This window comes from Streptomyces sp. NPDC002403 (genome assembly GCF_053593015.1).
On record NZ_JBSFBQ010000024.1, the window covers coordinates 57,672 to 113,565 of the forward strand.

At 72.4% G+C, this 55,894-nt stretch carries 48 protein-coding genes and 1 pseudogene (2 of these 49 only partly in view); 27 read left to right on the forward strand and 22 right to left on the reverse strand.

Going from position 1 to position 55,894, the window contains the following annotated elements:
* The 3 genes in view from ACWCPY_RS24610 to ACWCPY_RS24620 are tightly spaced (at most 52 nt apart) and all read right to left on the reverse strand, a layout consistent with a single transcriptional unit that may run on beyond the window.
* Positions 1-286, reverse strand: the 5' end (the start) of a protein-coding gene (locus ACWCPY_RS24610) for a vWA domain-containing protein (protein ID WP_451268275.1). The gene continues 959 nt to the left of window position 1, outside the view; the window shows 286 of its 1,245 coding nt (coding positions 1-286); its start codon is at positions 284-286; the stop codon falls past the left edge of the window.
* Positions 283-1,557, reverse strand: coding sequence for an AAA family ATPase (locus ACWCPY_RS24615; protein ID WP_451268277.1), 1,275 nt, complete (start codon positions 1,555-1,557; stop codon positions 283-285). Before ACWCPY_RS24615 ends, ACWCPY_RS24610 begins: the two co-directional genes overlap by 4 nt.
* A 52-nt stretch (positions 1,558-1,609) precedes the next feature.
* Positions 1,610-3,016, reverse strand: a complete 1,407-nt coding sequence (locus ACWCPY_RS24620; protein WP_451268279.1) for a hypothetical protein — start codon at positions 3,014-3,016, stop codon at positions 1,610-1,612.
* A 214-nt stretch (positions 3,017-3,230) separates the two neighbouring features.
* On the opposite strand from ACWCPY_RS24620, the gene ACWCPY_RS24625 reads away from it, so the two are divergent.
* The gene (locus ACWCPY_RS24625) at positions 3,231-4,337 is read left to right on the forward strand and encodes a hypothetical protein (protein WP_451268281.1); all 1,107 of its coding nucleotides are present in this window, start codon (positions 3,231-3,233) and stop codon (positions 4,335-4,337) included.
* Between the two features lie 18 nt (positions 4,338-4,355).
* On the opposite strand, the gene ACWCPY_RS24630 is transcribed toward ACWCPY_RS24625, so the two are convergent.
* Complete coding sequence (locus tag ACWCPY_RS24630; protein WP_451268283.1) at positions 4,356-5,393, reverse strand: DUF3533 domain-containing protein; 1,038 nt, start codon at positions 5,391-5,393, stop codon at positions 4,356-4,358.
* A 191-nt stretch (positions 5,394-5,584) separates the two neighbouring features.
* On the opposite strand from ACWCPY_RS24630, the gene ACWCPY_RS24635 reads away from it, so the two are divergent.
* The 4 genes from ACWCPY_RS24635 (at position 5,585) to ACWCPY_RS24650 (ending at position 12,806) form a co-directional block, all read left to right on the forward strand.
* Positions 5,585-9,058, forward strand: a complete 3,474-nt coding sequence (locus ACWCPY_RS24635) for a DNA polymerase III subunit alpha (RefSeq protein WP_451268285.1) — start codon at positions 5,585-5,587, stop codon at positions 9,056-9,058.
* Positions 9,055-10,062, forward strand: a complete 1,008-nt coding sequence (locus ACWCPY_RS24640) for a DNA polymerase Y family protein (protein WP_451268287.1) — start codon at positions 9,055-9,057, stop codon at positions 10,060-10,062. Before ACWCPY_RS24635 ends, ACWCPY_RS24640 begins: the two co-directional genes overlap by 4 nt.
* Before the next feature lie 181 nt (positions 10,063-10,243).
* The gene (locus ACWCPY_RS24645; protein ID WP_451268289.1) at positions 10,244-11,137 is read left to right on the forward strand and encodes an esterase/lipase family protein; all 894 of its coding nucleotides are present in this window, start codon (positions 10,244-10,246) and stop codon (positions 11,135-11,137) included.
* Between the two features lie 121 nt (positions 11,138-11,258).
* Complete coding sequence (locus ACWCPY_RS24650) at positions 11,259-12,806, forward strand: methyltransferase domain-containing protein (RefSeq protein ID WP_451268290.1); 1,548 nt, start codon at positions 11,259-11,261, stop codon at positions 12,804-12,806.
* Between the two features lie 28 nt (positions 12,807-12,834).
* Here the strand turns inward: ACWCPY_RS24650 and ACWCPY_RS24655 are convergent, their stop codons facing one another.
* From ACWCPY_RS24655 to ACWCPY_RS24665, 3 genes are all read right to left on the reverse strand, one after another.
* Positions 12,835-14,262, reverse strand: a complete 1,428-nt coding sequence (locus ACWCPY_RS24655) for an amidase (protein WP_451268292.1) — start codon at positions 14,260-14,262, stop codon at positions 12,835-12,837.
* 76 nt (positions 14,263-14,338) lie between these two features.
* On the reverse strand, positions 14,339-15,976 hold the full coding sequence (locus tag ACWCPY_RS24660; RefSeq protein WP_451268294.1) for an amidohydrolase: 1,638 nt from the start codon (positions 15,974-15,976) through the stop codon (positions 14,339-14,341).
* An 89-nt stretch (positions 15,977-16,065) separates the two neighbouring features.
* Positions 16,066-17,517 (reverse strand): APC family permease, encoded by a 1,452-nt coding sequence (locus ACWCPY_RS24665; protein WP_451268379.1) that lies wholly within the window; start codon positions 17,515-17,517, stop codon positions 16,066-16,068.
* A gap of 171 nt (positions 17,518-17,688) precedes the next feature.
* Between ACWCPY_RS24665 and ACWCPY_RS24670 the strand changes: the two genes are divergently transcribed.
* Entirely contained in the window at positions 17,689-18,405 is a 717-nt protein-coding gene (locus ACWCPY_RS24670; protein WP_451268296.1) for a TetR/AcrR family transcriptional regulator, read from the forward strand.
* 123 nt (positions 18,406-18,528) lie between these two features.
* On the opposite strand, the gene ACWCPY_RS24675 is transcribed toward ACWCPY_RS24670, so the two are convergent.
* The gene (locus tag ACWCPY_RS24675; protein ID WP_451268300.1) at positions 18,529-19,023 is read right to left on the reverse strand and encodes a DUF402 domain-containing protein; all 495 of its coding nucleotides are present in this window, start codon (positions 19,021-19,023) and stop codon (positions 18,529-18,531) included.
* Positions 19,004-19,924: an N-acetyltransferase family protein gene (locus ACWCPY_RS24680; RefSeq protein ID WP_451268302.1), complete on the reverse strand. Its 921-nt coding sequence runs from the start codon at positions 19,922-19,924 to the stop codon at positions 19,004-19,006. The genes ACWCPY_RS24675 and ACWCPY_RS24680 overlap by 20 nt, the downstream gene beginning before the upstream one ends.
* Positions 19,925-20,004: 80 nt before the next feature.
* Between ACWCPY_RS24680 and ACWCPY_RS24685 the strand changes: the two genes are divergently transcribed.
* Positions 20,005-20,382, forward strand: coding sequence for a GntR family transcriptional regulator (locus ACWCPY_RS24685; protein ID WP_451268304.1), 378 nt, complete (start codon positions 20,005-20,007; stop codon positions 20,380-20,382).
* Between the two features lie 72 nt (positions 20,383-20,454).
* Here the strand turns inward: ACWCPY_RS24685 and ACWCPY_RS24690 are convergent, their stop codons facing one another.
* A complete protein-coding gene (locus tag ACWCPY_RS24690) occupies positions 20,455-21,549 on the reverse strand; it encodes a DUF5925 domain-containing protein (protein ID WP_451268306.1) in 1,095 nt (364 codons plus the stop codon).
* A gap of 227 nt (positions 21,550-21,776) precedes the next feature.
* On the opposite strand from ACWCPY_RS24690, the gene ACWCPY_RS24695 reads away from it, so the two are divergent.
* Together ACWCPY_RS24695 and ACWCPY_RS24700 are read left to right on the forward strand one after the other, a co-directional pair.
* Positions 21,777-22,586 (forward strand): SGNH/GDSL hydrolase family protein, encoded by an 810-nt coding sequence (locus ACWCPY_RS24695; protein WP_451268308.1) that lies wholly within the window; start codon positions 21,777-21,779, stop codon positions 22,584-22,586.
* A gap of 301 nt (positions 22,587-22,887) precedes the next feature.
* Complete coding sequence (locus ACWCPY_RS24700) at positions 22,888-23,151, forward strand: hypothetical protein (protein WP_451268310.1); 264 nt, start codon at positions 22,888-22,890, stop codon at positions 23,149-23,151.
* Between the two features lie 263 nt (positions 23,152-23,414).
* Here the strand turns inward: ACWCPY_RS24700 and ACWCPY_RS24705 are convergent, their stop codons facing one another.
* Positions 23,415-24,242, reverse strand: coding sequence for an ABC transporter permease (locus ACWCPY_RS24705; RefSeq protein ID WP_451268312.1), 828 nt, complete (start codon positions 24,240-24,242; stop codon positions 23,415-23,417).
* Positions 24,239-25,216: an ATP-binding cassette domain-containing protein gene (locus tag ACWCPY_RS24710; protein ID WP_451268314.1), complete on the reverse strand. Its 978-nt coding sequence runs from the start codon at positions 25,214-25,216 to the stop codon at positions 24,239-24,241. Before ACWCPY_RS24710 ends, ACWCPY_RS24705 begins: the two co-directional genes overlap by 4 nt.
* Before the next feature lie 63 nt (positions 25,217-25,279).
* Here ACWCPY_RS24710 and ACWCPY_RS24715 point away from each other — a divergent pair, with 63 nt between their 5' ends.
* Entirely contained in the window at positions 25,280-25,987 is a 708-nt protein-coding gene (locus tag ACWCPY_RS24715; protein ID WP_451268316.1) for a TetR/AcrR family transcriptional regulator, read from the forward strand.
* Between the two features lie 15 nt (positions 25,988-26,002).
* Here ACWCPY_RS24715 and ACWCPY_RS24720 read toward each other — a convergent pair whose 3' ends face one another.
* The 3 genes from ACWCPY_RS24720 to hmgA form a co-directional block, all read right to left on the reverse strand.
* Positions 26,003-27,232 carry a type ISP restriction/modification enzyme gene (locus tag ACWCPY_RS24720; protein ID WP_451268318.1) on the reverse strand — a complete coding sequence of 410 codons (1,230 nt, stop codon included), beginning with the start codon at positions 27,230-27,232 and terminating at the stop codon, positions 26,003-26,005.
* A 78-nt stretch (positions 27,233-27,310) separates the two neighbouring features.
* Positions 27,311-28,087: a GntR family transcriptional regulator gene (locus ACWCPY_RS24725; protein ID WP_451268320.1), complete on the reverse strand. Its 777-nt coding sequence runs from the start codon at positions 28,085-28,087 to the stop codon at positions 27,311-27,313.
* Positions 28,088-28,135: 48 nt separating this feature from the next.
* Positions 28,136-29,464 carry a homogentisate 1,2-dioxygenase gene (gene hmgA / locus ACWCPY_RS24730; RefSeq protein ID WP_451268322.1) on the reverse strand — a complete coding sequence of 443 codons (1,329 nt, stop codon included), beginning with the start codon at positions 29,462-29,464 and terminating at the stop codon, positions 28,136-28,138.
* Positions 29,465-29,586: 122 nt separating this feature from the next.
* On the opposite strand from hmgA, the gene ACWCPY_RS24735 reads away from it, so the two are divergent.
* The 9 genes and pseudogenes from ACWCPY_RS24735 (at position 29,587) to ACWCPY_RS24775 (ending at position 41,056) form a co-directional block, all read left to right on the forward strand.
* A complete protein-coding gene (locus ACWCPY_RS24735; RefSeq protein ID WP_451268324.1) occupies positions 29,587-31,680 on the forward strand; it encodes a right-handed parallel beta-helix repeat-containing protein in 2,094 nt (697 codons plus the stop codon).
* The gene (locus ACWCPY_RS24740; protein ID WP_451268326.1) at positions 31,677-32,531 is read left to right on the forward strand and encodes a hypothetical protein; all 855 of its coding nucleotides are present in this window, start codon (positions 31,677-31,679) and stop codon (positions 32,529-32,531) included. The genes ACWCPY_RS24735 and ACWCPY_RS24740 overlap by 4 nt, the downstream gene beginning before the upstream one ends.
* A complete protein-coding gene (locus ACWCPY_RS24745) occupies positions 32,528-33,811 on the forward strand; it encodes a hypothetical protein (protein ID WP_451268328.1) in 1,284 nt (427 codons plus the stop codon). Before ACWCPY_RS24740 ends, ACWCPY_RS24745 begins: the two co-directional genes overlap by 4 nt.
* Before the next feature lie 68 nt (positions 33,812-33,879).
* Entirely contained in the window at positions 33,880-34,500 is a 621-nt protein-coding gene (locus ACWCPY_RS24750) for a TetR family transcriptional regulator (RefSeq protein WP_451268330.1), read from the forward strand.
* A gap of 253 nt (positions 34,501-34,753) precedes the next feature.
* The gene (locus tag ACWCPY_RS24755; protein ID WP_451268332.1) at positions 34,754-36,196 is read left to right on the forward strand and encodes a CitMHS family transporter; all 1,443 of its coding nucleotides are present in this window, start codon (positions 34,754-34,756) and stop codon (positions 36,194-36,196) included.
* Positions 36,197-36,487, forward strand: a pseudogene (locus tag ACWCPY_RS24760) (MFS transporter); the annotation flags it as partial.
* A gap of 60 nt (positions 36,488-36,547) precedes the next feature.
* Entirely contained in the window at positions 36,548-38,449 is a 1,902-nt protein-coding gene (locus ACWCPY_RS24765; protein ID WP_451268334.1) for an ABC transporter ATP-binding protein, read from the forward strand.
* Between the two features lie 85 nt (positions 38,450-38,534).
* Complete coding sequence (locus ACWCPY_RS24770) at positions 38,535-39,923, forward strand: aldehyde dehydrogenase family protein (protein ID WP_451268336.1); 1,389 nt, start codon at positions 38,535-38,537, stop codon at positions 39,921-39,923.
* Positions 39,924-39,973: 50 nt separating this feature from the next.
* Entirely contained in the window at positions 39,974-41,056 is a 1,083-nt protein-coding gene (locus ACWCPY_RS24775) for a Zn-dependent alcohol dehydrogenase (RefSeq protein WP_451268338.1), read from the forward strand.
* On the opposite strand, the gene ACWCPY_RS24780 is transcribed toward ACWCPY_RS24775, so the two are convergent.
* From ACWCPY_RS24780 to ACWCPY_RS24790, 3 genes are read right to left on the reverse strand one after another with little or no spacing between them, the layout of a single operon-like run.
* Positions 40,980-41,945 carry a DMT family transporter gene (locus ACWCPY_RS24780; RefSeq protein ID WP_451268340.1) on the reverse strand — a complete coding sequence of 322 codons (966 nt, stop codon included), beginning with the start codon at positions 41,943-41,945 and terminating at the stop codon, positions 40,980-40,982. The genes ACWCPY_RS24775 and ACWCPY_RS24780 overlap by 77 nt on opposite strands.
* A gap of 33 nt (positions 41,946-41,978) precedes the next feature.
* Positions 41,979-42,701, reverse strand: coding sequence for an ArsR/SmtB family transcription factor (locus ACWCPY_RS24785; RefSeq protein ID WP_451268342.1), 723 nt, complete (start codon positions 42,699-42,701; stop codon positions 41,979-41,981).
* A gap of 15 nt (positions 42,702-42,716) precedes the next feature.
* Positions 42,717-43,391, reverse strand: coding sequence for a TetR/AcrR family transcriptional regulator (locus ACWCPY_RS24790; RefSeq protein ID WP_451268343.1), 675 nt, complete (start codon positions 43,389-43,391; stop codon positions 42,717-42,719).
* A gap of 65 nt (positions 43,392-43,456) precedes the next feature.
* On the opposite strand from ACWCPY_RS24790, the gene ACWCPY_RS24795 reads away from it, so the two are divergent.
* The 3 genes from ACWCPY_RS24795 to ACWCPY_RS24805 all read left to right on the forward strand — a co-directional run bounded on the left by ACWCPY_RS24795 (position 43,457) and on the right by ACWCPY_RS24805 (position 45,692).
* Positions 43,457-44,608: an acyl-CoA dehydrogenase family protein gene (locus ACWCPY_RS24795; protein WP_451268345.1), complete on the forward strand. Its 1,152-nt coding sequence runs from the start codon at positions 43,457-43,459 to the stop codon at positions 44,606-44,608.
* An 88-nt stretch (positions 44,609-44,696) separates the two neighbouring features.
* Positions 44,697-44,987, forward strand: coding sequence for a YiaA/YiaB family inner membrane protein (locus ACWCPY_RS24800; RefSeq protein ID WP_329817943.1), 291 nt, complete (start codon positions 44,697-44,699; stop codon positions 44,985-44,987).
* Between the two features lie 81 nt (positions 44,988-45,068).
* The gene (locus ACWCPY_RS24805; RefSeq protein ID WP_451268347.1) at positions 45,069-45,692 is read left to right on the forward strand and encodes a TetR family transcriptional regulator; all 624 of its coding nucleotides are present in this window, start codon (positions 45,069-45,071) and stop codon (positions 45,690-45,692) included.
* A gap of 18 nt (positions 45,693-45,710) precedes the next feature.
* Here the strand turns inward: ACWCPY_RS24805 and ACWCPY_RS24810 are convergent, their stop codons facing one another.
* Positions 45,711-46,172, reverse strand: a complete 462-nt coding sequence (locus ACWCPY_RS24810; protein WP_451268349.1) for a MaoC family dehydratase — start codon at positions 46,170-46,172, stop codon at positions 45,711-45,713.
* A gap of 132 nt (positions 46,173-46,304) precedes the next feature.
* Between ACWCPY_RS24810 and soxR the strand changes: the two genes are divergently transcribed.
* Positions 46,305-46,778, forward strand: coding sequence for a redox-sensitive transcriptional activator SoxR (gene soxR, locus ACWCPY_RS24815; protein WP_451268351.1), 474 nt, complete (start codon positions 46,305-46,307; stop codon positions 46,776-46,778).
* Between the two features lie 42 nt (positions 46,779-46,820).
* On the opposite strand, the gene ACWCPY_RS24820 is transcribed toward soxR, so the two are convergent.
* Positions 46,821-47,432 (reverse strand): hypothetical protein, encoded by a 612-nt coding sequence (locus ACWCPY_RS24820; RefSeq protein ID WP_451268353.1) that lies wholly within the window; start codon positions 47,430-47,432, stop codon positions 46,821-46,823.
* Between the two features lie 229 nt (positions 47,433-47,661).
* Here ACWCPY_RS24820 and ACWCPY_RS24825 point away from each other — a divergent pair, with 229 nt between their 5' ends.
* Complete coding sequence (locus tag ACWCPY_RS24825; protein WP_451268355.1) at positions 47,662-50,484, forward strand: penicillin acylase family protein; 2,823 nt, start codon at positions 47,662-47,664, stop codon at positions 50,482-50,484.
* A 57-nt stretch (positions 50,485-50,541) separates the two neighbouring features.
* Here the strand turns inward: ACWCPY_RS24825 and ACWCPY_RS24830 are convergent, their stop codons facing one another.
* Positions 50,542-51,807 carry an exo-beta-N-acetylmuramidase NamZ family protein gene (locus ACWCPY_RS24830; protein ID WP_451268357.1) on the reverse strand — a complete coding sequence of 422 codons (1,266 nt, stop codon included), beginning with the start codon at positions 51,805-51,807 and terminating at the stop codon, positions 50,542-50,544.
* A gap of 185 nt (positions 51,808-51,992) precedes the next feature.
* On the opposite strand from ACWCPY_RS24830, the gene ACWCPY_RS24835 reads away from it, so the two are divergent.
* From ACWCPY_RS24835 to ACWCPY_RS24845, 3 genes are read left to right on the forward strand one after another with little or no spacing between them, the layout of a single operon-like run.
* Entirely contained in the window at positions 51,993-52,757 is a 765-nt protein-coding gene (locus tag ACWCPY_RS24835) for an SDR family oxidoreductase (protein WP_451268359.1), read from the forward strand.
* Positions 52,754-54,412 carry a class I adenylate-forming enzyme family protein gene (locus tag ACWCPY_RS24840; RefSeq protein WP_451268361.1) on the forward strand — a complete coding sequence of 553 codons (1,659 nt, stop codon included), beginning with the start codon at positions 52,754-52,756 and terminating at the stop codon, positions 54,410-54,412. Before ACWCPY_RS24835 ends, ACWCPY_RS24840 begins: the two co-directional genes overlap by 4 nt.
* A 31-nt stretch (positions 54,413-54,443) precedes the next feature.
* A complete protein-coding gene (locus ACWCPY_RS24845) occupies positions 54,444-55,037 on the forward strand; it encodes a TetR/AcrR family transcriptional regulator (protein ID WP_093541408.1) in 594 nt (197 codons plus the stop codon).
* Here the strand turns inward: ACWCPY_RS24845 and ACWCPY_RS24850 are convergent.
* Positions 54,976-55,894: the 3' portion of a LysR family transcriptional regulator gene (locus tag ACWCPY_RS24850; RefSeq protein ID WP_451268363.1), read on the reverse strand. Its footprint extends 11 nt past the window's final position; the window shows 919 of its 930 coding nt (coding positions 12-930); its start codon lies off the right edge, out of view — the gene reads right to left on this strand; the stop codon is at positions 54,976-54,978. The two genes, ACWCPY_RS24845 and ACWCPY_RS24850, sit on opposite strands and share 62 nt — an antisense overlap.

Consider the following 55,894-nt stretch of genomic DNA (forward strand, 5'->3'; position numbering starts at 1 on the left):
CGCGCTCCCGCGCGACCCGGTCGCTGCGCCCGTGGTGGTCGCGCAGCAGGTGCGACACCTCGTGCACCCAGACCCCGGCCAGTTCCTCCACCGGGGTCCGGTCCACGAAACCGGGCGAGACGTAGCACCGCCAGTGCCGGTCGACGGCCATCGTCGGTACCCGCCGCGACTCCACGACACCCAGGGCGAACAGGGCCGTCGCCAGGTAGGGGCGGGCCCGGACGGCTTGCAGCCGGGCGGCGAAGAGCTTGTCGAGGTCGAGCGCCCCCGGCTCGTCGGGTGTCATCGGCCGGCCCTCGCGGCGACCGCTTCCCGGTCCGCCGTCCGGGCCGCCGCCCGGTCCGCCCGCCGGGACAGGGACACCGCTCCGGCGAGCTGCTCGATCGATGCCGGAACGTCCCAGTCCTCCCGGCGCAGCGAGGCGAGCGTGGTCGCCGGGACGACCACCACGTCCGGAGCCCCGGTCTCCAGCGCCCGGACCAGGAGCGCCCACGCCGCGTCCCAGCGGGACTTCTCCGGGCGGTTGCGGACCGCCGCCACCACACCGTCGAGCACGGCCTGCCGCAGATCTCCGCGCTCGGGCAGGTCGGCCCCCGCCGGGTCGGCGAGCAGGGTCTCGGGGTCCGGCAGGTCCATCCGGTCCAGGCTCGCCAGCAGCTCCAGCCCCGGACCGTCCCCCACGGTGCCCCTGACCAGCTGGGAGAGTACGTCCCTGGAGGAGCCGGCCGCGGTCGCGAACGCGATCAGGGACAGCGTCATGTCCCAGCTCCGGGGCGACGGCCAGGGGCCGCCGCGGCGCGTCTCGTTGCTGGGCAGCCGGTGCACCAGCGCCGGGCGGGCGGTGAGGAGCCCGCACACCGCGCGGCGGGCGAAGTCCACGGCCTCCGGCAGCCGTTCGGGGGCGAGCCGCGGCAGCGTCGCCCTGGGCCAGGTCCCGCCGAGGCCGCGCACCACGACCTCGTGGTCGTGGGTCCACTGGAGATGCACGAACCGGTTGGCCAGCGGCGGACTCAGCTCCCAGCCGTCGGCCGCCGAGGAACGCGGATTGGCGGCGGCCACGATCCGTACCCCGGGCGGCAGTTGCAGGGCGCCGATCCGCCGCTCCAGTACGAGCCGGAGCAGGGCGGCCTGGACGGCCGGCGGCGCGGTGGACAGCTCGTCCAGGAACAGCAGCCCCCGGCCGGCCCGTACCAGCCGCACCGCCCAGTCCGGCGGTGCCATCGGGACGCCTTGTCCGGCGGGGTCGTCGCCGACGACGGGCAGTCCCGAGAAGTCGGACGGCTCATGGACGCTGGCGATGACCGTGGTCAGCGGAAGGTCCAGGGAGGCGGCGAGCTGGGTGAGGGCGGCGGTCTTGCCGATGCCGGGCTCGCCCCACAGGAGTACGGGCAGATCGGCGGCCACGGCCAGGGTCAGGGCCTCCAGCTGGGTGTCGGGGCGGGGTTCGGTGGTGGTGTCGCGCAGCAGGGCCGTCAGCTCACCGGCGATGTCGAGCTGGGAGACGGGGTCCTGGCCGGCGGGAGCTTCGGGCATGACGGAAGGGGTGCGTACAGGCATGGGTGATCACCTTTGGGTCGTGGTGAGCGTACGGAGAGGTCAGGGGACCGGGTCAGCTGCGGACCGCGTGGCGCGGGTGCGAGCGGCGGTGGGCGGGGCGGCTGCGGTACGGGTGGAGGCGGTCGGGTCCTTCGACCAGGCCGGCCCGGAACAGCCCGTAGGTGATCCGCTGCCGCGCGGCCGCCTCCAGCTCGTCCCGCAGTTCTCCGCTGCGCAGCAGTGCGCCGGGGCCCAGCAGGCCCTCGACGACGGCCAGCGCACCGGCGATGTCGCCGTGGTCCAGGCGTTCGCGTACACCGGTGAGGCAGTCCGGACGGCGGTGGGCCTCGTCTATGGCCTGGAGGCAGGGCAGCGGAGTGCCGGTCAACGCGACCAGCAGCTCCTCGCGGCGGATCTCGGCCGGGTCGTGGTCGAGCGGGGCCAGTACCCCGTCGACCAGGCCGATCCGGTGCCGGGCGCCCCGGCATTCCACCAGGCGTGGCTGTCCCGCCCGGTCCGGAGGCCGTACCGGGCCGGCCGGCGGACGGTCCGGTGCCAGCGCCGCGGCGACCAGCGGATGCAGCCGGCCGGCCTCGATCGCACCGGTACGGAGCAGATCGAGGTCCGGCAGCACCCAGGTCGCCGCGTCGGGCAGGACGGGCGGCGGGCAGGAACCGCCGTCCGTGGCCGAGGAAGCGGACGCGACCCGCAGCGCGGGCGGCCCGGAGCCGTCCCCGTCCGGGGCCAGATCCAGGAGCAGCCGGTGTCCGGCCCCGAACCGCACGGCGACGGTCCCGGCGGCCCGTCCCCCGGCCCGGAGCAGGATCCCCGCCTCGTCCGCCCACCGGTCGACGGCGCAGCGGCGTCCCGGCGGCACCGTATCCAGCACATCGGGAGGCACCGCGGTCCGGCGGCCGGCGGGCGGCCCGTCGGCCCCGGACCGGATCCGCAGCTCACCGGCCCTGCGCGCGTCCCACAGATGGCGGTGCAGGTCCAGGCGGAACCGGGGGTTCGGGCGGTGGTGCGGATAGCGGCGGGCATCGGCCCCGGAGTCGGATCCGTCCCACAGCGCGAGCCCGATCCGCTGACCGGCGTCCGCCCAGGCGGGTGGAGTCCGCACCACCAGATGCACCGGGCGCACGCCGTCGGGCCCCTCGGTGTCGTACCGGGCCAGAGAGACCGTCAGGCCCGGACGCAGCAGTCCGCGAGGGGCGATCCTCGGCAGGTGCCAGCGCAGCAGGTCAGGAGCCAGATGGCGCAGATCGTCCCGGATCCGGGACGCGAGGTCCCGGCCGTGGGCGCGGGCCACGGACCGTGGGCTGAGATCGACGTCGACGCCTGCGGCGGCGCAGGCCCCCGACCAGTCGCCGGTGTGACGACGGGCGGTCGCGGTCTCGATCATGGAGGGCGGCACGGCGAACTCTCGCACGCGCAGCCAGAAGGAAAGGCGGGAATCCTCGTTCGCGGTCTGAGTGAGCATCAGCACTCACCTTGCGCGGACGGGTCCCCCGATCTGATATCGAAGTGAGTTGTCATCGCGGGCAGCGTAGTTCCTCCTTCCCTGATCCGCCAGGTGCTTGTGCCGGGCCCATGGGCGCGAATCGGCAGGTGCTGTGAACTGTGCGAACGAAGCGCATGCTTCAATATCTGCGCCGGTGGGGTGAATCATGTGAATTGTTCGGGGGAGGGGCCTCATGGCGAGACCGGATCGTCGGCTGGTGCAGACCGCGGTCATAGGCAGTGCCGCATCGGGTCTGGGCATCGTCCTGCCGCAGGAGGCCGACGAGCTCCGGCGTCTGCGGCGGCGGCATCCGACGTACACCTACTGGTGCGGCACCCAGCTCGGCGGTTGTGGCAACAGGTTGTCCGACCGGCTCTGCGCGGACAAGGTCTGCCACTTCGCCCACGCGCCGAATGCCTCCTGCCGGCGCGGGGCCAGCGGTGTGGACAGTGCGGACCACCTCTTCATCAAGCAGGACCTGGCCCGCTGGGCCCGCGGGAGCGGTGTCGACGCGCGGGCCGTGCTGCGTGATCTGGGGTCGGGCCCGGGTGACGCCGTCGACTTCCGGGTCCGTGGCAGCCGACAGCGGGTGCGCTTCCAGTTCCGGAGGCTGACGCACCCCGAATGGCGTTCCGCGGGCGAGGAGCTGGAGCGCGACGCGGCAAGCCTGGACTGGGTCTTCGGGCCGGGTTCCGCCCATCCGGAAACCGTGGCGGAGATGCACGGGAGGTTCGGCCACGTACTCCGCTTCCGTTTCGGGACCGAGGGTGTGGCGCGGCGTATCCGGATCAGGGCGGAGACGGCGCGGAGCAGTACCGACTGGGTGCCGCTCGACGCCTGTGCGATGACGCCCGAGGGGCTGAGGGTTCCGGGGGTGGAGAGACGGAGGGGCGCGAGCCGCCCCGTCGTGGCGCCGCCGACTCCGCCGGGTGGTGCGGCCCCTGGCCGGGCGCCCGTTGCTCCGGGTGCTGAAGCGTCCGTCGCTCCCGGGCGGGGCTCCTCGGCGGACGCTCCCGGCCGGCGGGCCGCCGCCGGTGCGGCCCGCCGGCCGGGTCCGGGTGCCGGCCCGCTCGTGCGGAAGGTCCAACGCCTGGTGGAGGAGGTGAACGTGCTCGCGGCACCGGCGGAGGCCGACATACGGACGAAGGCCGAGAGACTGGACCGAGAGGCGGCGGCGTGGGCCGTGCGGTACGGGCGGTTGACGAGTTCGGACTTCTGGTCCGGCAAGGCCACGAAGGTCGCGGCCCAGGGGGAGGCGCTGGCCGGCCGGCTGGAGAAGCTGGCGCAGCACCTGAGGTGACGCGTCCGCCGGGCCCGGTCAGGCGGGATTCGAACCGAACGGCGGCCGCTCGCCGCTGAGTTCCTCCGGACTGCGGCGTGCGGCGATCAGGAGCGTGACGGCCGTGCCCACCACCGCCCATGCGGACAGCACCAGCAGGGGGCCGGTGACCGCGTTGCCCCTGAAGTAGGCGATCGAACGCGCCACCCAGGTGCCCGCCCCGGGCGGCAGCGCGGGGCCGATCGCCCGCCAGAAGTCCGGGAGCATCGGCAGCGGGTAGGCGCCGCCGGCGCTCGGGTTGCCCGCGATCACCACGATCAGGACGGCCAGGCCGATGCCGACGATGCCGGTGAGGGCCTGGAGGGCGAGGGTGATCATGCCGACCGCGAAGACGGTCAGCGCGCCCAGGCCCGACAGGCCCCAGAAGCTTCCGGGCAGGGCGCCGAGGATCGGGCCGATGATGATCGCGCCGCCGATGCCGCCCACGATCGAGTACAGCGCCATGACGCCGGTCCGGATCACCGCGCGCTGACGGTTGGCGGGCTTGGCGCCCGCGCTGATCGCCAGGATCGAGGCGCAGAGGTAGCCGCCGACGCACCAGCCCACGACCAGGTAGAACGACGAGATCCCGTTGAAGTCCTGGTCGGAGGCGGGAGCCAGGTCCACGGTCCGTACGGTGCGCTGCTGGGTACGGTCGACCTCCGTGATGATCTTCGTCAGGGTGGTGGCCAGCGAGGTGCCGCCGCCGGAGGCGACCAGCAGGGTGTCGGTCGTGCCCCGGGGGCTGACGATCAGGGCACCGTCGATCCTGCGGTCGAGGACCTGCTCGCGTGCGGTGGCCGCGTCGGCGACCGTGCGGGGGTCCAGCGGGCCGCCGGGGAGGTCCTTCAGTTCGGTGAGGAGCCGCGCGGAGATCTGCTGGGGTGCGACGAGGCCGAAGGGCACGTCCGTCGGCTTCGGTTTGTGCAGTGCCCCGACGTAGGACGCGATGAACAGCAGTTGCAGTCCGAGCACACCGATGACGAGCAGTGCGGCCCGTGGAGTGACGGCGTTCTTCACCTCGTCAGCGAAAGTCATGCCCCCACGCTCCGGGGCATCGGCCGTTCGTGCAGTCGGGGCAGGCCCGAATGGCTGACCGGGCCCCTCGCCGATCACCGGTCCGGGGCGGGGCAGCCGTTCCGCGCTCCGGGTATCGTACGAATGTTCGAAACTTGGTCTATGGTGGAGAGCGAGGGGGTGGTGAGTGCGGATCGGTTCAGGAGGTGCGGGTGCCCGGGTTCACGCATCTGCATACCGTTTCCGGGTTCTCCCTGCGGTACGGGGCATCGCACCCGGAGCGGCTGGCGGAGCGCGCCGCCCAGCGGGGCATGGACGCTCTGGCCCTGACCGACCGGGACACGCTCGCGGGCGCGGTCCGCTTCGCCAAGGCCTGCGAGGGCGCCGGGGTGCGGCCGCTCTTCGGGGTGGAGCTCGCGGTGGACTCCGCGGTGCCGGAGCGTACGGGAGAGGGCGGGCGTACGCATCGGCCGCGGACCCCGGTCCGCGGCGGCGCCTTCGTCGACGAATCCGCGCCCCGGGCCACCTTCCTCGCCCGGGACGGCGCCCTGGGCTGGGCGGAGCTGTGCCGTCTCGTCACCGCGGCCCACGGCCCCGCGCCCGACGGTGCGGGGCAGCCCCTGGTCGGCCGGTCCGAACTGCCCGCCGAAGGGCTCATCGTGCTGCTCGGCCCCGCCTCCGACATCGGCAGGGCGCTGAGCGCCGGCCGCCCGGACCGGGCCGCCGTGCTGCTCGCCGGCTGGCGGGAGATCTACGGCGACGACCTGCGCCTCGAAGCCGTCCACCACGGCCGCGAGGGCACCGGGTCCGGATCGCTGCGGCTCGCCGCCCGTACCGTCGGCTTCGCCGCGGAGCAGGGGGTGCGGGCCGTGCTGACCAACGCCGTCCGGTACGCCGACGCCGGGCAGGGCCCGGTCGCCGATGTGCTCGACGCGGCCCGCCGGCTGGTGCCCGTCGACCCCCGCCGCGCCCCGCTCGACAGCGGGGAACGCTGGCTGAAGGACGCCCGCGCGATGGCGGAGACCGCCGGGCGGATCGCCTCGGCCGCCGGTCTCGGCCGGGACGCCGGGGAGCGGCTGCTCGCGGAGACCCGGCGCACCGCCGACGCCTGCGTCGTCGACCCCGAGGGCGACCTCGGTCTCGGCTCCGTCCACTTCCCCGAACCGGAGCTCGTCGGCGCCGGGCGGCGCACCGCCCAGCGGGTGCTGGCCTCCCGCGCGGCCGCGGGCATGGTGCTGCGCGGCTACGACCGCAGGCGCGACTACTGGGAGCGGATGCACCAGGAGCTGGACATCATCGCCCATCATGGCTTCGCCTCCTACTTCCTGACGGTCGCTCAGGTCGTCGATGACGTAAGGGCGATGAAGGTACGGGTCGCCGCCCGGGGCTCCGGCGCCGGCTCCCTGGTCAACCACCTCCTCGGGATCGCGCACGCCGATCCGGTCGAGCACGGGCTGCTGATGGAGCGCTTCCTGTCCAGGCGCCGCTTCGTGCTGCCCGACATCGACATCGACGTGGAGTCCGCCCGCAGGCTCGACGTCTACCGCGCGATCATCGGACGCTTCGGCACCGAACGGGTCGCGACCGTCGCCATGCCCGAGACCTACCGGGTGCGCCACGCCATCCGGGACGTGGGCGCCGCGCTCTCCATGAACCCGGCCGAGACCGACCGGCTCGCCAAGGCCTTCCCGCACATCAGGGCCCGCGACGCCCGCGCGGCCATGGAGGAACTGCCCGAACTGCGTGAAGTGGCACGGGAGAAGGACCGGTACGGGCGGCTCTGGGAGCTGGTGGAGGCGCTGGACGGGCTGCCGCGCGGCATCGCCATGCACCCGTGCGGGGTCCTCCTCTCGGACGCCACGCTGCTGCGCCGCACCCCCACCGTGCCCACCAGCGGCGACGGCTTCCCGATGGTGCAGTTCGACAAGGAGGACGTGGAGGACCTGGGGCTGCTCAAGCTCGATGTGCTGGGTGTGCGGATGCAGTCGGCGATGGCGCACGCGGTCGCGGAGATCGGGCGGGCCTCGGGGCAGGAGGTGGACCTGGACGCGGTGGAGCCGGACGACCCGGAGACGTACCGGCTGATCAGGAGCGCCGAGACGCTGGGCTGCTTCCAGATCGAGTCGCCGGGCCAGCGCGACCTGGTCGGCAGGCTCCAGCCGGCCGGCTTCCACGATCTGGTGGTCGACATCTCGCTGTTCCGCCCCGGGCCGGTCGCTGCCGACATGGTGCGGCCGTTCATCGAGGCCCGGCACGGCCGGACCCCCGCGCACTACCCGCACCCCGACCTGGAAGGACCGCTGCGCGAGACGTACGGAGTGGTCGTCTTCCACGAGCAGATCATCGAGATGGTCGACATCATGACCGGCTGCGGCCGGGGCGAGGCCGACCGGGTGCGGCGAGGGCTCTCCGACCCCGAATCGCAGGGCCGGATCAAGGTGTGGTTCGCGCGGCGAGCGGCAAAGAAGGGGTACGGCGCCGAGGTGATCGCCCGGACCTGGGAGATCATCGAGGCGTTCGGCAGTTACGGCTTCTGCAAGGCGCACGCGGTCGCCTTCGCCGTGCCGACGTACCAGTCGGCCTGGCTCAAGGCGCACCACCCGGCGGCCTTCTACGCCGGGCTGCTCACCCATGACCCCGGGATGTACCCGAAGCGGCTGCTGCTCGCGGACGCGCGGCGGCGCGGGGTGCCGGTGCTGGGACTGGATGTGAACCGGTCGTCGGCCACCCATCGAATCGAACTGGTGTCCGGTAGTGAGGGAAGGGAAGGTATCTGGGGGGTGCGGCTCGCGCTCTCGGACGTCCATGGCATCGGCGCGGCCGAGGTCGCCCGGATCGAGGCCGGGCAGCCCTACGCCTCGCTGCTGGACTTCTGGCAGCGGGCCAGGCCGGGCAGGCCGGCCGCCGAACGGCTGGCCCGGGTGGGCGCATTGGACGCGTTCGGCACCAACCGGCGCGACCTGCTGCTGCACCTGTCCGAACTGCACCGCGCCCAGCGGGGCACGGGCTCCGGCGGCTCCGGCGCACAGCTCCCTCTCGGCGGCGGGCACCGGACCGGCTCCATGGGCCTGCCCGACCTCAACGACGCGGAACGGCTCAGCGCCGAGCTGGGCGTCCTGAGCATGGATGTCTCCCACCATCTGATGGACGATCACCAGGCCTTCCTGGAGGAGCTGGGCGCGGTCTCCGCCAAGCGGCTGCGCGAGGCACGGCACGGGGAGACCGTGCTGGTCGCGGGCGCCAAGGCGGCCACCCAGACCCCACCGGTCCGCTCCGGCCGCCGGGTCGTCTTCACCACCCTGGACGACGGTACGGGCCTGGTCGACCTGGCCTTCTTCGACGACAGCCACGCCGCCTGCGCGCACACCGTCTTCCACTCCTGGCTGCTGCTGGTGCGCGGAGTGGTGCAGCGGCGCGGACCGCGGAGCCTGAGCGTGGTCGGCTCGGCCGCCTGGAATCTGGCGGAGCTGGCCGAGCTGCGGCGTACCGGCGGACTCGACGCGGTCGCGGACCGGCTGGCGGCGCAGCCCCCGGCCGAGGAGGCTGCCGACGGCGGCGACAACGGCCGCCGCATCCAGCTGCCGACGGGGTACGAGATGAACCCCTGGTCCGACCTCCAGCCGCCCGGCGAGGGCGTCGCCACCGGCAGGAAGCTGTGGCACCGGAGCCCGGGGAGCGCGGGATGAGCGCCGCGCCCGACGCACCGGGAATCCTGTACCTGCGGTTCCGCAGGATCGGCGGCGGCCTCCCGGACGGAGCGGGTTACGAGGGGCTGCTCGCCCTGCTCGGCGCGTTCACCCCGGTGGTCGAGGCGGTCCCGCCCGACGGGGCGCTCGCCGATGTGCGCGGCGCGCTGCGCTACTTCGGGCAGGACGCGAAGGGGCTGGCCTCGGTGATCCGGATCCGCGCGCTCGCCCTGCACGGCGTGGACTGCGCGATCGGGGCGGCGGAGAACCCGATGCTGGCCCGGACGGCGGCACGGCAGGCCGCGCCGGGGACGACCTTCGTGGTGCCCGGCGGCGGGGGAGCGGAGTTCCTCGCGGACCGGCCGGCCGCGGCACTGGACGGAGTCGGCGCGGCGACGGCCCGCACCCTGTGCGGATACGGGCTCGACTCCGTCGGCCGGATCGCGGCGGCCCCGCTCGGCACCCTGCAGCGGATCACCGGCGTACGGACCGGACGCGAACTGTGGGAGCGGTCGCGCGGCATCGACCGTACGGCGGTCGTGCCGGGCGCCGCGGCCCGGTCGATCGCCGCCGAACGCTCCTTCCCGCGCGACGAGCTGGACCCGGAACGGCAGCGCCGCGCCCTCATGTCGCTCACCGAGGAGCTGGGGGCCAGGATGCGCGGGGACGGCCAGGTCTGCCGCGGCCTCGCGGTCTCCGTGCGCTACGCCGACCGCACCGGATACTCGACGCTGACCCGCAGCCGTACGCTCCGGGAACCCACCGCCCACTCCGCGGCGCTCACCGCACTCGCGTACCGGATCCATGACTCGTTCGCCCTGCAACGGGCCCGGGTGCGGGGGATCGGGCTGCGCGCCGAGGGACTGACGGGCGCCGAGCGGGCCGCGCACCAGCTCTCCTTCGACCCGGTGGACGAACGGGCACGCCGGATCGAGGCGGTGGCGGACCGGCTGCGGGCCAGGTACGGCCCGCGGGTCGTGATGCCGGGGCGGCTCGCTGCCTGAACCCTCCCCGGGATTGCTCCGGCTGAGGGATCGTCACTTTTTACCGACGCGTAACTTCCCACGCCACCTTACTCGCGCGTAATTTGACCGGGAACACAGAAGAACCAGCAGTCAGACTTGTGGTCCGGGCCGCAGGACGCACAGACATCGCAACTCCCTTGAGCCGCAAGGAGACCACACGATGCTGCCCTGGACACGTGCGCCGCGTACCCCACGTGCGCGGAGGACCCTCGCCGCACTGCTCCTCGCCGTCGCCGCAGTCGCCACCCCCACGGCCACTGCCGCTGCAGCCACCCCCACCGCCGCCACGGCCGCCTCCCGCGGCTGGAACGACTACTCCTGCAAGCCCTCCGCAGCCCATCCCCGCCCCGTCGTCCTGGTCCACGGAACCTTCGGGAACTCGATCGACAACTGGCTGGTCCTCGCCCCCTACCTCGTCAACCGGGGCTACTGCGTCTACTCGCTCGACTACGGGCAGCTGCCCGGTGTGCCGGTCTTCAACGGCCTCGGCCCGATCGACAGGTCGGCCGGACAGCTCTCCTCGTTCGTCGACAAGGTGCTCGCCGCCACCGGCGCGGACAAGGCCGACCTGGTGGGCCACTCCCAGGGCGGCATGATGCCGAACCACTACCTGAAGTTCCTCGGCGGCGCCGCCAAGGTGAACGCCATGATCGGGATCGCCCCCGACAACCACGGCACCACCCTGCTCGGCCTGACGAAGCTGCTGCCGTACTTCCCGGGAGTGGAGGACCTGCTGAACGCCGGCACACCCGGCCTCGCCGACCAGGTGGCGGGCTCCCCGTTCGTCACCAGGCTCAACTCGCTCCCCGACACCGTGCCCGGAGTGCACTACACCGTCATCGCGACCCGGTACGACGAGGTCGTGACCCCGTACCGCACGCAGTTCCTGGACGGGCCGGACGTGCGCAACGTCCTGCTCCAGGACCTGTGCCCGGTCGACCTCTCCGAGCACGTGGCGATCGGCACCGTCGACCGGATCGCCTTCCACGAGGTGGCGAACGCCCTGGACCCGTCGCACGCCACCCCCACCACCTGCGCCTCGGCCGTCGGATAGCACCGGCGCGCGGGAAGCAGCGGTACGAGGGGGCCACGAGCCCCGGCCGGGGGATCTCTCGTACCGGCGATCCCCCGTACCGGGCGGGCCGGATGCAGGCGGCGGCTGGCACGATCTACCCATGACGACGATCGACTGGGACTCCGCAGCCGACTCCTTCGACGAGGAACCCGACCACGGGCTGCTCGACCCGGCCGTCCGGCACGCCTGGGCGCAGCGGTTGGAGAGCTGGCTGCCCGGTGGACGCTCCGAGGTGCTCGACCTGGGGTGCGGCACCGGGAGTCTGGCCCTGCTCGTCGCCGGGCAGGGCCACCGGGTCACCGCCGTCGACCGCTCCCCGCGCATGGTGGAGCAGGCCCGGGCCAAGCTCACCGGCACGGGCACCGAGGTGCTCGCCGGCGACGCGGCGCAGCCGCCGGTCGGCAAGCAGCAGTTCGACGTGATCATGGTCAGACACGTGGTGTGGCTGCTGCCCGACCCGGCCGGGGCGCTGCGGCACTGGTTCACCCTGCTGCGGCCGGGCGGCCGGCTGATCCTGATCGAGGGCGTCTGGGGCGGCGTCGGCCTCAGCGCCGAGCGGCTGACCGGACTGCTCTCGGAGTTCACCGAACGCATCCACCACGAGCGGCTCTCCGACGATCCGGCGCTGTGGGGCAAACGGGTCGACGACGAGCGCTATGCCCTGGTGGCCCGCGCCCAGCCGCCGCACCGGCACACCGAGGTCGTCGACGTGCATCTGATCCTCCGCCGCGGCCCCGAGGTCCTGCTCGCCCGCCGGGCCGGGACGGGGTACGCGGACGGGCTGTTCAACGGCCCGTCCGGACATGTCGAGGACGGCGAGGACGTCCGCGAGGCGATGATCCGGGAGGCCGCCGAGGAGATCGGAGTCGAACTCGGCCCGGACGAGCTGCGGGTCGCCCTGGTCATGCAGCACCGCGGCCCCGGCGGCAGGCCCAGGACCGGCTGGTTCTTCGAGGCGGAGTACGACCCCGGCCGCGAGCCGTACAACCGTGAGCCGGACAAGTGCTCCGAGCTGGTGTGGTTCCCGCTGGACGCCCTGCCGGACGACATGGTCGCCTACTCCCGGGCGGCGCTCGACGGCTACCGCGCGGGCGAGCACTTCCTGATCCACTGGCACGAGGACGGCGACACCGTGGCGTACCAGCCGCACGGCATCCGCCGCGCGGTCCCGCTGCCGGCCGGCGGGGCGGGCACCGGTGGGGTGCACCACATCGAGCTGTGGGTGCCCGACCTGGCGGTGGCCGAGCGGGGCTGGGGCTGGCTCCTCGGCGAGCTGGGCCATCTCCCGTACCAGCGCTGGGAACACGGGCGGAGCTGGCGGCGCGGCGACAGCTATGTGGTGGTCGAGCAGTCGCCCGACCTGACTCCGGGGCCGCACGACCGGCGCCGCCCCGGGCTCAACCACCTCGCGTTCCACGTCGGTGACCGGGCCACCCTCGACGCACTGGTGGCCAGGGCCCCGGAGCACGGCTGGCAGCCGCTCTTCGAGGACCGCTACCCGCACGCGGGCGGTGACGGACACATCGCCGCCTATCTGGAGGACGCCGCGGGGTACGAGGTGGAACTGGTCGCCGGAGCCCGGCAGCCCCGCCCGGCACCGGAGGAACCGGCGCCGTACACCGATGTGTGGGCGCGGCGCCGGGACTGAGGGGCGTTCAGGTCCGGTCGGCGCCGGTTCAGAGGACCGGGGTGCGGTTCCAGGGCCGGGCGGACTCGATGGCCCGCGCGACGCGGAACACCGTGGTGTCGTCATAGGTGCGTCCGACGACCTGCACCCCGGTCGGCACACCGGTCGAGGCGAAGCCGGACGGCACGCTCAGCACCGGACAACGGCTGGCCATGTTGAACGGGGTGGTCATCGCGGATTCCAGGTAGAAGTCCAGTGCGACGCCGTTGATCACGACCTCGGTCGAGAGGTGGTCGTCGTCCGCCCCGAGCGCCGGGACGGCGGTCGTCGGGCACAGCAGGACGTCGTAGCGGTCCAGCAGTACACCGAGCGTCGTCTGCACCCCGGCTTCGAGTTCGAGGCCCCGGAGGAAGCTGCCGGGCTCCCGGACGGCCTCGGCGGCCCGCCGGGCGAAGTCGAGCGCGTACGTGGTGAGCAGGTCACCGTGCTCGGCGGCGACCGAAGCGATGTACGGGCCGAAGATCGAGCCGAAGTGGATCATCGCGGCCTCCATCACGTCCGCCCGCATGATGGGGACCTCCACCTCCTCGACGACGGCACCGGCCGCGCGCAGCGCCTCCGCCACCGCGCGGGTGTTGGCCTCGACCTCGGGATCGACCGGCCAGTCCCCGAGGGTGACCGAGAGCGCCACTCGCAGGCCCTCGGCGCTCTCGAACCGCTCGGGCAGGACGAGTTCGGACCGCAGCGAGACGGCGTCCAGCGGGTGGGGCCCCGCGATGACGTTCTCCAGCAGGGCGCAGTCGGCGACGGTGCGCGCCATCGGGCCGTCGTGGCAGTACGTGTCGAGGTTGAAGGGCGCCATCGCCGGCACGCGCCCGTAGGGCGGCTTGAAGCCGACCGTGCCCGTGCACGAAGCGGGTATGCGGATCGAGCCGCCGATGTCGGAGCCGGTCGCGAGCGTCGTCTCGCCCGCCGCGAGCGCGGCGCCCGCACCGCCCGAGGAGCCGCCCGGAGTGAACTCCGTGTTCCACGGGTTCCGGGTGACGCCCCACAGCCGGGACTGGGTGTAACCCGCGCAGCTGAACTCCGGGGTCGTGGTCCGGGCGTGCACGATGCCGCCGGCGGCCTGGACCCGCTCGATCACCGGGTGCGTCCGCTCGGCGATCTCATGCCGGAACGCCAGCGAGCCGTCCGTGCTGAGGCGACCCGCGATGGGCTGCTCCTCCTTCGTCGCGACGGCCAGGCCCTCCAGCGCGCGGGGTGCCTCGCCCCTGCCCCCGTAACGGGCTTCGGCCTCGCGGGCGGCGGCGAGTGCTTCCTCGAAGGTCTGCTCGGCCAGGGCGTTGATCTTCGGCTCGACGGCTTCCGCACGCGCGATGATCGCGGTCATCAGCTCGACCGGTGAGAGGGAGCGGTCACGGAAGCGGCGCAGGGCCTCGGTGGCCGGCAGATGGGCGAGGTCGGTGAGGTCGTTCATGGGAGGGTCCTTACAAGGTGAATCGGAGGGGCTTGGGAGTCGGGCACGGGGGCGGCCGGGGCCACAGGTGCGTCCGTCAGGCGGCGGAGTACACCCGCGATCCCCCGACATAGGTCTGCAGGACCCTGGCCGTGTGGATCTCCTCGGCCGGCCCGGTGAAGATGTCCCGGTCGAGGACCACCAGGTCGGCGAGGTTGCCCGGCCGCAGCGTCCCGGCGTCGTCCGTGCCGTTGACGTGGGCCGAGCCGGCGGTGTACGCGGCGACGGCGGTGGCGAGGTCGAGCCGCTGCTCGGGCAGGAAGACCCGGCCGTCGGTCGCCCCGGGCTGCATCCGGTTGACGGCGACATGGATCCCGGCGAGCGGGTCGGGGCTGCTCACGGACCAGTCGCTGCCTGCCGCGAGCGTGGCACCGGCTCTCAGCAGGGATCCGAAGGGGTACTGCCGGGCGGCGCGCTCGGGGCCGAGGTAGGGGATGGTCAGTTCGTCCATCTGAGGCTCGTGAGAGGCCCAGAGCGGCTGGATGTTGGCTATCGCCCCGAGCCCGGCGAAACGCGGGATGTCGTCGGGGTGGACCACCTGCAGATGAGCGAGGTGGTGCCGGGTGGCCCGGCGGCCATTGGCGGTGCGGGCCGCCTCGACCGCGTCCAGTGCCTCGCGCACCGCACGGTCGCCGAGAGCGTGGAAGTGCACCTGGAAGTCGAGCGCGTCGAGCTCGGTGACGTACGCGCGCAGCGCGACCGGGTCGACGAAGCTCAGGCCGCTATTGGCGGTGGCGCAGCCGCAGCCGTCCAGGTAGGGGGTGGTCATCGCGGCGGTGAAGTTCTCCGCGATGCCGTCCTGCATGATCTTCACCGAGCCGGCCCGGAACCGGCCGTGGGCCAGCTTCTCGCGGCGGGAGACCAGCTCCGGGATCTGGTCGGCGCCCCGGGCGCGGTCCCACCAGAGCGCACCGTTGACCCGGGCGGTGAGAGTTCCCTCGCGGGCGGCGCTGAGATACGCGTCGGAGGGGTCGGGCTGGCCGTTGAACACGCCGAGCAGGGCGTCCTGCCAGCCGGTGATTCCGAGCGAGTGGAGCAGCCGCTGGGCGCGCAGCAGGCCGTCGAGGCGGTCGGCGGCGGTCTTCGCGGGCACCAGCCGCGCCACCAGACCGGTGGCGCCTTCCTGGAGGACGCCGCTCGGTGTGCCGTCGCCCTCCCGCTCGATCCGGCCGTCGCAGGGGTCCGGGGTGTCCCGGTCGACGCCCGCGAGTTCGAGCGCACGAGTGTTGGCCCAGGCGCCGTGGTGGTCGCGGTTGACCAAGTACACCGGCCGGTCCGGCACGACCGAGTCGAGCAGTTGCCGGGTCGGAAGGCCGCCCTCGAAGCTCTCCATGGACCAGCCGCCGCCGGTGATCCAGGTGCTGTCGGGGTGGGTCCGGGCGAACTCGTGGAGGAGGCGCAGATATTCGTCGACCCCCACGGTGCCGCTGAGGTCGCACTCGGCGAGCTCCAGGCCGCCGTAGACGGCGTGGATGTGGGAATCCTGGAAGCCGGGGAGCAGCAGCCTGCCTCCGAGGTCGACCACTTCGGTCTTCGGGCCGATCAGTTCCCGCACCTCGTCATGGCCGACGGCCGAGATCCGCTCACCGGTGACGGCGAGGCTGCTCGCCCGGGTGCGGGCGGGGTCGCCGGTGTGCACGGGGCCTTGGGTGAAGACCAGATCGGCCTGGGTCATGGGAGGTGCTCCTGGTGGTTCGGCGGTCCGGGGGACCGCTGGGGGGAACGAGGTGTCACGGTCCGCACCGCGGGTCGGCGGTGCGCCGGTCACACGGCGGTGCTGGGCTCGCCGTCCACGGAGGGGACGCGGGCCGGGATGAAGTAGGGCGACCGGTGGTGCCAGCGGGCCCACGCGGCGGCCAGCAGCCCGGAGCCGATCATCAGGACCGGGACGAGCAGCGCGAACCATCCGTTGTCGGCGGAGATCTCGAAGTGATCGGTGGAGCGGTAGAAGGTCCAGGCGAGGTAGCCGCCGGTGGCGAGCAGCGTGAGCGCGCCCAGCACCGGACCGACGACGGCGCGCAGGGACTCCAGCGGTGAGGTGCGCAGCAGGTGGCGGAAGCGCACCGCGGCGGCCGCGGCGGTGAGGGCGTAGTAGAGGGCGACGACGATGCCGATCGCGTTGACGGCGGCGAAGATCAGATCGTTGACGGTGGGGATGATCAGTGCCAGTGCGGCGAGGGCCAGGGAGATCGCGGTGATCAGCAGGGTGCCGGCGGCCGGGGTTCTGTGCCTGGGGTGCAGTCGCGTCCAGACGGGGCCGAGAACGCCGTCCCGGCCCATCGCGTACATCCCGCGGGCGGTGGGGATGACCGAGGCCTGGAGCGATGCCACCGCGGAGAACATGAGGGCGATGAGTGGCAGGGCGGCCAGTGGCTGGTCGGCGAGCTTGGTGCCGAAGTAGGCAAGTCCCTGCGCGCCGTTGTCGGCCAGTTCGTCCAGGGGCAGGACCCGCTGGAAGGCGGTGCCGGCGAGCAGGAAGAGAAGCAGCATGACGGTCAGTGCGATGAACCCGCCGCGGGAGGCGTCCCGCGGGTCGCCGACCTCTTCGCCGACGCTGAAGACCGATTCGAAGCCCCAGTAGCAGAAGACCGCGAGCACCATGCCCTGGGCGAGGGCGGCGGCCGAGGGGATGTCGAAGGGGTTGAACCACTGGAGCGAGAAGGGCTGGTCACCGGCGAACAGACCGTAGCCGCAGAACGCGAGCAGCACGCCGTACTCGAAGATCAGCAGGTACTTCTGGAGACGCGCCGCGAGGTCGAGTCCGCGTACCGCGACCAGCGCGGCGGCGACCAGGACGGCCATGCCGAGCAGGGTGGACTGGAGGGTGGAGTCCGGATCGAGGGTCAGGCCGCCGACGCTGTGGAGGGTGGCCTGGCCCAGCAGCTGGATGATCGCCGAGCCTGTGATCGTGGTGGTGTAGGCCATGAACACGATGGTGCCGACGACGTTGACCCAGCCGGTCAGGAAGCCCAGCCAGGGGCTGAAGATGCGGCCGACCCACTTGTAACTGCTGCCCGCGTTCGGTTCGACGCGGTTGAGCCGGCCGTATCCGCCGGCTATGCCGAGCACGGGCAGGAACGCCAGCAGCATGATCGCCGGCAGGTGCAGGCCGACGATGGTCGCCATCAGGCCGAGTCCGATGCCGATGCTGCTGGTGGCCGCGGTGCTCGACGCGGCGAGGACGATGCCGTCGATGACGCCTATGGACTTGCGCATCGCGGCCTGCGGGGCTTGGCCGCCGCTGTCCGGCGTGGCGCTTGTGTTCTTCACTGGTACCACCAACGGTCGTCGCCTTGCTCAGGGGGAAGGTGGGCGGAGGGCCCGGATGGCAGGCCATGAAACCGTTGCCCCTTTCACACGTCAATGGTGTTGTCATAAGCTCCGCGCATGGATGAGCGTGTGGTTCCGGAGTCGCAGCGGCGGCGCAGAAGGCCGACAAAACAGGGCACAGTACTGTCCGAGCGGGTCATCGTGGATACGGCTCTGAGACTGGTCGGCCAGCACGGTGCGGATGCCCTGACGGTCCGGCGGCTGGGCGCCGCACTGGGCGCCGATCCCAGTGCGCTCTACCGGTACTTCCACAGCACCGACGATCTGCTGCTGGCGGTCGCCGACGAGCTCATCGGCCGTGCCCAGCAGGGCTGGCGACCCACCGGCCAATGGCGCGGCGACCTGTGCGAGCTGGGTCTGCGCGTCCACGCCTCCTACCAGGCGCACCCGCAGGCCGCCCTGCTGGCGGCACACCGGACGACCGGGCGGAGCAACGAGATACAGGCCGTGGAGGCGGTCCTCGGCATACTCCGGTCGGCGGGCTTCCCCGACCGGGAAGCGGTACGGATCTACCACGCCTTCGTGGATCAGGCGCTCGCCTTCGCGGCCCTGGACTCGGCCGCGCTCGCCCTGCCGGCTTCCGCGCAGGCGGCCGACCTCCAGGTGTGGCAGCAACGCTACGGACGCCTGGACGCGAGCACCCACCCCCATATCGCCGCCACCGTAAGGCTGCTGGCCGACGACATGATGCTCAGCGGCTATCCGTTCGCGCTGGAACTGCTCCTCGACGCCGCCGAGGCGAGGCTGCCCCGGGCGGCAGCGGCGGGCGGCTGAGTCCGGACGGGCCGGGCGGATCGGGGCAGGGCGCTGCCCGCCTCATGCCGACCTCGTCGACATGAGGCTTCGGGAGCTGACGCTCCGCGTCCGGGCGAGGCCGGGGAGCGCCGGCCGCGGGTGTCAGACCAGCAACGACGCGAGGCCCTCCGTGCGGGCCAGGTGTTCCAGCTCGTCCAGTGCCCGGCGCGCAGCCCCGGCCGCCGCCGGATCGCGTCCGGCGAGACCGCTCTCCTCGAACTCGTCCTCGTCCAGGCGCAGTACGGACGAGCCGTCCGCCGACACCCACAGATCGAGGTCGAGGTCCTCCACCAGGAGCTGTCCGTCCCGCAGCACCGCGGGGCGGGTGATGTCGCAGTACCAGCCCTTGAGTCCGCCCTCGCCGGTACGGACCTCCTTCACGGCGAACCAGCGGTCGCGCCAGTAGTGCTCGGTGAAGACATCGCCCGGCTCGAACCGTACGAAGCCGAAGTCACGGACCCCGGGCGCCGCCCACGGCGCACGCACCGTGACCCGCACCCCGTCGTCGCGGACCACGTCCGCCGGATACCGGATCTTGGTCCGCCCGGCCTTCACCAGGGCGACCTCCAGCGTGGTCTCAGCCGATCCTGCGGACATGGCGCACCTCCGTGGCACAGATCTCGTAACCGAACCACTGGTTGATCGCCAGCATCGGTCCGTTGTCCGCGTCATTGCCGGTGTACGCGTCCGTGTACCCGGCGGCGCGCGCCCGGTGCAGCGAGTCGTTCTTGGCGAGCTTGGCCAGGCCCCGGTTGCGGTACGCCCGGCGGGTACCGGTCATCCCGGACATGTACCGGGTCAGGCCGTCGGTCTCCGCGGCGCTGAACGCCGCCACCTCCCCGTCCACCAGCGCGACCGAGGTGAGTTCGTGGTCGAGCGCGGGGGAGCGCCAGGTGTGGTTGAGCCAGTCCTCGTAGTCGGTCAGTTCCATCGGGGTGTCGCTCGGCTCGTCGGCCGTGGTCTCGGCGTCCGCCTCGAAGAGCGGGTGCGGGTCGTCCCTGAAGTCCGCTGCGGTACGCAGCTCGACGCCGGGCGGCGGCTCCTGACGGGGCGGCAGCGATCCGCCGGCCAGGTCGAGGTGGAGGAAGTGCGCCGGACGGCTCGGCGCGTAGCCGTGCCGCTCGGCGAAGGCCCGGTTCGGCGGGGTGTCGAGCACCCAGGTGTAGACCGAGGTCGCGCCTTCCCGCGCCAGGTACTCCTCGGCCGTGCGCAGCAGCAGCGCACCCGCCCCGCGCCCGGTGCGGTCCGGATGCGTGTACGTGTTGCAGAACCCCTGACCGGGTTCGGGGCTGTCGTGGACGAGGCCGACCTGCGCGGTCCCGATGAGCTCCCCGTCCTCCTCGGCGACCAGCAGTCGGGCGCGCTTGTCCGGGTGGGCCGAGGCCAGTTCGAAGGTGACGCACTCGGGCGTCGTCACCATGAAGGGCAGGGCGGCACGCCGGATCCGTACCCAGTCCTCCGCGTCTGCGGGGGCGAAGTCGCGAACGATGACAGTCATGGGCCGGACGTTACGCGGGGGCCGCCACCGGTCGCCCCTGAGTTTCCGTCGGGGGAGCGGACGTGGGGGAGAATCGGGGCGTGACCCTGAAGATCGTTCTTGATCCCGATGCCGGTACCGCCCCGTACGAGCAACTGCGTACGCAGATCTCCGAACTGGCCCGCTCCGGCGCGCTTCCCGTCGGCTTCAGACTCCCGACGGTACGCGGTTTCGCCGAGGAGCTCGGCCTCGCCGCGAACACCGTCGCGAAGGCGTACCGCGCGCTGGAGGCCGACGGGGTGATCGAGACCCGAGGGCGCAACGGCACGTTCGTCGCCGCCGCCGGTGACGCGGCGGACCGTCATGCGGCGGCCGCGGCCCAGGAGTACGCGGAGCAGGCGCGGCGGCTGGGCCTGTCCCGGGACGAGGCGCTGTCCCTGGCACAGGACGCGGTACGGGCGGTGTACGGGGCGGGGTGAGCGTGCCGGGGCCGGAGCCCCGGGCCCGCGTCCGTGCCGGCCGAGGGCTGCGGGCCCGCGTCCGTGCCCGGTTCACAGATACAGGCCCGCGTCCGCCCCGGAGTCCTGCTTCGGCACCGACGCGGGACCGCTTCCGCGCCGCAGCGCGTACAGCTCGGCGAGCGTCGCGCCCTCGCGGCCGAGTCCTTTCTCCGTGCCCAGCCAGGCCACCGCCTCCTTGCGGGTCAGTGAGCCCACCTCGATCCTGGCGAGGCAGCGGCCGGGCCTGACCACGGCCGGATGGAGCCGCTCCAGGTCCTCGTTGGTGGTGACGCCCACCAGCACGTTGCGGCCCTGCCCGAGCAGCCCGTCGGTGAGGTTCAGCAGCCGGGACAGCGCCTGGCCCGCGGTGTGCTTGGCCTCGCCGCGGATCAGCTCGTCGCAGTCCTCCAGGAGCAGCAGCCGCCACCGGCCCCTGGACGTGCCGTCGTCCTCGCCGATCGCGATGTCCATCAGATAGCCGACGTCGTTGAAGAGCCGCTCGGGATCGAGCACGCAGTCGACCTGGCACCAGTCCCGCCACGAGCGCGCGAGCGTGCGCAGCGCGGAGGTCTTGCCGGTTCCCGGCGGCCCGTGCAGCAGGAGCAGCCGGCCCGAGATGTCGTCGGGCGTGACCTTCATCAGCCGGTCCATGGCATCGGCCACCGGTGCCGTGTAGTTGCCCCGGACCTCGTCCCAGGTACCGGCGGCGATCTGCCGGGTGGTGCGGTGCGGGCCGCGGCGCGGGGAGACGTACCAGAAGCCCATCGTCACGTTCTCCGGCTGGGGTTCGGGCTCGTCCAGGGCGCCGTCGGTCGCCTGGCCGAGGACCTGCTGGGCCAGTTCCGGGCTGGTCGCGGTGACCGTGACATCGGCGCCGCGGTTCCACCGCGAGACGAGCAGCGTCCAGCCGTCGCCCTCGGCGAGCGTGGCACTGCGGTCGTCGTCGCGGGCGGCGCGCAGCACCTTGGCGGCCGGCGGCAGCAGGGTCGCCCCGGCCTTGACGCGTTCCAGCGAGGAACTGTGCGAGTACGGCTGCTCGCCCGTCGCGAAGCGGCCGAGGAACAGCGCGTCCACGACATCCGACGGGGAATCGCTGTCGTCGACGTTGAGCCGGATCGGGAGCGCGGACTCAGGGGTGGCGGACATGGCGCCCATGATCCGGCACGGGGGTACCCGGCGCACCAGGGTTTCACTGCCTTCCTCCCCTTTTCCGGCGGCGGCACCGGACATGACGGGGGCTCAAGGGGCGCGCAGGGGAGCTCGAATCACGGAGAACAAGTTGGCATGCACACTTCCGGTGGAGGTGTCGGTACTGCTACCACGGACTCGGCAGACCGCGCGGAGATCCCACCGGTCGGTCCAAGGGAGGTTCCATGAAGATGTCCAGACTCGCGGCGCTCTCGTCCTCGCTCCTGCTCGGTGCCGTACTCGCTCTGACCGGAGCGGCCACCGCCAGTGCCGCCACGTCTGTTCAGGCCGTCGACTACGTTGCCCTCGGCGACTCGTACTCCTCGGGTGTCGGATCCGGCAGTTACGACAGCGCCAGTGGTGACTGCAAGCGCAGCACCAAGGCGTATCCGGCCCTCTGGGCCGCCGCCAACTCGCCCGCCTCGTTCTCCTTCGCCGCTTGCTCGGGTGCTCGTACGGGTGATGTGAAGGCCAATCAGCTCGGCCCCCTCAGCTCCTCGACCGACCTCGTCTCGATCTCCATCGGCGGCAACGACGCCGGTTTCGCCGATGTCATGACGACCTGTGTCCTCCAGTCCGAGGCCACCTGTCTCGACCGGATCGCCACGGCCCGCAGCTATGTCGAGTCCACCCTGCCCGGCAACCTCGACTCGGTGTACACGGCGATCCACGCCAAGGCGCCGTCCGCCCGTGTCGTCGTCCTCGGCTATCCGCGCTTCTACAAGATCGGCGGCAGCTGTGCCGTCGGCCTGAGCGACAAGGTGCGCACCGCGATCAACGGGGCGGCCGACCTCCTCAATACGACCACCGCCAAGCGCGCGGCCGACCACGGCTTCTCCTTCGCCGATGTCGCGGGCAGGTTCACCGGCCATGAGATCTGCTCCGGAAGTGCCTGGCTGCACAGCGTCAACTGGCTGAACATCGGTGAGTCCTACCACCCCACCGCCGCCGGACAGTCGGGCGGCTACCTGCCCGCTCTCAACTCGGCGGCCTGACACGACCGGCGCATCCGCCGGGTCCGTCCGGCCGTCCGGCGGGCAGGGGGCCCCTGTTCGCCGGGGTCTCCGTCCGGTGGGGTGCGAAGGCGGGCCCGGGGTCCGTGGCGGGACCCCGGGCGGAGTGCCTCCATCCGTTTCCGTTCTGTCCAAGTCGCCCTGAAATCGGGCGGATTCGTGAATGAGGTGTCAACCTCCGTATGCGAGTGCGCAATCCCCCGCCCGGGATACACGAGTGTCGTCGCGGGGCGATAGGGTTAACCTGCCCGGGCCGGGTGCCCTCGTACGGGTGGGGAGTGACATGGAACAGATAGCGATGCGGAGCAGGCCGCGTGTGCCTGCGATCACCTGCGGGAGCGGTGCGACGAGTTCGCGCCTCGACCGCCATCTCGCGGTGCTCGGCGGCCCTGCCGTGCCGCAGCGGGAAGCCGCGGAGGCGACACTGCTGATGCGCGAGCTCACCTCGCGCGATGCCGCCCGTCGTCACCGGAGCAAGAGCGCGCGCGTCTCGCTCTTCGCGCCGCTGCGACGACTGAGGCGTTCGCTCTTCGGCAGCCGCCGCTGACCCGACGGCCCGTCACGACCGCCCACCGGTCCTCCGCCCGGGCTCCCCGGCCAGGGTCCGTCGCCCGGCCCCCCGCTCGGGGCCGTGTGCGAACACACCGTCCCGGCGCTGCGCTGCTGTCCGCCCTCCCGTCATCCCCAGGGCCCACGGCAGCGCTTCGGTGTGTTCACCGGATGCCCGAGGGGCGGCGGCGGACCGGGATGCCGGACTCGTCGCGACCGGCCCCGGACCGGTCCCGCGCGCTGCCCCGGAGCGCGCGGTCGTCACTCGCCGCCGCGCGCGTGACGCCGTACGGACAGCGGTACGAACACCGCGAGGAGCACCGCCGACCAGGCGAGCGTCCCGGCGACCGGGTGGGCGACCGGCCAGGCGGCGTCGGCCGCCGGGGACGCGTTGCCGAACAGGTCACGGGTGGCCGCGGCCATGGCGCTGATCGGGTTCCACTCCGCGACCGTCCGCAGCCAGCCCGGCAGATTGTCGGTCGGGATGTACGCGCTCGACAGCAGCGGCAGGATGAACGTGGCGCTGCCCAGCTGACCGGCGATCTCCTCGTTGCGGATCAGCAGGCCCAGCCAGCAGCCCAGCCACGACGTGGCGAACCGCAGGAGCAGCAGCAGGCCGAAGCCGCCCAGGGCGGCGAGCGGCCCGCCCTCGATCCGCCAGCCGACCGCGAGTCCGACGAGGATCAGCGGGACCATGCCGATGGCCGTGGTCAGCAGATCGGCGGCGGTCTGGCCGAGCGGCACGGCGGGCCGGCTCATCGGCAGCGTACGGAACCGGTCCATCACCCCGCGGTGGCAGTCCTGCGAGGCCTGGAACATCCCGACCATGATGCCGTTCGCCGCCGTCGCCGCCAGCAGGCCCGGCACCAGGAACGCGCGGTACTCCTGGCCGGGCATGGCCAGTGCGCTGCCGAACACGTATCCGAAGAACAGCAGCATCGTGATCGGCATGGTCTGGGTCAGGATCACCACGCCCGGCGCCGCCTTGATCCGCTGGAGGTGGCGGCCCAGTACGGCCAGGGAGTCGGCGACGGGGGTGCTCGTGGCGGTCGTGGCGGGTCGCTCCCGGACCAGTGTCGTGCTGCTCATGCTGCCGTCTCCTTCGGTGGCGGGGAGGTGCGGCCGTCGCCGCGGTCGGTCAGGCGGAGAAAGACCTCGTCGAGCGTCGGCGGGCGCAGACTCGCGTCGATCACGGGGACGCCCGCCGCGTCGAGCTCGCGGACGATCCGGGGGAGGGTGAGCGTCGTGTCGGACGCGACGGCGCCCACGGTGCGGCGTTCGTGGTCGAGCACCGGCTCGGAGCCGGTGAGCTGGTCGAGCACGCCGGCCGCCGGGACCAGCGCCGACTCGTGGGGGACGACCACCTCGGCGTAACTCCCGATCCGGGACTTCAGCTCGGCGGGGGTGCCGCGGTGGGCGGCCCGGCCCCGGTCGATCAGCACGATGTCGTCGGCCAGCTGATCGGCCTCCTCCAGATACTGCGTGGTGAGCAGCACGGTGGTGCCCCGGTCGGCCAGCTCCCTCACCGCCGCCCAGATCTGGTTGCGGCTGTGCGGGTCGAGGCCGGTGGTGGGCTCGTCCAGGAAGAGCACCCGCGGGCGGGTCAGCAGGCTGGCGGCGAGATCGAGGCGGCGGCGCATGCCGCCCGAGTAGGTGCGGGCCGGGCGGTCGGCCGCCTCGGTCAGCTCGAAGCGCTCCAGGAGTTCGTCGGCGCGGGTGCGGGCCGCCTCGCCGCGGAACCGTTGCAGCTTGGCGAAGAGCCGCAGGTTCTGCCGGCCGGACAGCTCCCCGTCGACCGAGGCGTCCTGCCCGGTGACCCCGATCGCGGCACGGACGGAGGCCGCCTCGCGCACCACGTCGTGGCCCGCGACCAGGGCGCTGCCGCCGTCCGGCGTCGTGAGCGTGGTGAGCACCCGGACGGCGGTGGTCTTGCCCGCGCCGTTCGGCCCCAGCACTCCGCAGACGGTGCCCTCGGTGACCGCGAGATCGAGCCCGCGCAGCGCGTGGACATCGCCGTAGCGCTTCTCCAGACCCTCACTAAGTACAGCGTACGTAGTTTTCATGCGCCCACCGTACCGCACTACGTACGCTGTACGTAACTACGATGGTGGGCGAGGTGATGATCGATGGTGGGGCGACCCGCTGTACCCGAAGTGATCTGGGCACGCCCCGAGCGTGCGGGCCGCGGCCCCAGGCCCGCGTTCAGCCGAGCGGACATCGCGGCGGCCGCCGTCCGCGTCGCCGATGCGGAGGGCCTGGACGCGGTGTCCATGCGCAAGGTCGCGGCGGAGCTCGGCTGCGGCACGATGTCGCTCTACAACTACGTGCCGCGCAAGGAGGACCTGTACGAGCTGATGCTCGACGCGGTCAGCGGCGGGTACGAATACCCCGAACCGTCCGGCGACTGGCGCGCCGACCTCGTCGCACTCGCCCACCAGGCCCGCGCGATGATGCACCGCCACACCTGGGCCCCCCGGCTGATGTCACCCGTGTACGGCTTCAGCCCCAACGCCCTGCGCTACCTGGAGTACGCGCTCAGCTGCCTGGACGGGGTCGACGCACGGTTCGGCGAGAAGATGGAACTCATCGCGATGGTCAACGGCGTGGTGACCACCTATGTGGCCAACGAGATCGCCACGGCGGAGCGCAGCAGGTCGCTGCCCTGGTCCGAGGAGCAGGAGAACGCCGTGCGCACCGGCTATCTGATCAGCCAGATCGCGACCGGGAAGTATCCGCGGATGGCGGCGGGATTCGCCGAGGACCCGGGGCCGATCGATCTGGAAGGGGTCTTCGACCGGGCGCTCCACCGGGTGCTGGACTCCTTCGACCGGTAGCCCCGCCCGGCTCCCTCACAGCAGTGCGAACTGCCCGTCCGGGCCCTCCTCCTGATGGCCGAGCACCGACGCGGGCCGCCGGGCCGCGGCCGGGACGGGCAGGACGCCCGCCGCGCGGAGATCGGCGGCCGTGATCCGCGGACCGCCGGCGAGCGACTCCTGCCGGGGCCGGAGTCCGTCCAGCAGGGCGAGCAGTGCGATCAGCTCCAGCAGCTCCGAGGTCCACTCCTGGGGCCAGGCCCGGGGCCGGAGCGCCTCCAGGCCGTCCGCGCCCTTCGCCCCGGCCGCCGACCGCCGCTCGAACCAGAGCTCCAGCATCCGCACCCCGCCCACCCGGAACTCCCACGCCCCGGCCGGCACCGGCGAGATCCGGCCCGTCCCCAGCGTGAGCGTCTCGCCGTCCGGGTCGTAGGCCAGGCCGGCCGGTACGGGCGGAATCGCGGCCCGCACATAGGGCCGCCGCCCGCCGGGCAGCCGCGGGCGCTCGCCGCCGCGGGCGCCCCTCAGCTGCAAGCGCAGCAGTTCCTGCCCCAGCTCCACCCCGGCCGACCACCGCGCGGTGTCGGCGGGCAGCGGGACCACGCATCCGGCGGGGGAGCGGCGGGCCGCCGCGAGCGCCCACGCCAGCACCGAACGGGCGGTCACCGACTCCCCGTGGCGGGCGCGCAACAGGCCGAGCAGCCCGGGGGCCAGGTTGGGTTCATGGCCCCCGGGGCGCCGGTGGAGCGGCCGGATCCGGCCGGGCCGGCCCGCGGGGGAGTGGCCGTCCGGCAGCAGCGCCGTCACGGACAGGGCGGGGCCGGTGTCCTGGGGCACGTACCCGTGCTCCACGGCGAAGAGCTGGTGCCCGTCGGCGACCCGCCACAGCTCGGGGCGGGCGGCGTCGATCAGCCGGTGGTCGGGGAGCAGCCACTGCTCGTCGAACGGGCCGTGCGCGATCCGTACCGGCTCGGGGCACGGCCCCTCCTCGCGGGCGAACCGGCCGGTACCGGTGGCCTGTCCGGGCAGCGCGGCCACCGGGGTCCGCGGGGTACGGGCACGGGTCGCCCGGAACAGCCGCTCGCGCTCGCCCTCCGGGGCCCGCACCAGCCGCTCCCAGCGCGCTCTGAGGGAGGCGGCATCGGGGGCCATCACCCAGGGGCGGCCGATGCGCAGCGGTCGTACGGACCAGGGCATGAGGTCGTCCAGAAGCGGGGCGTCCGTGTCCTGGCCGTCACCGGAGCCGCCCGCCGCCCGTGCTGCCACCGTGTCGCCCTCCCCGTCGCCACGTCCGCCCGCCTTCCGGGGCATCGTAGCCGCGCCCCCGCGGCGCGAGGCAGTGCGTCAGTGCGCTTCCACGGTGACCGAGAAGGAGAACCGGTCACCCCGGTAGCGGATCTGCGCCACGTCGACCACCTGGCCGCTCTCGTCGTACGTGACGCCCGTGTAGAACAGGATCGGGCTCAGCAGCGGGACCTGGAGGAGCTCGGCGGTCGCCGGGTCGGCCAGGCGCGCCTCGACCGTGTCGGTGATGCGCGCGATGCGGACGCCGACCCGGTCGCGCAGCACCTTGGTCATCGGCCAGCGTTCGAGATCGGCGACGTCGAGGCGGGCCGCGATCTCGGGACGCACCACGTTCTCCGCCCAGTTGGTGGGCTCGTCGCTCTCCCCGTCGCGGCGCAGCCGGCGGTAGCTGACCAGCTCCGCGCAGTCGGGGAAGTACTCGGTGAGATCCCCCGGTACGGCGACCGGTCCGTGGCCGAGCACCGAGGTCCGCTCGCCCGACTGCTGGGCCACGATCGCGTCGATCGAACCCAGCAGCCGGACCGGCGACACCCGGCGGGCGCGCGGCTCGATGAAGGTGCCGCGCCGCCGGTGCCTGCTGATCAGCCCTTCCGTCTCCAGCTCCTTGAGCGCCTGGCGCATCGTCAGGACGCTGACGCCGTAGTGCGCGGCGAGCTGCTCCTCGGTCGGCAGCCGCGCCGAGGCGTCCTTGGCGCGGCCCAGTATCGAGGCGCGCAACGACTGCGAGACCTGGTACCACAGCGGCAGCTTGCGGTTCAGGACCAGCGAGTCGGGGGCGAAGGCCGGCCCCGTGGGGATCTTGGGCGTCTGAGGCACCTGGGGCCTTTCGTTCGGACCGGGCCGGATGAGGAGCGGCGGTGTCGCCTACGGCCTGAAGTTGCGGCTCAGACCCTGCCACACGTCGTCGTAGCCGTGCTGCAGGTGTCCGGCGGTCGCCGCCTGCTGCGTCGCCGTCACCGGCCAGCGGGTCTCGAACATGAAGGCGAGGCCGTCGTCGATCTTCTGCGGCTTCAGCTCCGCCCCGCTCGCCCGGTCGAAGGTCTCCCGGTCCGGGCCGTGCGCCGACATCATGTTGTGGAGCGAACCGCCACCCGGGACGAAACCGCCCTTGCCGGCCGTCTTCGCGTCGTACGCGCCCTGGATCAGGCCCATGTACTCGCTCATCACATTGCGGTGGAAGTACGGCGGCCGGAAGGTGTCCTCGCCGACCAGCCAGCGCGGCGCGAAGACGACGAAGTCGACACCGGCCAGACCGGGGGTGTCGGACGGCGAGGTCAGCACCGTGAAGATCGACGGGTCGGGGTGGTCGTAGCTGATCGAGCCGATGACATTGAAGCGGTGCAGGTCGTAGACGTACGGGGTGTGGTTGCCGTGCCAGGCGACCACATCGAGCGGCGAGTGGTCGTAGGTCGCCGACCAGAGGTTCCCGCAGAACTTGTTGATCACCTCCACCGGGCGGTCGTCGTCCTCGTACGCGGCGACCGGGGCGAGGAAGTCCCGGGCGTTGGCCAGGCCGTTGGCGCCGATCGGGCCGAGGTCGGGGAGGGTGAACGGCTGGCCGTAGTTCTCGCAGACATAGCCGCGGGCGGTGGCGTCGAGCAGCTCCACGCGGAAACGGACGCCGCGCGGGATCAGCGCGACATGCCCCGGTTCGGCACGCAGCAGGCCCAGTTCGGTACGGAGCAGCAGACCGCCGCGCTCCGGGACGATCAGCAGCTCGCCGTCCGAGTCGCTGAACACCCGGTCCGTCATGGAGGTGTCGGCGTGATAGACGTGCACGGCCATGCCGGTGCGCTGCGCCGCGTCGCCGTTGCCGCCGAGGGTCCACAGGCCCGCGAGGAAGTCGGTCCCGGGCGTGGGCTCGGGGAGCGGATCCCAGCGCAGCCGGTTGGGGTCCGGCACGGATTCGGTGAACGGGGCGGTCCGGACCGCCCCGTTGCCGATCCGGGTGAACGGGGGATGGGCGGCCGACGGACGGATCCGGTAGAGCCAGGAACGGCGGTTGTGGGCCCGCGGTTCGGTGAAGGCCGAGCCGCTCAGCTGCTCCGCGTAGAGCCCGAGGGGCGCGCGCTGGGGGGAGTTGCGGCCGTGCGGCAGCGCCCCCGCGACCGCCTCCGAGCTGTGCTGATTGCCGAAACCGGCGGAATGCTCCAGCGCCTCCGCCGTCTTCCTCGCCTGCTCGTTGCCGCTCATGTGCGCTCCCGGTGCCGAAGGAATCCTATGGGTAACCGTAGGAATTGGATCGGGGCGAGTCAACGGCATTCGTGATGCGCGAGGGGGTTCAAAAAGTTGAACAATGCTCTACTCTCCCGCACATGTCGTGGACACGAAGACTTCTGGTGGTCCTGGCGGCGCTCGCCGCCGCCCTCCTCGCGGCCCCGGCCGCCCAGGCGCACGAGGAACGTCCGGTCACCCTGCCCGACGGAACCGGCAGCGTCCCCGTGTACCGCACCGGGGAACCCGATCTGCTGGTCTGCAAGAGCGACCGGGCGGACTTCGAACGCCGGGTGTCCCGCTTCCCGGAGGGGCTGAGGACTCGGAACCTGAAGCTCTTCGACCGGTGCCAGGAGTCCGGCTACCGCCATCTGCAGCAGGCGGTCGACGCGGTCGACAGGCCCGGCATGAACATAGCCGTCCTGCCCGGCCTGTACGAGGAGGAGCCCTCGCTGCCCAGGCCGACCGGGGAGTGCGCCCGGCTGAAGGCGCCCAACTCCAAGCTCGGCTACCAGATCCTGTCGTACGCGCAGCAGCGGCGGTGCCCGCACAACCAGAACCTGGTGGCGATCCTCGGCAAGAAGGACCTGCAGATCGAGGGCACCGGCGCGGAGCGCACGGACGTGGTCGTCGACGCCAAGTACCAGAAGCTCAACGCGATCCGCGCGGACGGCTCCGACGGCATCTACTTCCGGAACTTCACCGCGCAGCGCACCACCTTCAACTCCCTGTACGTGCTGGCGCAGGACGGCTTCGTCATCGACTCCGTCCTCACCCGGTGGAACGACGAGTACGGCTTCCTGACCTTCGCGAGCGACCACGGGCTGTACAAGAACTGCGAGTCGTACGGAAACGGCGACTCCGGCATCTACCCCGGCAGCGCGTCGAACATCAACGACGCCCACGGCTACGACGTGCCGCGCTACTCCATCGAGATCACCGGCTGCCGAAGCCACCACAACATGGTCGGCTACTCCGGCACCGCGGGCGACTCCGTCTATGTCCACGACAACGAGTTCGACCACAACATGGGCGGCGCCTCCATGGACAGCGCCTTCCCCGGCCACCCCGGACTGCCGCAGAACCACGCCCGCTTCGAACGCAACCTGATCCACGACAACAACGCCGACTACTACCCCTACGTCGCCGACGGCACCTGCGCCAAACCGCCGGTGGACCGGGGCTACGAGGAGGGGGTCGTCTGCCCGCAGATCTCCATGCCGCCCGGCTCCGGCATCATCACCGCGGGCGGCAACTGGAATCTGTACGAGAACAACTGGATCTACGGGCAGCAGCGCGCCGCCTTCGTCCTGACCGCCGTGCCCGCCTTCATCCGCGGTGAGGGCGCACTGGCCAAGCAGGCCGACACCTCGCACCACAACCGTTACGCGGGCAACCACCTCGGCAGGGACAAGGCGGGCAACTCCCGGCCCAACCGCACCGATGTGTGGTGGGACGGCCAGGGCGAGGGCAACTGCTGGCAGGCGGACGCCGGGCCGTCCTCCCCGCGCGCCCTGCCCGCCTGCGGTTCCGCGCGCGGTGACGTGTCCGTGCGTACCGACCGGCTCGTCGGCGAACCGGTCAAGCTCGCCCAGCTGCTGGTCTGCGCCGACTACAACGTGCAGGCGCGCCGGCTGCCGGCCGGCTGCGACTGGTACGGGGCGCGGGGCATCGAGCGCATCGAGGTGCAGATGGCGCTGGCGGTCGCGGTGGTACTGGTGCTGGTCGGCGGGGTGCTGTGGTGGCGCAGGCTGCGCGGCAGCCGGCCCGCCGCGGTGGCCACGGTGCTCGGCGCGATCGGCCTCGGGCTCGATGTGGCCGGATCGACGACGGGGCTGGCCGCCACCTATGTGCCCGCGCTGGCACTGCTGCTGACGGGGCTGTGGTGGACCGGCATCGGTCTCGTGCTCCGGAGGCAACGGCCCTGGCTCGGCTGGACCACGGTGGTGCTGGGTGCGCTCACGCTGCTGGACGCCGTGGACAAGGCCGTGTTCATGATCCCGTGGATCCCGCTCAGCCCGGCCTGGGTACGGGGACTGCTCGGCGTGGTCTGGGTGGTGTGGGCCGTGATCGCCGCCGCCCGCCACGCGGACCGCACCCCGCCGGAGGAGACCGGGACCCCGGTCCTCGCCGCTGCCCCGGCCACGGGCCCCGCCCCGACTCCGGGTTCCGCCCCGGAAGGAGACGCATCGTGAAGGGTTCCAGCACACCGTCGCGGCCCGGCCGGCCGCTCCGGCCCACCCGTCCGGTCGTTGCCGCCGTCACCGTCCTCACCGCGGGCGCCCTCGTGTTCGGGGCGAGTGCCTGCGGCGGGCGGGCCACCACCCACCACAAACCCGGCACCAGCCATGAGCAGGCCGTCGGCGGCGTCGGCCGGCTGCTCGCCGCCGACGACGGTTCCGGCAACCGGCTGCGCCAGGTCGACGCCGAGGGCGCCCCCGCGGTGACGGTCGCCGTGCGACCCGACTCCGAGGACGGGTGGAACGTCCATCTCTCCGTGCGGAACTTCAGATTCACTCCGGACAGCGTGGGCGGCGCCGCGCTCCCCGGGCGCGGCCACGCCCGGCTGTTCCTCGACGGCCACCCCCTCGCCCGCGTCTACGGCTCCTGGTTCCACCTCCCCGCCTCCCTCGTCCGCGCCGCCGGCGGCGGCACCGGCCTCACCGCACGGCTCTACGCCGACGACCACACCGCCTGGGCCGTGAACTCCACCCCCGTCCAGGCCACCGCCTCCCTCGCCGCTCCCTCCGCCCCCGAGGAGAGCCGACCCGCAACACCCTCTCCCGACACCACACTTGAGATCGTCGTCTCCCACGGCAAGGTCAGCCCGGACCCCGGCCGCACCGAGATCAAGAAGGGCCGGACCGTCCGGCTCCGGGTCCGCAGCGACCGCGCCGACACCCTCCATGTCCACGGCTACGACAAGGAGGCCCGGCTGCCCGCGGGCAAGACCGTCACCCTCACCTTCACCGCCGACCGCAGCGGGCTCTTCGAGGTCGAGACCCATGAGTCCGACCTGCTCCTGACCCAACTCGTCGTACGGTGAGCGTCCTCGCCCACGGCATCGGCGCCCAGCACGACCTCCCGCTCTCCCCCTTCTACGCCTTCGCCGGTGCCTTCGCCGCGCTCTTCGTCTCCTTCCTCGCGCTCGGTCTGCTCTGGTCCGCCCCCCGCTTCCGCGGCGACCGGGCGGGCCGCCCGCTCCCGTCCGTCCTCCAGCGCCTCGCCGACGCCCGCCCCACCCGTACCGCCCTGCGCGCACTCGGCCTCGCCGCCGCCCTGTACGTCACGCTCAACCTCCTCCTGGGCCCGGACGACCCGGACCGCAACCCGGGCCCCGGGGCCGTATACGTACTCCTCTGGGTCGGGCTGGTGCCCGCATCGCTCCTCCTCGGTCCCGTCTGGCGGCTGCTCAACCCGCTGCGCACCGTCCACCTCCTCGGCTGCCGCGTGCTGGGCCGCGACCCCGCCGCGGGCCGGCCCCTGCCCGTACGGCTCGGTCTGTGGCCGGCCGCCGCGGGGCTGCTCGCCTTCACCTGGCTCGAACTCGTCGCCCCCGACCCCGCGTCGGCCACCGCCCTCCTGCTCTTCCTCTCGCTCCACACCGCCGTCCACCTCGTGGGCGCCGCCCGCTACGGCGCCGGGTGGTTCGACCGGGCGGACGCCTTCGAGGTCTACTCGGGACTGCTCGCCCGGCTCTCCCCGCTCGGCCGCCGCCCCGCCGACCGCCGCCTCGTGCTCCGCTCGCCGTTCAACGGACTCGACGCCACCCCGCAGATCCCCGGACTCGTCGCCACTGTCTGCGTCATGCTCGGCTCCACCGCCTACGACGGCTTCTCCGACTCCCCGTCCTGGATCACCACCGTCCAGACCTCACCCCTGGGCCGCACCACCGCGGCCACGCTCGGACTCCTGGGAGCCGTCGCCCTCGTCGCCGCCCTCTACGCCCTGTGCACCGGTGCCGTCCGGCTGATCTCCGGTCGACTGAGCCACCCGCTCACCGCCTTCGCCCACTCGCTCGTCCCGATCGCGCTCGGCTATCTCGTCGCCCACTACTTCACGCTCTTCGTCACCGAAGGGCCACGCACGGTCATGGTGGCATCCGGCACCGACAACCCCGCTCCGCCCGAGCCGCTCCTGGGCCCCGGCGGGGTCGCCACGCTCCAGGTCGCCGCGATCGTCCTCGGCCACGTACTCGGCGTCATCGCCGCCCACGACCGGTCCGTGCGCCTCTTCCCGCCCGGCCGCGCCGTCGCGGGGCAACTCCCGTTGCTGGTCCTGATGATCACGTACACCATCGGCGGGCTGTCGCTGCTCATCGCGTGAGAGCCGCGCCGGACACCGGCCGCCCCGGAACCCACCGGTCACCCGCAGCAGAGGAGACCCACGGCATCATGGAGCCCGTGCCCCATGCGAACACGAACCTCCGCCGCGCCCCCGTGCAGCAGCGCAGCGCCGAGCGCCTCGCCCGGATACTCGACGCCTGCGCCGAACTCCTCGACGAGACCGGCTACGAGCAGCTGTCCACCCGGGCGGTGGCCATCCGTGCCGGGGTCCCCATCGGCTCCGTCTACCGGTTCTTCTCCAACAAGCGCGCGCTGACCGACGCGCTGGCCCGGCGCAATCTGGACAGCTACGCCGAGCGCATCACCGAGCGCCTCGCCGTCATCCCGACCACCGACTGGCGCGGCGCCATCGATGCCGTACTGGACGAATACCTGGCCATGAAGCGCTCCGTGGCCGGATTCGCCTTCATCGACTTCGGCGCTGCGGCCCCCGAGGAGGACCCCGCCAACGACGCCAACCAGCGGGTGGCCGGCCGGCTCGCCGAACTCCTCTCCGGGCATCTGGGCGGCGCCTTCGACGAGGATCTCTCGCGCACCGTCCTGGTCTGCGTCGAGGCCGCCGACGCCCTCCTCCAACTCGCCTTCCGCACCGACCCGTCGGGCGACCAGGCCATCGTCGCCGAGACCCGCATCCTGATCCGGGCCTACCTGGCAAGCGTCCTGGACTGACCGGGCGGTGCCGGATGCCCGCACCGCGCGGAGGCGTCCCGCCGATGCGCCGCACCGATGCGTCCGCCGACGCCCCCCACCGGCGCGGCCTGGCGGGGTGCCAGTTGCGCCCGAGCCATGAACCCCGCGTTGACCTGGGGTTTTGCTCGTATTGCTCGCATGTCAACATCTTGTTAACGCCGCGAGCCGCGCCCTAACGTCATCCGCACCGCCGAGTCCGGTGGGAGTTCAAGGGTGAGCGATAGGTATCCACATGCTGACAATCCTCGGCTTCGCCATGATTGCGACCTTCCTGGTCCTGATCATGATGAAGAAGATGTCGCCGATCGCGGCGTTGGTCCTGATCCCCGCGCTGTTCTGCGTCGCCGTCGGGCAGGGCGCGAAGCTCGGTGACTACGTCATCGAAGGCGTCGGCAATCTCGCCCCGACCGCCGCGATGCTGATGTTCGCCATCGTCTACTTCGGTGTGATGATCGATGTCGGCCTCTTCGACCCGATCGTGCGGGGCATCCTGCGCTTCTGCAGGGCGGACCCGATGCGGATCGTCGTCGGTACGGCCGTGCTCGCCGCCATCGTCTCCCTCGACGGTGACGGCTCCACCACCTTCATGATCACCGTCTCGGCGATGTATCCGCTCTACAAGCGCCTCAAGATGAGCCTGGTCGTGATGACCGGAGTCGCCGCCACGGCGAACGGCGTCATGAACACCCTTCCCTGGGGCGGCCCCACCGCCCGCGCCGCCACCGCGCTCAAGCTGGACGCGGGCGACATCTTCGTCCCGATGATCCCGGCGCTCGGCATCGGCCTGGTCGCGGTCCTGCTCCTCGCCGTCGTGCTGGGCCGGCGCGAGCGCAAGCGGCTGGGCATGCTCACCCTCGACGAGGTACTGGCCACCGGGACGGCCACGGAGACGGAGACCGTTCTTGTCGGAGCGGGCGGCAGCGGCAGCGACCGTACCCGCAAGAACTCCGGCGGAGCCGGTACCGGCACCGACGGCGACGCGGCACAGAACGCGGGAGCGGGAACGGACGAGGGAGAGGACGGGGACGGGGGCTTCAAGGGGCTGGACCCGGACCGGGCCACCCTGCGTCCCGGGCTCTACTGGTTCAACGTCGGCCTCACCGTCGCCCTGCTCACCGCGATGATCATGGAACTGATGCCGATCCCGGTGCTCTTCCTGCTCGGCGCGGCGCTCGCCCTCACGGTCAACTTCCCCCACATGCCCGACCAGCGGGCCCGGATCGCCGCCCACGCCGACAACGTCCTCAACGTCTCCGGCATGGTCTTCGCGGCCGCGGTCTTCACCGGTGTCCTCTCCGGCACGGGCATGGTCCAGCACATGGCCGACTGGCTCGTCGGCGCGATCCCCGACGGCATGGGCCCGCACATGGCGGTCGTCACCGGCATCCTCAGCATCCCGCTGACGTACTTCATGTCCAACGACGGCTTCTACTTCGGCGTCGTCCCGGTGCTCGCCGAGGCGGGCGCCGCCCACGGTGTCTCCCCGCTGGAGATCGCCCGCGCCTCCCTGGTCGGCCAGCCCCTGCACATGTCCTCCCCGCTGGTTCCGGCCGTCTATGTGCTGGTCGGCATGGCGAAGGTCGAATTCGGCGACCACACCAGGTTCACCGTCAAGTGGGCCGCGCTCACCTCGCTGGTGGTCCTGTGCGCCGGCCTCCTGTTCGGCATCATCTGACAGCCGCTCCCGATGACCACCGTCGTCCAGGCCGCCCCGCCGGAGGCCCGGTCCACCGCGCTCGCCCTCCGGCTGACCGGAAACCGCCTGGGACGGGCCGCCGCCCCCGCGTCCGCCGGTCCGATCGCCGGAGTGGCGGGCACCGCGGCGCCGTTCGTCATGCTCGGCGCCCTGCTGCTCGCGGCGGCGGGGCCGGGCCCATGCGGCGGGCGGTACGTCCGAGCCGGTACCGACCCGGACGTACCGGAGCCCCGGCCCGGCCGGCGCTCCGCCGGCCGCGACCGCACCTGACCTCCACCCCCGGACGGCGGCCGTTGACCTCAAGTCCACTGGAGGTCGTACGTTCCTCCCATGAGCATGGAAACCACGGCGTGGACACAGCTCCACAACGTCATGAACGCGCAAGCGGACCGACGCCCCTTCGACCGGAACACCCTGCGGCGCATCGCCGCCTTCGCCCGCCCGCACCGGCGCCGCGTCGCGCTCTTCCTGATCCTGAGCGTGGCGACGGCGCTGCTGGCGGTCGCCACCCCCGTCCTCGCCGGCCGGGTCGTGAACGCGATCGTGACCGGCAAGGAGTCGGGCACCGTCACCAGGCTGTCCCTCCTCATCGCCGTGATCGCCGTCGCGGAGGCCGCACTCGGCCTGGTCAGCCGCTGGCTCTCGGCCAATCTCGGCGAGGGGCTGATCCTCGATCTGCGTACCGCCGTCTTCGACCATGTGCAGCGCATGCCGGTCGCCTTCTTCACCCGCACCCGCACCGGCGCGCTCGTCAGCCGCCTCAACAACGACGTCATCGGGGCCCAGCGCGCCTTCAGCAACACCCTGTCCGGGGTCGTCAGCAATCTCGTGACGCTGCTGCTCACCCTCGGCGTCATGCTCTCCATCTCCTGGCAGATCACCGTGCTCGCGCTGGTGCTGCTGCCCGTGTTCGTGCTGCCGGCCCGGCGGATGGGCACCCGGATGGCGAGGCTCCAGCGGGAGGCCGCCGCCCACAACGCCGCGATGGGCACCCGGATGACCGAGCGCTTCTCCGCCCCCGGCGCCACCCTGATCAAGCTCTTCGGCCGCCCCGCCGACGAGTCCGCCGAATTCGCCGTCCGGGCCGGCCGGGTGCGCGACATCGGCGTACGCACGGCCATGGCCCAGTCCGCGTTCATCACCGCCCTCACCCTCGTGTCCGCGCTGGCGCTCGCCCTGGTCTACGGGCTCGGCGGGTTCTACGCACTGCGCGGGCAGCTCGACGCGGGCGCGGTCGTGGCCCTCGCCCTCCTGCTGACCCGGCTGTACGCACCGCTCACGGCACTCGCCGGGGCGCGCGTCGAGGTGATGAGTGCGCTCGTCAGCTTCGAACGGGTCTTCGAGGTCCTCGACCTGGAGCCGCTCATCGACCAGAAGCCGGACGCCCGGACGGTCCCGGACGGCCCGGTGTCCGTCGAGTTCGACCAGGTGCGGTTCGGCTACCCGTCCGCCGACAAGGTCTCGCTCGCCTCGCTGGAGGACGTCGCGAGCCTGGACACCCGCGGCGGCGGCGAAGTGCTGCGCGGAGTCTCCTTCCGCGCCGAGCCCGGCCAGACGGTGGCGCTCGTCGGCTCCTCCGGGGCGGGCAAGTCGACCATCGCCCAACTGCTGCCGCGGCTGTACGACACGGACGAGGGCGCGGTGCGCATCGGCGGCATCGACGTACGCGACCTGACCGCCGACACCCTGCGCGACACCCTCGGCATGGTCACCCAGGACGGCCACCTCTTCCACGAGTCGGTGCGCGCCAACCTGCTGCTCGCCCGCCCCGGAGCCGCCGAGGAGGACCTCTGGGACGCGCTGCGCCGCGCCCGCCTGGACGGTCTCGTCGCCTCGCTGCCCGACGGGCTCGACACCGTCGTCGGCGAACGCGGCTACCGGCTCTCAGGCGGCGAACGCCAGCGCCTGACCATCGCCCGGCTGCTCCTGGCCCGCCAGCGCGTCGTCATCCTCGACGAGGCCACCGCACACCTCGACAACACCTCCGAGGCGGCCGTCCAGGAGGCACTCACCGAGGCGCTCGCCGGCCGCACCGCGGTCGTGATCGCCCACCGGCTCTCCACGGTACGCACCGCCGACCTCATCCTGGTCGTGGAGGACGGGCGGATCGTGCAGCGGGGCACGCACGACGAACTCCTCGCGGCGGGCGGCCGTTACGAGGAGTTGTACCGCACCCAGTTCGAGCACCCCGGTGCGCAGCACGGGGAACTCGACCGGCAGCCCCTGGCGTGACGGGCGTCTCTGGCGCCTGAAAACTAACAGCGCTAGTTTGGGTTGCGGACGACCGCGTCCGCGACGGTGACCGGGAGGAACAGCGATGAAGGCCCACGACGGCATGTACATCGACGGGGCCTGGCGGCCCGCCGCGGGACGGGACACGATCGCGGTGGTGAACCCGGTGGACGAACAGGTCATCGCCGAGGTCCCGGCGGGCACCGCCGAGGACGTCGACGCCGCGGTACGGGCCGCCCGCGCGGCCCTCCCCGGCTGGGCGGCCACCGCGCCCGCCGGGCGCGCCTCGCGGATCGCCGCCCTGCGCGATGTGCTCGTCGCCCGCAAGGACGAGATCGCCGGGACCGTCACCGCCGAACTCGGCGCGCCGCTGCCCTTCTCGCAGGCGGTGCACGCGGGTGTGCCGATCCTGGTGGCCGGCTCGTACGCCGAACTCGCCGCCTCGTACTCCTTCGAGGAGAAGGTCGGCAACTCCACCGTGTACGCGGAGCCGGTCGGCGTCGTCGGCGCGATCACCCCGTGGAACTACCCGCTGCACCAGATCGTCGCCAAGGTCGCCCCCGCGCTCGCGGCGGGCTGCACGGTCGTCCTCAAGCCGGCCGAGGACACCCCGCTGACCGCCCAGCTCTTCGCCGAGGCGGTCCATGAAGCGAGTGTCCCCGCAGGTGTGTTCAACCTGGTCACCGGCCTCGGTCCGGTCGCCGGTCAGGCCCTGGCCGAGCACGACGGCGTCGACCTGGTCTCGTTCACCGGCTCCACCGCCGTCGGCAGGCGGATCGGCGCCACGGCCGGCGCGGCCGTCAAGCGCGTCGCCCTCGAACTGGGCGGGAAGTCCGCCAATGTCATCCTGCCGAGCGCGGACCTGGCCAGGGCCGTGGGCGTCGGCGTCGCCAACGTCATGGGCAACTCCGGCCAGACGTGCAGCGCCTGGACCCGGATGCTGGTGCACACCTCGCAGTACGACGAGGCGGTCGCGCTCGCCGCGGAGGCGGCCGCCAAGTACGGCGACCGCATCGGCCCGCTCGTCAACGCCGGGCAGCGCGCGCGGGTGCGCGGCTACATCGAGAAGGGCGTGGCGGAGGGCGCCCGCCTCGTCGCGGGCGGCCCCGAAGCCCCGCGCGAACAGGGCTACTTCGTCAGCCCCACCGTGTTCGCCGATGTCACCCCGGAGATGACCGTCGCCCAGGAGGAGATCTTCGGCCCCGTCGTCTCGCTCATCCGCTACGAGGACGAGGACGACGCCCTGCGCATCGCCAACGGCACCGTCTACGGCCTCGCGGGCGCGGTCTGGGCGGGCGACGAGGCGGAGGCGGTGGCCTTCGCCCGGCGGATGGACACCGGGCAGGTCGACATCAACGGCGGTCGCTTCAACCCGCTCGCCCCGTTCGGCGGCTACAAGCAGTCCGGCGTCGGCCGCGAACTCGGCTCCCACGGGCTCGCGGAGTACCTCCAGACCAAGTCGCTCCAGTTCTGACCGTTGCGCACCGCCCGTTTCCCCGCCCCCGATCGTCAAGGAGCCTGTTCGTGGTCCGCGCCGCCGTACTGCCCGCCGTCGGAGCTCCCCTGGAGATCACCGACATCGAACTCCCGGAGCCCGGCCCCGGCCGGGTGAGGGTCGCCCTCGCCGCCGCCGGCGTCTGCCACTCCGACCTCTCGCTGTCCGACGGCACCATGCGGGTGCCCGTCCCCGCCGTACTCGGCCACGAGGGCGCGGGCACCGTCGTCGCGGTCGGCGAGGGCGTCACCCATGTCGCGCCGGGCGACGGCGTCGTGCTCAACTGGGCACCCTCCTGCGGCAGTTGCCACGCCTGCGCGCTGGGCGAGGTCTGGCTGTGCGCCAATGCGCTGAACGGCGCGGGCGCGGTGCACGCCCGGCGCGCCGACGGCGGCGGCGAGTTGCACCCCGGTCTCAACGTCGCCGCGTTCGCCGAGGAGACGGTGGTCCCGGCGGGCTGCGTCCTGCCCGTTCCGGGCGGCGTCCCGCTCACCGACGCCGCCCTCCTCGGCTGTGCGGTCCTCACCGGATACGGCGCCGTGCACCACTCGGCGCGGCTGCGCGAGGGCGAGACGGTGGCCGTGTTCGGCGCCGGGGGAGTGGGACTGGCCGCGCTCCAGGCCGCCCGTATCGCCGGCGCCTCGCGCATCGTCGCGGTCGACGTCTCCCCGCGGAAGGAGGAGCTGGCCCGCCGGGCGGGCGCCACCGACTACGTGGTCGCCTCGGAGAACACCGCCCGCGAGATCCGGGCCCTCACGGACAAGCAGGGGGTGGACGCCGCCATCGAGTGCGTGGGCCGCGCCGCCACCATCCGCACCGCCTGGGAGTCGACCCGCCGCGGCGGCCGTACCACCGTCGTCGGCATCGGCGGCAAGGACCAGCAGGTCACCTTCAACGCCCTGGAGATCTTCCACTGGGGACGCACCCTCTCCGGCTGCGTCTACGGCAACTCCGATCCCGCGCGGGACCTGCCGGTGCTGGCCGCCCATGTCCGTGAGGGGCGGCTCGACCTCGGCGCCCTGGTGACCGGGCGCATCACCCTCGACGGCATCCCTGCCGCGTTCGAGAACATGATCGCGGGGAAGGGCGGGAGGGCTCTGGTGATCTTCTAGGACGCGTCCGGGAGACCGCCACCCCGGCCAGGCAGAGCAGCCCTCCGGCGACCGTGAGCGGCGCGGGCACCTCGTCCAGCAGCAGCCAGGACATCAGCACCACCAGGGCCGGCACCGCGTACGTGGTGGCGCCCATCCGCCCCGCCGTGGTCCTGGCGAGCGCGTAGGCCCAGGTGGTGAAGGCCAGCGCGGTCGGGAAGAGGCCCAGATAGACCATGTTCAGGGTGGCGGACAGCGGTGCGCCGGCGGCGTCGGAGACCAGCGCACCGCAGAACGGCAGACAGGCGACGGTGCCCACCAGGCAGCCGAAGGTGGTGATCTGAAGCGCGGAACCGTGCCGCAGGGCGGGCTTCTGGCGTACCACCCCGGTCGCGTACGCCACGGCGGCCAGCAGGCACAGCAGCACACCGAGCACCGAAGCGCCGCCGTGCCCCGACATCGAGAGCCCCACCACCGCGGCGCCCGCGAACGACACGGCCATGCCCGCCAGCAGCCTGCGCGGCAGTCCCTCGCCCAGCATCCGGGCGCCGAGCAGCGCGATCAGCAGCGGGCCGATGTTCACCACCATCGCGGCCGTGCCCGCGTCGACCTGTTGCTCACCCCAGTTGAGCACCACCATGTACAGGCCGAACCAGAGCAGTCCGGACCAGATGATCCCCGGCCAGGCGGCCCGCGGGGGCAGTCCCTCGCGCCGCACCACCAGGAGCGTGCCGAGGGCCAGGGAGCCCGCGAGCAGCCGGCCCAGGGCGAGGGCGCCGGGCGAGTAGGCGGCGCCGGCGCTGCGGATGGAGACGAAGGCGGAGGCCCACAGCAGCACGGTGGTGCCGGCCGCGGCGGTGGCCCGCCAGTCGCGGTGCGATGCGGGGGAGGAGGTAGGGGTCGCTGTCATGGCTACGACAGTAGGGCCGTGACCGTTCGGCCCCTACCGAAGGGTCGCGGGCTCGATGCCGAGGTGTTCGTACAGCGCCCGCTCCCCGTCCGGGGTGGTCTTCACCGCGCGCCCGGACCCGATCCGTACGCACCACCCGGCCTCCAGCGCATGGCGGCACAGCGCGGCGCCCGCGACCCCGGCCAGGTGCGGTCTGCGCTCGGTCCAGTCCAGACAGCTCCGTACCAGGGGGCGCCGCGAACCGGTCTCCAGGCCGATGCCCAGCTCGCCGAACCAGTTCAGGCCCGTGTCGGTGAGCGCGAAGCCGGTGTCCTGCTCCAGCAGCCCCCGTACGGTCATCGCGTCGGTGATCGCGATGCCGATCCGCCCCGCGAGATGGTCGTAGCAGGTGCGGCCGCGGGCCATCGCGCTGCCCGCGTTCACCGCGCTCAGGGTGCGCGGCCGCCCGGGTGCGGAGCCGGGGACGACGTGGGCCGCCAGGTCCTCGACCAGGTGCGCGATGCGTTCGTCGGCCAGCCGCAGATAGCGGTGGCGGCCCTGCCGTTCCTCGGCCAGCAGCCCGCCCGCGACGAGTTTGCCGAGGTGCTCGCTGGCGGTCGACGGCGCCACGGAGGCGTACCGGGCCAGTTCCCCGGCGGTCCAGGCGCGGCCGTCGAGCAGCGCCAGGCAGAAGGCGGCGCGGGTCTCGTCGGCGAGGAGCGCGGCCAGGGCGGCGAGCCGGGGCGCGGCCGGGTCGGGGTGTGCCATGCGTGCCATGGGAACCAGGATGCGTCAGGAACGCTTCGGTGCCGGCCGAACCGTTCCGCCCGGCGACAGCAGCTCGTACTGGAGCGAGAGGCCGTCGATCAGGGCCCGCAGCCCGGTCTCGAAGGCCCCCTCGTCGACCTGCTGGCGCCGCTCTGCCAGCAGATGGGCCTGGCCCAGGTGCGGGTAGTCGGCGGGGTCGTACGCCGTCTCGTCGTCGACGAAGCCGCGGGCGAAGGAGCCCAGTGCCGAACCGGTGATGAAGTAGCGCATCAGGGCCCCGATGTACGTCGCCTGGGCGGGCGGCCAGCCGGCCCGGACCATCGCGCCGAACACCGCGTCGGCGACCCGGAGACCGGCCGGCCGGCGGCCCGGGCCCTGGGCGAGCACCGGGACGATGTGCGGGTGCTCGGTGAGCGCCGCACGATAGGAGACGGCCCAGTCGTGCAGGGCGGCGCGCCAGTCGCGGGTGTCCGACTCGTCGAACATCGACAGATCGACCTGCGCGGACACGGCGTCCGCGACCGCGTCCAGGATCTCGTCCTTGTTGCGGAAGTGGTTGTAGAGCGAGGGCCCGCTGACCCCGAGTCCGGCCGCGAGCCGACGGGTGGACACGGCGTCGAGCCCCTCGGAGTCCACGAGTGCGCTCGCCGCCTCGACGATGCGGTCTCTGCTGAGGAGGGGCTTGCGCGGTCGGGCCATGCGGCACATAGTAGGGCCTGCGAACAAGAAACTAGCAGTGCTAATTAAAAGTGGAGGGGCGAAGGATGAACCTGGAGCTCAGCGAGGAGCAGGAAGCCGTCCGGCGGCTCGCCGAGGACTTCGTCGCCCGCGAGGTCGCCCCGCACGCCGTGGAGTGGGACCGGGCCGAGAACGTCGACAGGTCGATCGTGAAGAAGCTGGGCTCCGTCGGCTTCCTCGGGCTGACCGTCCCCGAGGAGTACGGCGGCTCGGGCGGCGACCACCTCGCGTACTGCCTGGTCACCGAGGAGCTCGGGCGTGGTGATTCCTCGGTCCGCGGCATCGTCTCCGTCTCCCTCGGCCTCGTGGCCAAGACCATCGCCGCATGGGGCGACGAGGAGCAGAAGCGGCACTGGCTGCCGGGGCTCACGGCGGGCGAGGCGATCGGCTGCTTCGGCCTCACCGAGCCCGGCACCGGCTCGGACGCCGGGAACCTGACGACGAGGGCCGTCCGGGACGGTGGCGGATACGTCATCAACGGCAGCAAGATGTTCATCACCAACGGCACCTGGGCCGATGTGGTGCTGCTCTTCGCCCGCACCGGCGGCACCCCCGGCCACAAGGGCATATCCGCCTTCCTGGTCCCCACCGACACCCCCGGCCTCGGCCGCCGCGCCATCCACGGCAAGCTCGGACTGCGCGGCCAGGCCACCGCCGAGCTGGTCCTGGAGGACGTCCGGGTGCCCGCGTCGGCGCTCCTGGGCCCGGAGGGCAAGGGCTTCTCCATCGCCATGTCCGCGCTGGCCAAGGGGCGGATGTCGGTAGCGGCCGGCTGTGTCGGCATCGCCCAGGCCGCCCTCGACGCCGCCGTGGGCCACGCGGGCGAACGCGAGCAGTTCGGCAAGTCCATCGCGGGCCACCAGCTCGTCCAGGAGCTGATCAGCGACATCTCCGTGGATGTCGACGCCGCCCGGCTGCTGACCTGGCGGGTGGCGGACCTCATCGACCGGGGCGAGGACTTCGCCACCGCGGCCTCCAAGGCCAAGCTCTTCGCCTCCGAGGCGGCCGTCCGCGCCGCCAACAACGCGCTCCAGGTCTTCGGCGGCTACGGCTACATCGACGAGTACCCGGTCGGCAAGCTGCTGCGCGACGCTCGCGTGATGACGCTGTACGAGGGCACCAGCCAGATCCAGAAGCTGATCATCGGCCGCGCGCTGACGGGGGTCTCCGCCTTCTGACCCGCGCCGCCGCTCGAACGGGCGTCTGAGTACCGGCTGAGTACGGGAGCGGATGTGGCGCACGCCACGTCGTCCGATGCTGGGTGCCATGAGTGAGACAGCACCGGTCAAGCAGCAGAGCACCGCGGCCTTCTACGGCCAGGCCGTCGCCTCCTTCGGGGTGGCGATCGGCGCCGTGGCTCTCGGTATCTACTTCCTCGACGCCGACGCCTGGGTCCGCGGATTCCTCGCGATCGGCGTCCTCTATCTCGTCACCTCCTGCTTCACCCTGGCCAAGGTCATCCGTGACCGCCAGGAGGCGGGGCAGATCGTCAGCCGGGTCGACCAGGCCCGGCTGGAGAAGATCCTCGCCGAGCACGATCCCTTCCAGAAGCTCTGACAGTCCCGCCGGACGGGCCCTAAGCGCTTGCTCAGGTTCGGGGTATGGTGTTCGTCCTGCTGACGAGAGGGGCGAGTGACGATGAGCACGGCGGAGGAGACCGACGGCGACAGCGCGCCGTGGGCCGAGGTGACGCCCGAGGCGGCCCGGCGGCTGCTCGTCGCCGCCGTCGACGCCTTCGCCGAGCGCGGGTACCACGCCACCACCACCCGCGACATCGCGGGCCGGGCGGGGATGAGTCCCGCCGCGCTCTACATCCACTACAAGACGAAGGAAGAGCTGCTCCACCGGATCAGCAGGATCGGCCACGACCGCGCCCTGTTCGTCCTGGAGGCCGCCGCCGACGGCGGGGGCACGGCGGCCGAGCGGCTGGCCGAGGCCGTACGGTCCTTCGTCCGCTGGCACGCCGAACGGCACACCACCGCCCGCGTGGTCCAGTACGAGCTCGACGCCCTCGGCGAGGAGCACCGCGCCGAGATCGTCGAGCTGCGCCGCCGGAGCGACGCGGTGGTGCGCCGGATCATCGGTGAGGGCGTGCGGGCGGGGGAGTTCGACGTCCCCGACGTCCCCGGCACCACGCTCGCGGTGCTCTCGCTCTGCATCGACGTGGCGCGCTGGTTCAATGCGCAGGGCAGCCGGACGCCGGACGAGGTCGGCGATCTCTACGCCGGCCTCGTGCTGCGCATGGTCGCCGCCGAGCGGTAGGGGCGGCGGGCCGCGTCGTCAGAAGTAGTAGCGGGACACCGACTCGGCCACGCACACCGGCTTGTCGCCGCCCTCGCGCTCGACCGTGACGACGGCGGTGACCTGCACCCCGCCCCCGGCCTCCTCGACGCTCCTCAGGACGGCCGAGGCGCGCAGCCGTGAGCCCACGGGCACCGTGGACGGGAAACGGACCTTGTTCGTCCCGTAGTTGATGCCCATCTTCATGCCCTCGACCCGCATGATCTGCGGTACGAGCGCAGGCAGCAGCGAGAGCGTGAGATAGCCGTGGGCGATGGTCCTGCCGAACGGCCCGGCTGCGGCCCGCTCCGGGTCCACATGGATCCACTGGTGGTCGCCGGTGGCCTCGGCGAAGAGGTCGATCCTCTTCTGGTCGACCTCCAGCCAGTCGCTGTGCCCCAGCTGCTCGCCCACCCCGTCGCTCAGTTCCTGCGCGGACGTGAAGATCCTCGGCTCTGCCATGTCCCTGGTCCCTGCCCTTCCCGCTCCGGTCCATCCTCCGTGGCGCTGTCTAAGCGCTTGCTCAGCATGGTTGGCGGGTGCGTTCCTGTCAACGACGGACCGGCCGGAGGGCGGGCCAGTAGGGTTGGAGGGGTGCCCCAGATCCCACAGACACTCCATGAACTCACGGTCGGACAGCTCTCCGCGCGCAGCGGCGCCGCTGTGTCCGCCCTGCACTTCTACGAGGCCAAGGGCCTGATCAGCAGCCGTCGCACCAGTGGCAACCAGCGCCGCTACAGCAGGGACGCGCTGCGCAGGGTCGCGTTCGTCCGTGCGGCACAACGGGTCGGCATCCCGCTCGCCACCATCCGGGACGCCCTCGCCGAACTTCCCGAGGAGCGCACCCCCAACCGTGAGGACTGGGCACGGCTCTCCGCGGCCTGGCGCTCCGAACTGGACGACCGCATCGAGCGGTTGGCACGGCTGCGGGACCATCTCACCGACTGCATCGGCTGCGGCTGCCTGTCGCTGGAGAACTGTGTGCTCTCCAACCCGAACGACGTCACCGGACGGCGGATCAGCGGTTCGCGCCTGATGCCGGAGTGCCCGCCGGCGGAGCGCGCGTAGCGCCGGACGGCGCGCGTCCGGGCCGGGTCCTCCCGTCGCGCGTCACGCCACCGATGCCAGATCCCGCCGCGGTGCGCTCCGGGCCTTCGCCAGTGCCCGCGGGGTGAGCACCGGCTGCGGCACCACGATCCCGCACCCCGTGCAGACCGGCCCCGCCCACGGGGCGCACCGCAGATCCTGCCGCCAGTGGATCCCGGTGCCCGCGCACACCGGGCAGACCGTGCCGGGCTCCGACTCCAGTGCCGTGATCAGCCGGCTCAGCACCTCGGCGAGCGGCGCCGACGGATGCACCGCCGGGTCCTCGCAACGGGCGACCCCGTGGCCGCCCCAGGTGCGCCGGTGCCAGTCGTCGAACGCGCCGGGCCGGCGCAGCCCGTCGTGCTTCTCCCGCCTGCGGCGCTCGGCGAACCCCGCCTCGTAACCGAGCCAGACCGCTCGCGCCGCCTCCAGTTCGTCCAGCGCGCGGATCAGCCGCGCCGGATCGGGGGACCGATCCTCGGGCCCGATTTCGTGCCGGGTGCACAGATGGTCCCAGGTCGCCCGATGTCCGTAAGGGGCGAACCTCTCCAGGCACTTGCGCAGCGAATACCGCCGCAGTGCCAGGTCGCTCCGCGGATCGCGCACCTGTCTCGCAAGACTCCGGAATCCCGCCACCGCACCGTCACCTCCGTCGCTCGTACTTCGGCGTCAAGGGATGGACGTACGGCTGCCCCGTTCGGATCCCGCGAAGACTGATGTTGTCCGGAATTCGGCGCGCCCCGCCGGTGCGGCGCCGCCGCGGGCGACGCGATGTGACGATTCGGAAAAGGTGACGGTTGCTCACCTTACCGACGGGTCGTACCGCCAGTAACCTCCGGCGCATCGGCCTCTCGGAGGAGCACGCATGCCCCCACGCACCGTCAAGTTCAGAGCCGCCACCGTCGCGGCGGTTCTCGCACTCGGCACCACCCTGCTCGCGGCCTCGCCGCAGGCCGGCGCCGCGGAACCCGGCCCCGTCACCGACTACTGCCAGGGGCAGTGCGACGACATCCTGCCGCCCGGCGAGAACGGCAACGCCACCCTCGTCGACATCCTCGGCAACAAGGCGTTCGGTACGCACCCCAAGCACAGCGACGACCAACTCGACCGCTACAACGGCCTGGTGGCCGGACACACCGGTCTCACCGACCAGAAGCTGACCGACTTCTTCAACGACGCCTCCTTCGGTGTGCCCGAGGACCAGGTCGAGTCCGTCACCTCGCCGCGCGACGACGTCACCATCACCCGTGACAAGGCCTCCGGTGTCCCGCACATCAAGGGCACCACCCGCTACGGGACCGAGTTCGGCGCCGGATTCGCCGCCGGGCAGGACCGGCTCTGGCTGATGGACCTCTTCCGGCACATCGGACGGGGCGAACTGACCTCGTTCGCCGGCGGCGCCCTCGCCAACCAGGGCCTGGAACAGCAGTTCTGGCCGCAGGCCCCGTACACCGAGGCCGATCTCGAAGCCCAGGTCGAGTACATCAGGACCCACGAGGGTGCCCGCGGCGAGCAGGCCATGGCGGACGCCCAGGCATACGTCGACGGCATCAACGCCTACCGGGAGAAGTCGAAGAACGGACGCTACTTCCCGGGCGAGTACGTCCTCACCGGCAAGATCGACTCCATCACCAACGTCGGTGAGATCCAGCCGTTCAAGCTGACCGACCTGATCTCCGTAGCCTCGGTCGTCGGCGGCCAGTTCGGCGGCGGCGGTGGCGGCGAGGTGCAGGCGGCGCTCTCGCTGCTGGCCGCCCAGCAGAAGTACGGCGTGGCCGAGGGCACCAAGGTCTGGGAGTCGTTCCGCCAGCGCGAGGACCCCGAGGCCGTGCTGACGATCCACGACGGCACCGCGTTCCCGTACGCCGGCAAGCCCGACAAGGCCCGCGGCACCGCGCTGCCGGACGCCGGCTCCGTCACCGCCGAACCCCTCATATACGACCGCACCGGCTCCGCGGGCACCGACAAGAAGGCCCCGGTCAAGGCCCCGGCCCCGCTCAAGAAGGCCCAGGGCATCTACGACGACGGCGTCATCCCGGAGGGATCGCTGCCCGGCTCCGGTTCCGGCGCCCAGAAGCGCGGCATGTCCAACGCCCTGCTGGTCTCCGGGAAGAACACCGCGAGCGGGAACCCCGTCGCCGTGTTCGGCCCGCAGACCGGCTACTTCGCCCCTCAGCTGATGATGCTCCAGGAACTCCAGGGACCGGGCATCAGCGCACGTGGTGTCTCCTTCGCCGGCGTCGGCATGTACGTCCAGATGGGCCGGGGCCAGGACTACGCCTGGAGCGCCACCTCGGCCGGCCAGGACATCACCGACACATACGCCGTCGACCTGTGCGAGCCCGACGGCTCCACGCCCACCAAGGACTCCACGCACTACCTCTACCGCGGCACCTGCACCGCCATGGAGACGCTGGAGCGCACCAACTCCTGGAAGCCGACCGTCGCCGACTCCACGGCGAAGGGCTCCTACCGGATGCAGGTCCGGCGCACGAACTACGGCATCGTCACCCACCGCGCCACCGTGGGCGGCAAGCCCGTCGCGTACACCTCGCTGCGCAGCACCTACCGGCACGAGGCCGACTCGATCATCGGCTTCCAGATGTTCAACGATCCGTCGTACGTCACGGACGCCGCCTCCTTCCAGCGGGCGGCGAGCAATATCGACTACGCCTTCAACTGGTTCTACGCCGACTCCCGCACCGCCGCGTACTACAACAGCGGCATGAACCCGGTGCGCGCGACGGGCGTCGACCCGGCGCTGCCGGTGCGGGCCGAGCGGGCCTACGAGTGGCAGGGGTACGACCCGGCCGCCAACACCGCCGCGTACACCGCGTTCGCCGAACACCCGCACTCCAGCGGGCAGGACTACTACGTCTCCTGGAACAACAAGCAGGCCAAGGGGTACGCCGCCGCGGGCTTCGGCCTGAGCGCCGTGCACCGGGGCGACCTGCTGGACGACCGGGTGGCGAAGCTGGTCGAGGAGGGAGGGGTGACCCGCGCGTCCCTCACCCGGGCCATGGCCGAGGCCGCGGTCACCGATCTGCGCGGCGAGCAGCTGCTGCCCGAACTGCTGAAGGTGATCCGCTCCGAGCCGGTGACCGATCCCGAACTCAACAGTGCTGTGCAGCAGTTGGAGTCCTGGCGGGCGGCGGGCTCGCAGCGCCGGGAGAGCAGCCCCGGTTCGCACGCCTACAGCCACGCCGACGCGGTGCGGATCATGGACGCGTGGTGGCCGGAACTGGTCGAGGCCGAGTTCGAGCCGGGGCTCGGCGGGGACCTGTACGCGGCGCTGACCGCCAACCTCGCCACGGACGAGTCCCCGGCGGCGAGCCACGGACCCAGCGGGGCGCACAGCGGATCCGCGTTCCAGTACGGCTGGTGGGGCTTCGTGGACAAGGACCTGCGCCAGGTCCTGGGGCAGCCGGTGAAGGGGCCGCTGGCCAGGACGTACTGCGGCGGCGGCGATCCGGGCAGCTGCCGTGACGCGCTCCTCGCGTCCCTGAAGCAGGCCGTGGCCCGGCCGGCGACGGAGGTCTATCCGGGCGACGACAACTGCAAGGCGGGCGAGCAGTGGTGCACCGACTCGATCGTCCACCGGCCGCTCGGCGGGATCGGCCAGAAGGCCATCCACTGGCAGAACCGCCCGACGTACCAGCAGGTGGTGGAGTTCCCCGCCCACCGGTAGGGGGTTGAACGACCGTGCCGGGCGGGTCCGGACTCCTCGGACCCGCCCGGCGCCGTCTCACCGGTACTGGAGATACCGCTTCCGCAGGGCACGGAACGCGGCGAGATCCTCCGACCAGGCCCCCACCACCTCGTCCGTGTCCGCCCCCGCGTCGATCATGGTGCGGACCCGGGTGTTGCCGGTGAGCTTGTCGATCCAGTTGTCCGAGCGCCACTCGAACCCGCTCCAGGTCCGCTTCGCCGTCACCAGCAGCGCGATGCCCGTGCGTACCGGATCGAAGGCCTCGCGGTCGTGGACGTGCAGCTGCACGCCGCCGACCGTCCTGCCCTGGAACTTGGAGAACGTCGGCGCGAAGTACGCCTCGCGGAACGCCACCCCGGGCAGGTCGAGCGCGTTCGCCGCCGCCGCCCAGCGGTGGTCGATGCCCTCCGCGCCGAGCAGTTCGAACGGCCGGGTCGTGCCGCGTCCCTCGGAGAGGTTCGTGCCCTCGAACAGGCAGGTCCCCGAGTAGACGAGCGCGGTGTCGGGCGTCGGCATGTTGGGGCTCGGCGGCACCCACGGCAGCCCGGTCGCGTCGAAGAAGTCCGAGCGCTTCCAGCCGGACATCTTCACGATGCGCAGGTCCACCGGCCGGTCGGCCAGGAACCGGGCGTTGAAGAGCAGCGCCAGTTCGGTGACCGTCATGCCGTGCGCCTGCGCGATCTCCCGGCGGCCCACGAACGTGCCGAACGCCGGGTCGAGGACCGGGCCGAGCGCCGCCCGCCCGGTCACCGGGTTCGGCCGGTCCAGGACGACGAACCGCTTCCCCGCGAGCGCCGCCGCCTCCATGCAGTCGTACAGCGTCCAGATGTACGTGTAGAAGCGGGCTCCGGCGTCCTGGATGTCGAAGACGACCGTGTCCACGCCGGACGCCGTGAAGACATCGGCGAGCGGCTGACCGCTCTTCAAGTACGTGTCGTAGACCGGCAGTCCGGTCGCCGGGTCGTCGTACCGCCCCTCCGAACCGCCCGCCTGCGCGGTGCCCCGGAAGCCGTGTTCCGGCCCGAAGACGGCGATCAGGTCCACCCGCTCGTCCGGGTGCATCACATCGACGATGTGGCGCACGTCGGAGGTGATCCCGGTCGGGTTGGTGACCACCCCGACCTTCTGGCCCTTCAGCAGCGCGTAGCCGTCCGCCGCCAGCCGGTCGAAACCGGTGCGGACCCGGCCGTGCCCCTTGCCCGCGGCGGGGGCGGCGCTCGCGGCCCCGGTCCCGGCGGCCGTCGCCGCGAGGGCCCCCACCGCACCGCCGGCGGCCAGCAAACCACGTCTGGTCAGGCTCATTCGGCTACCTCCATGATCGCGACGACTGTCATGGTCACGCACGCTAGCGCGCGATCAGGCCATACGGAATGAGCCGGACGGGACGGGTGTGACAGGAGTGCCTCCCGGGCTGCGGCCACCCCTTCCGCTCCGGCATACCGACTGGTTAGTCTGCCGGTGCAGTCGGCTGAGAGAGGCGGGATTCGATGAGTGCGGTGCAGGGCGCGGGCGTGGTGGTCACAGGGGCCGGAGGCGGCATCGGCGCCGCACTGGCCCGCCGGTTCGCCGCGGAGGGCGCGCGGGTCGTGGTCAACGACCTCGACGAGGCGAGGATCAAGACGCTGGCCGAGGAGATCGGCGGCATCGCCGTCGCCGGTGACGCCTCACGGACCGTGGACGCCGCCAGGGACGCGCTCGACGGCACCGTCGACATCTACTGCGCCAACGCCGGCCTCGCCTCGCCCGGCGACGTCTTCGCGGACGAGGAGGTCTGGGCCGCGGCCTGGGACGTCAACGTGATGGCCCACGTCCGCGCGGCCAGGGCGCTGCTGCCCGGCTGGCTGGAGCGCGGCAGCGGACGCTTCGTCTCGACCGCCTCCGCCGCCGGACTGCTGACGATGATCGGCGCCGCGCCGTACAGCGTCACCAAGCACGGTGTCGTCGCCTTCGCCGAATGGCTCTCGCTCACCTACCGCCACCGCGGCATCAAGGTCCACGCGATCTGCCCGCAGGGCGTGCGCACGGACATGCTCACCGCCGCCGGATCGGCCGGGGAGCTCGTCCTCGCCCCCAGCGCCATCGAGCCCGGGGCGGTCGCCGACGCGCTCCTCGACGCCATGGCCGAGGACCGCTTCCTCGTCCTGCCGCACCCCGAGGTCGCCGGGTACTACGGGGCCCGCGCCAAGGACACCGACCACTGGCTCGGCAGCATGAACCACCTCCAGCAGAAGTGGGAGGAGACCGGCGCATGACCGAGTCGATCTACGCGGCCAAGCCGTGGGTCTCCCTGCTCAGCGAGGCCCAGCGGGCCCCCGTCAGCCCCGCCGCCACCCTCGTCCACGCCTTCCGGGACTCCGCCGCCCGCAGCCCCGGACACCCCGCGCTCGCCTACTTCGACGGACGGCTGAGCTACCGCGAGACCGACGCGCTCTCCGACTCGGTGGCCGGCCATCTCGCCGCCGAGGGCCTGGAGCGCGGCGACCGCGTCGCGATCATGCTGCAGAACACCCCGCAGTTCGTGATCGCGCTGCTCGGCGCCTGGAAGGCCGGCGCCACGGTCGTCCCGCTCAACCCGATGTACAGGTCCGGCGAGGTCGGCCATGTGCTGAAGGACGCCGAGGTCACGGCGCTGATCTGCTCGGACCGGGCCTGGGAGGACTGTCTGCGGGACACCGCGGCCGGCGCCCCGACGGTACGGATCGCCCTCACCACCAGTGAGCTCGACCTCCAGACGCAGAACGACGAACGGGTGCTCGGCTTCGAGCGGCTGCCCGTGCCCGCGGACGCCGAGGACCTGGTCGCCGTCGCCCGGCGGGGCATCGGGGCCCCCGAGGGGCGCGAACCCGCCTCCGCCGACGTGGCGCTGATCAGCTACACCTCCGGGACCAGCGGCACCCCCAAGGGCGCCATGAACTCCCACGGCAACATCATGGTCAACGCCGAGCGCCAGCGGGCCGGGCACCCCGTCGACGCGGGCTCCGCCTACTTCGCGCTCGCCCCGCTCTTCCACATCACCGGCATGGTGTGCCAGCTGGCCGCCTGCCTCACCAACGCGGGCACCCTCGTCCTCGCGTACCGCTTCCACCCCGGCGTCGTCCTCGAAGCCTTCGCCGAACACCGCCCCGCCTACACCGTGGGCCCGTCCACCGCCTTCATGGCCCTGGCCGCCCACCCCGACGCCACCCCCGGCCACTTCGCCTCCTTCCGGGTCATCTCCTCGGGCGGGGCACCGCTGCCGCCCGCACTGGTCGAGAAGTTCCGGGCGGGCTTCGGCCCGTACCTCCACAACGGCTACGGCCTCACCGAGTGCACCGCCCCCTGCGCCTCCGTGCCCCCGGAGCGCGAGGCCCCCGTCGACCCGGTCTCCGGGACCCTGTCCGTCGGCCTCCCCGGCCCCGACACGGTGGTCCGGATCCTCGACGAGAACGGTGAGGAGGTGCCCTTCGGGGAGCGGGGCGAGATCGCGGTCCGGGGCCCGCAGGTGGTCTCCGGCTACTGGCGGCTGCCCGAGGCCACCGCCGCCGCCTTCCCGGAGGGCGAGCTGCGCACCGGCGACATCGGCTTCATGGACAGCGCGGGCTGGCTGTATGTCGTCGACCGCAAGAAGGACATGATCAACGCCTCCGGCTTCAAGGTCTGGCCGCGTGAGGTGGAGGACGTCCTCTACACCCACCCGGCGGTCCGGGAGGCGGCCGTCGTCGGCGTCCCCGACGCCTACCGGGGCGAGACCGTCCGCGCCTATGTGAGTCTGCGGCCCGGCGCCTCGGTCGAACCCGGGGAGCTCGGCGCGTACTGCAAGGAGCGGCTCGCCGCGTACAAGTACCCGCGCGAGGTCGAGATCCTGAGCGAACTCCCGAAGACGGCGAGTGGGAAGATCCTCAGGCGGGAACTGCGTTCCCCCCGGTAGACCGAATTCACGCGGAAGGAAGGTGGCGGCAATGGCCAAGGCGACGGACGGGGACACGGCTCCCGTCCCTCAGCGGCTGCTGGCCGCCGCCACCCGGCTCTTCGCCGAGCAGGGCTACGACCGCACCTCGGTCCAGGAGATCGTCGAGGCGGCCGGCGTCACCAAGGGCGCGCTCTACCACTACTTCGGCTCCAAGGAGGACCTCCTCCAGGAGGTCTACGCCCGTGTGCTCCGCCTCCAGCAGGAGCGCCTCGACGCCTTCGCCGACGCCGACGCCCCCGTGGAGCAGCGGCTGCGCGACGCCGCGGCCGATGTGGTCGTCACGACCATCGAGAACCTCGACGACGCCTCGATCTTCTTCCGGTCCATGCACCATCTGAGCCCGGAGAAGAACAAGCAGGTCCGGGTGGAGCGGCGGCGCTACCACGAGCGCTTCCGGGCCCTGGTGGAGGAGGGACAGCGCAGCGGCGTGTTCTCCACGGCCACCCCGGCCGACCTGATCGTCGACTACCACTTCGGTTCGGTCCACCACCTCTCCACCTGGTACCGCCCCGACGGCCCGCTCAGCCAGCAGGAGGTCGCCGACCACCTGGCCGACCTGCTGCTGCGGGCGCTGCGCCCGTAGGGCCTGTCAGCCGGCCGAGGAGCGCTTCCGCCGCCGGGTTGCCGGGGCGGGGTGCCCGCCCGGCGAGGACCACGGTCCGGCCGGGCTCCGGCTGGCGGATGCTCACGCACGGCAGCCCCGCGTCCTCGCCGATCCGCCGCGGCACGATCGCCACGCCGATCCCGGCCCGTACCAGATCGACGAGCAGCCGGATCTGGGTGACGTCGCAGGTGATCCGGCGCTCCAGCCCGCAGTGCGCGGCCAGTCTCCGCACCGCGGTCTCCAGCCCGGTGCCCGCCCGGAAGTCCACGAACGGCTCGTCGGCGAGATCCTTGATCAGGGTGCGCCCGGCGGTCGCCAGCCGATGGCCCGGCGCGGTGATCAGCACCAGGTCCTCGTGCCAGGTCGCGAACCCGGCGATGCCCTCGGGAAGTTCGGCGGCGTCCGGCGCGAGATAGGCGAGGTCCAGCTCACCGGCCCGCAGCCCCGTGACCAGCTCGGGCGTCGTCGCCTCCCGCAGCGAGATCTGCACCCCCGGCCACAGCCGGTGGTACGAGGCCAGCTCGGCCGCCAGATCCACGCAGGTCAGCGTCTGGATCGTGCCGACCCTGACCCGGCCGGTCACCAGCCCCGCCACGGCCGCCACCGCGTCCCGCGCCGCCTCCGTCCCGGCGAGCACCGACCGCGCCTCGGGCAGCAGTGCCCGGCCCGCCTCGGTGAGGATCACCCGCCGGCCGGTCCGGTCGAACAGCTCGGCCCCCAGCTCCCGTTCGAGGTTGCGCACGGAGGTGCTCAGCGCGGACTGCACGATCAGCTCGGCACGGGCGGCGGCGGTGAAACCGCCGTGCGTGACCACCGCCATGAAGTGGCGGAGTTGG

Coding starts and splice junctions, on each gene's coding strand:
- ACWCPY_RS24640 (WP_451268287.1), top strand. CDS start 9,055: ATGAGCGCCGCGCCCGACGCACCGGGAATCCTGTACCTGCGGTTCCGC.
- ACWCPY_RS24665 (WP_451268379.1), bottom strand. CDS start 17,517: ATGCGCAAGTCCATAGGCGTCATCGACGGCATCGTCCTCGCCGCGTCG.
- ACWCPY_RS24735 (WP_451268324.1), top strand. CDS start 29,587: ATGTCGTGGACACGAAGACTTCTGGTGGTCCTGGCGGCGCTCGCCGCC.
- ACWCPY_RS24675 (WP_451268300.1), bottom strand. CDS start 19,023: ATGTCCGCAGGATCGGCTGAGACCACGCTGGAGGTCGCCCTGGTGAAG.
- ACWCPY_RS24710 (WP_451268314.1), bottom strand. CDS start 25,216: ATGAAAACTACGTACGCTGTACTTAGTGAGGGTCTGGAGAAGCGCTAC.
- ACWCPY_RS24690 (WP_451268306.1), bottom strand. CDS start 21,549: ATGTCCGCCACCCCTGAGTCCGCGCTCCCGATCCGGCTCAACGTCGAC.
- ACWCPY_RS24765 (WP_451268334.1), top strand. CDS start 36,548: ATGAGCATGGAAACCACGGCGTGGACACAGCTCCACAACGTCATGAAC.
- ACWCPY_RS24810 (WP_451268349.1), bottom strand. CDS start 46,172: ATGGCAGAGCCGAGGATCTTCACGTCCGCGCAGGAACTGAGCGACGGG.
- ACWCPY_RS24655 (WP_451268292.1), bottom strand. CDS start 14,262: ATGAACGACCTCACCGACCTCGCCCATCTGCCGGCCACCGAGGCCCTG.
- ACWCPY_RS24615 (WP_451268277.1), bottom strand. CDS start 1,557: ATGCCTGTACGCACCCCTTCCGTCATGCCCGAAGCTCCCGCCGGCCAG.
- ACWCPY_RS24840 (WP_451268361.1), top strand. CDS start 52,754: ATGACCGAGTCGATCTACGCGGCCAAGCCGTGGGTCTCCCTGCTCAGC.
- ACWCPY_RS24805 (WP_451268347.1), top strand. CDS start 45,069: ATGAGCACGGCGGAGGAGACCGACGGCGACAGCGCGCCGTGGGCCGAG.
- ACWCPY_RS24755 (WP_451268332.1), top strand. CDS start 34,754: ATGCTGACAATCCTCGGCTTCGCCATGATTGCGACCTTCCTGGTCCTG.
- ACWCPY_RS24795 (WP_451268345.1), top strand. CDS start 43,457: ATGAACCTGGAGCTCAGCGAGGAGCAGGAAGCCGTCCGGCGGCTCGCC.
- ACWCPY_RS24785 (WP_451268342.1), bottom strand. CDS start 42,701: ATGGCACGCATGGCACACCCCGACCCGGCCGCGCCCCGGCTCGCCGCC.
- ACWCPY_RS24645 (WP_451268289.1), top strand. CDS start 10,244: ATGCTGCCCTGGACACGTGCGCCGCGTACCCCACGTGCGCGGAGGACC.
- ACWCPY_RS24770 (WP_451268336.1), top strand. CDS start 38,535: ATGAAGGCCCACGACGGCATGTACATCGACGGGGCCTGGCGGCCCGCC.
- ACWCPY_RS24790 (WP_451268343.1), bottom strand. CDS start 43,391: ATGGCCCGACCGCGCAAGCCCCTCCTCAGCAGAGACCGCATCGTCGAG.
- ACWCPY_RS24625 (WP_451268281.1), top strand. CDS start 3,231: ATGGCGAGACCGGATCGTCGGCTGGTGCAGACCGCGGTCATAGGCAGT.
- ACWCPY_RS24835 (WP_451268359.1), top strand. CDS start 51,993: ATGAGTGCGGTGCAGGGCGCGGGCGTGGTGGTCACAGGGGCCGGAGGC.
- ACWCPY_RS24845 (WP_093541408.1), top strand. CDS start 54,444: ATGGCCAAGGCGACGGACGGGGACACGGCTCCCGTCCCTCAGCGGCTG.
- ACWCPY_RS24800 (WP_329817943.1), top strand. CDS start 44,697: ATGAGTGAGACAGCACCGGTCAAGCAGCAGAGCACCGCGGCCTTCTAC.
- ACWCPY_RS24780 (WP_451268340.1), bottom strand. CDS start 41,945: ATGACAGCGACCCCTACCTCCTCCCCCGCATCGCACCGCGACTGGCGG.
- ACWCPY_RS24705 (WP_451268312.1), bottom strand. CDS start 24,242: ATGAGCAGCACGACACTGGTCCGGGAGCGACCCGCCACGACCGCCACG.
- ACWCPY_RS24825 (WP_451268355.1), top strand. CDS start 47,662: ATGCCCCCACGCACCGTCAAGTTCAGAGCCGCCACCGTCGCGGCGGTT.
- ACWCPY_RS24660 (WP_451268294.1), bottom strand. CDS start 15,976: ATGACCCAGGCCGATCTGGTCTTCACCCAAGGCCCCGTGCACACCGGC.
- ACWCPY_RS24680 (WP_451268302.1), bottom strand. CDS start 19,924: ATGACTGTCATCGTTCGCGACTTCGCCCCCGCAGACGCGGAGGACTGG.
- ACWCPY_RS24830 (WP_451268357.1), bottom strand. CDS start 51,807: ATGAGCCTGACCAGACGTGGTTTGCTGGCCGCCGGCGGTGCGGTGGGG.
- ACWCPY_RS24650 (WP_451268290.1), top strand. CDS start 11,259: ATGACGACGATCGACTGGGACTCCGCAGCCGACTCCTTCGACGAGGAA.
- ACWCPY_RS24700 (WP_451268310.1), top strand. CDS start 22,888: ATGGAACAGATAGCGATGCGGAGCAGGCCGCGTGTGCCTGCGATCACC.
- ACWCPY_RS24750 (WP_451268330.1), top strand. CDS start 33,880: ATGGAGCCCGTGCCCCATGCGAACACGAACCTCCGCCGCGCCCCCGTG.
- ACWCPY_RS24695 (WP_451268308.1), top strand. CDS start 21,777: ATGAAGATGTCCAGACTCGCGGCGCTCTCGTCCTCGCTCCTGCTCGGT.
- ACWCPY_RS24630 (WP_451268283.1), bottom strand. CDS start 5,393: ATGACTTTCGCTGACGAGGTGAAGAACGCCGTCACTCCACGGGCCGCA.
- ACWCPY_RS24670 (WP_451268296.1), top strand. CDS start 17,689: ATGGATGAGCGTGTGGTTCCGGAGTCGCAGCGGCGGCGCAGAAGGCCG.
- ACWCPY_RS24715 (WP_451268316.1), top strand. CDS start 25,280: ATGGTGGGGCGACCCGCTGTACCCGAAGTGATCTGGGCACGCCCCGAG.
- ACWCPY_RS24620 (WP_451268279.1), bottom strand. CDS start 3,016: ATGCTCACTCAGACCGCGAACGAGGATTCCCGCCTTTCCTTCTGGCTG.
- hmgA (WP_451268322.1), bottom strand. CDS start 29,464: ATGAGCGGCAACGAGCAGGCGAGGAAGACGGCGGAGGCGCTGGAGCAT.